42 protein-coding genes and 1 rRNA gene are annotated in these 41,720 nt (G+C 72.1%); 30 read left to right on the plus strand and 13 right to left on the minus strand.

The features are described 5' to 3' along the window. The 9 genes from rrf to pstB all read left to right on the plus strand — a co-directional run. Positions 1-87: ribosomal RNA gene (gene rrf, locus ACFC1F_RS25620) — 5S ribosomal RNA — on the plus strand; the annotation flags it as partial. Between the two features lie 75 nt (positions 88-162). Continuing rightward, positions 163-1,212: a mycothiol synthase gene (mshD, locus tag ACFC1F_RS25625; protein ID WP_376161628.1), complete on the plus strand. Its 1,050-nt coding sequence runs from the start codon at positions 163-165 to the stop codon at positions 1,210-1,212. A gap of 289 nt (positions 1,213-1,501) precedes the next feature. Next, positions 1,502-3,679 (plus strand): RNA degradosome polyphosphate kinase, encoded by a 2,178-nt coding sequence (locus ACFC1F_RS25630; RefSeq protein WP_376161630.1) that lies wholly within the window; start codon positions 1,502-1,504, stop codon positions 3,677-3,679. A gap of 192 nt (positions 3,680-3,871) precedes the next feature. Continuing rightward, positions 3,872-4,957 (plus strand): CHAD domain-containing protein, encoded by a 1,086-nt coding sequence (locus ACFC1F_RS25635; RefSeq protein WP_376161632.1) that lies wholly within the window; start codon positions 3,872-3,874, stop codon positions 4,955-4,957. 82 nt (positions 4,958-5,039) lie between these two features. Beyond that, positions 5,040-5,465 carry an NUDIX hydrolase gene (locus ACFC1F_RS25640; protein ID WP_376161668.1) on the plus strand — a complete coding sequence of 142 codons (426 nt, stop codon included), beginning with the start codon at positions 5,040-5,042 and terminating at the stop codon, positions 5,463-5,465. Positions 5,466-5,729: 264 nt separating this feature from the next. Further along, on the plus strand, positions 5,730-6,863 hold the full coding sequence (gene pstS, locus ACFC1F_RS25645; RefSeq protein WP_307853514.1) for a phosphate ABC transporter substrate-binding protein PstS: 1,134 nt from the start codon (positions 5,730-5,732) through the stop codon (positions 6,861-6,863). A 144-nt stretch (positions 6,864-7,007) separates the two neighbouring features. Next, the gene (pstC, locus tag ACFC1F_RS25650) at positions 7,008-7,988 is read left to right on the plus strand and encodes a phosphate ABC transporter permease subunit PstC (RefSeq protein WP_209417065.1); all 981 of its coding nucleotides are present in this window, start codon (positions 7,008-7,010) and stop codon (positions 7,986-7,988) included. A 76-nt stretch (positions 7,989-8,064) separates the two neighbouring features. Further along, entirely contained in the window at positions 8,065-9,141 is a 1,077-nt protein-coding gene (gene pstA / locus ACFC1F_RS25655) for a phosphate ABC transporter permease PstA (protein ID WP_376161636.1), read from the plus strand. Between the two features lie 70 nt (positions 9,142-9,211). Then, positions 9,212-9,988, plus strand: a complete 777-nt coding sequence (gene pstB / locus ACFC1F_RS25660) for a phosphate ABC transporter ATP-binding protein PstB (RefSeq protein WP_376161638.1) — start codon at positions 9,212-9,214, stop codon at positions 9,986-9,988. A 138-nt stretch (positions 9,989-10,126) separates the two neighbouring features. On the opposite strand, the gene ACFC1F_RS25665 is transcribed toward pstB, so the two are convergent. Beyond that, the gene (locus ACFC1F_RS25665; protein ID WP_209417068.1) at positions 10,127-11,122 is read right to left on the minus strand and encodes an inorganic phosphate transporter; all 996 of its coding nucleotides are present in this window, start codon (positions 11,120-11,122) and stop codon (positions 10,127-10,129) included. A gap of 5 nt (positions 11,123-11,127) precedes the next feature. After that, positions 11,128-11,748, minus strand: a complete 621-nt coding sequence (locus ACFC1F_RS25670) for a DUF47 domain-containing protein (RefSeq protein WP_148643415.1) — start codon at positions 11,746-11,748, stop codon at positions 11,128-11,130. Between the two features lie 503 nt (positions 11,749-12,251). On the opposite strand from ACFC1F_RS25670, the gene ACFC1F_RS25675 reads away from it, so the two are divergent. Further along, complete coding sequence (locus ACFC1F_RS25675) at positions 12,252-12,650, plus strand: metal-sensitive transcriptional regulator (RefSeq protein WP_376161641.1); 399 nt, start codon at positions 12,252-12,254, stop codon at positions 12,648-12,650. A gap of 9 nt (positions 12,651-12,659) precedes the next feature. Here the strand turns inward: ACFC1F_RS25675 and ACFC1F_RS25680 are convergent, their stop codons facing one another. After that, the gene (locus ACFC1F_RS25680) at positions 12,660-12,857 is read right to left on the minus strand and encodes a hypothetical protein (RefSeq protein ID WP_376161643.1); all 198 of its coding nucleotides are present in this window, start codon (positions 12,855-12,857) and stop codon (positions 12,660-12,662) included. A gap of 172 nt (positions 12,858-13,029) precedes the next feature. Further along, the gene (locus ACFC1F_RS25685) at positions 13,030-13,938 is read right to left on the minus strand and encodes a hypothetical protein (RefSeq protein WP_376161645.1); all 909 of its coding nucleotides are present in this window, start codon (positions 13,936-13,938) and stop codon (positions 13,030-13,032) included. A 159-nt stretch (positions 13,939-14,097) separates the two neighbouring features. On the opposite strand from ACFC1F_RS25685, the gene ACFC1F_RS25690 reads away from it, so the two are divergent. After that, positions 14,098-14,289 (plus strand): hypothetical protein, encoded by a 192-nt coding sequence (locus tag ACFC1F_RS25690; RefSeq protein WP_209417113.1) that lies wholly within the window; start codon positions 14,098-14,100, stop codon positions 14,287-14,289. A 70-nt stretch (positions 14,290-14,359) separates the two neighbouring features. Here the strand turns inward: ACFC1F_RS25690 and ACFC1F_RS25695 are convergent, their stop codons facing one another. Then, positions 14,360-15,076 carry a phosphatase PAP2 family protein gene (locus ACFC1F_RS25695; protein ID WP_209417072.1) on the minus strand — a complete coding sequence of 239 codons (717 nt, stop codon included), beginning with the start codon at positions 15,074-15,076 and terminating at the stop codon, positions 14,360-14,362. 193 nt (positions 15,077-15,269) lie between these two features. After that, entirely contained in the window at positions 15,270-16,475 is a 1,206-nt protein-coding gene (locus ACFC1F_RS25700; protein WP_374106203.1) for an NlpC/P60 family protein, read from the minus strand. 239 nt (positions 16,476-16,714) lie between these two features. On the opposite strand from ACFC1F_RS25700, the gene ACFC1F_RS25705 reads away from it, so the two are divergent. From ACFC1F_RS25705 to ACFC1F_RS25730, 6 genes are all read left to right on the plus strand, one after another. Beyond that, positions 16,715-17,065, plus strand: a complete 351-nt coding sequence (locus tag ACFC1F_RS25705; RefSeq protein WP_241002623.1) for a hypothetical protein — start codon at positions 16,715-16,717, stop codon at positions 17,063-17,065. Between the two features lie 167 nt (positions 17,066-17,232). Beyond that, the gene (locus ACFC1F_RS25710) at positions 17,233-18,048 is read left to right on the plus strand and encodes a hypothetical protein (RefSeq protein ID WP_376161648.1); all 816 of its coding nucleotides are present in this window, start codon (positions 17,233-17,235) and stop codon (positions 18,046-18,048) included. Positions 18,049-18,064: 16 nt separating this feature from the next. Next, the gene (locus tag ACFC1F_RS25715; RefSeq protein ID WP_376161670.1) at positions 18,065-19,333 is read left to right on the plus strand and encodes a hypothetical protein; all 1,269 of its coding nucleotides are present in this window, start codon (positions 18,065-18,067) and stop codon (positions 19,331-19,333) included. Between the two features lie 7 nt (positions 19,334-19,340). After that, positions 19,341-20,915 (plus strand): SCO6880 family protein, encoded by a 1,575-nt coding sequence (locus tag ACFC1F_RS25720; protein WP_209417073.1) that lies wholly within the window; start codon positions 19,341-19,343, stop codon positions 20,913-20,915. Between the two features lie 18 nt (positions 20,916-20,933). Continuing rightward, on the plus strand, positions 20,934-22,283 hold the full coding sequence (locus ACFC1F_RS25725; protein WP_209417074.1) for an ATP-binding protein: 1,350 nt from the start codon (positions 20,934-20,936) through the stop codon (positions 22,281-22,283). A gap of 246 nt (positions 22,284-22,529) precedes the next feature. Beyond that, complete coding sequence (locus tag ACFC1F_RS25730) at positions 22,530-24,323, plus strand: bifunctional metallophosphatase/5'-nucleotidase (protein ID WP_376161651.1); 1,794 nt, start codon at positions 22,530-22,532, stop codon at positions 24,321-24,323. A gap of 67 nt (positions 24,324-24,390) precedes the next feature. On the opposite strand, the gene ACFC1F_RS25735 is transcribed toward ACFC1F_RS25730, so the two are convergent. The 5 genes from ACFC1F_RS25735 to ACFC1F_RS25755 all read right to left on the minus strand — a co-directional run bounded on the left by ACFC1F_RS25735 (position 24,391) and on the right by ACFC1F_RS25755 (position 30,097). Beyond that, a complete protein-coding gene (locus tag ACFC1F_RS25735; protein ID WP_376161653.1) occupies positions 24,391-25,884 on the minus strand; it encodes a sensor histidine kinase in 1,494 nt (497 codons plus the stop codon). A 68-nt stretch (positions 25,885-25,952) separates the two neighbouring features. Then, the gene (locus ACFC1F_RS25740) at positions 25,953-26,726 is read right to left on the minus strand and encodes a response regulator transcription factor (protein WP_209417077.1); all 774 of its coding nucleotides are present in this window, start codon (positions 26,724-26,726) and stop codon (positions 25,953-25,955) included. An 80-nt stretch (positions 26,727-26,806) separates the two neighbouring features. Further along, a complete protein-coding gene (locus ACFC1F_RS25745; protein WP_376161655.1) occupies positions 26,807-28,054 on the minus strand; it encodes a S1C family serine protease in 1,248 nt (415 codons plus the stop codon). Positions 28,055-28,143: 89 nt separating this feature from the next. Next, a complete protein-coding gene (locus ACFC1F_RS25750; RefSeq protein ID WP_209417079.1) occupies positions 28,144-29,196 on the minus strand; it encodes a LacI family DNA-binding transcriptional regulator in 1,053 nt (350 codons plus the stop codon). 169 nt (positions 29,197-29,365) lie between these two features. Further along, positions 29,366-30,097, minus strand: coding sequence for a response regulator transcription factor (locus ACFC1F_RS25755; protein WP_209417080.1), 732 nt, complete (start codon positions 30,095-30,097; stop codon positions 29,366-29,368). 730 nt (positions 30,098-30,827) lie between these two features. Here ACFC1F_RS25755 and ACFC1F_RS25760 point away from each other — a divergent pair. The 7 genes from ACFC1F_RS25760 to ACFC1F_RS25790 all read left to right on the plus strand — a co-directional run bounded on the left by ACFC1F_RS25760 (position 30,828) and on the right by ACFC1F_RS25790 (position 35,644). Beyond that, a complete protein-coding gene (locus tag ACFC1F_RS25760) occupies positions 30,828-31,121 on the plus strand; it encodes a MoaD/ThiS family protein (RefSeq protein ID WP_209417081.1) in 294 nt (97 codons plus the stop codon). Positions 31,122-31,126: 5 nt separating this feature from the next. After that, on the plus strand, positions 31,127-32,638 hold the full coding sequence (locus ACFC1F_RS25765) for a hypothetical protein (protein ID WP_376161658.1): 1,512 nt from the start codon (positions 31,127-31,129) through the stop codon (positions 32,636-32,638). Between the two features lie 154 nt (positions 32,639-32,792). Beyond that, a complete protein-coding gene (locus ACFC1F_RS25770; RefSeq protein ID WP_209417083.1) occupies positions 32,793-33,509 on the plus strand; it encodes a DUF2993 domain-containing protein in 717 nt (238 codons plus the stop codon). A 236-nt stretch (positions 33,510-33,745) separates the two neighbouring features. Further along, on the plus strand, positions 33,746-33,826 hold the full coding sequence (locus tag ACFC1F_RS25775) for an Ms5788A family Cys-rich leader peptide (RefSeq protein ID WP_350517234.1): 81 nt from the start codon (positions 33,746-33,748) through the stop codon (positions 33,824-33,826). A 255-nt stretch (positions 33,827-34,081) separates the two neighbouring features. Next, positions 34,082-34,915, plus strand: a complete 834-nt coding sequence (locus ACFC1F_RS25780; protein ID WP_209417084.1) for a sulfurtransferase — start codon at positions 34,082-34,084, stop codon at positions 34,913-34,915. A 41-nt stretch (positions 34,916-34,956) separates the two neighbouring features. Next, a complete protein-coding gene (locus ACFC1F_RS25785; protein ID WP_093861460.1) occupies positions 34,957-35,247 on the plus strand; it encodes a DUF1416 domain-containing protein in 291 nt (96 codons plus the stop codon). A gap of 79 nt (positions 35,248-35,326) precedes the next feature. Next, positions 35,327-35,644: a DUF3099 domain-containing protein gene (locus ACFC1F_RS25790; protein WP_376161661.1), complete on the plus strand. Its 318-nt coding sequence runs from the start codon at positions 35,327-35,329 to the stop codon at positions 35,642-35,644. Here the strand turns inward: ACFC1F_RS25790 and ACFC1F_RS25795 are convergent. Further along, a complete protein-coding gene (locus tag ACFC1F_RS25795; protein ID WP_148643399.1) occupies positions 35,638-36,021 on the minus strand; it encodes a DsrE family protein in 384 nt (127 codons plus the stop codon). The genes ACFC1F_RS25790 and ACFC1F_RS25795 overlap by 7 nt on opposite strands. 273 nt (positions 36,022-36,294) lie before the next feature. Here ACFC1F_RS25795 and ACFC1F_RS25800 point away from each other — a divergent pair, with 273 nt between their 5' ends. From ACFC1F_RS25800 to ACFC1F_RS25810, 3 genes are all read left to right on the plus strand, one after another. Next, positions 36,295-36,897 (plus strand): FABP family protein, encoded by a 603-nt coding sequence (locus ACFC1F_RS25800; protein WP_376161672.1) that lies wholly within the window; start codon positions 36,295-36,297, stop codon positions 36,895-36,897. A gap of 160 nt (positions 36,898-37,057) precedes the next feature. After that, entirely contained in the window at positions 37,058-37,522 is a 465-nt protein-coding gene (locus ACFC1F_RS25805; protein ID WP_148643398.1) for a Fur family transcriptional regulator, read from the plus strand. A 10-nt stretch (positions 37,523-37,532) separates the two neighbouring features. Next, positions 37,533-38,495, plus strand: a complete 963-nt coding sequence (locus tag ACFC1F_RS25810) for a YgfZ/GcvT domain-containing protein (RefSeq protein WP_376161663.1) — start codon at positions 37,533-37,535, stop codon at positions 38,493-38,495. A 100-nt stretch (positions 38,496-38,595) separates the two neighbouring features. Here ACFC1F_RS25810 and dtd read toward each other — a convergent pair whose 3' ends face one another. Beyond that, positions 38,596-39,036, minus strand: coding sequence for a D-aminoacyl-tRNA deacylase (gene dtd, locus ACFC1F_RS25815; RefSeq protein WP_376161665.1), 441 nt, complete (start codon positions 39,034-39,036; stop codon positions 38,596-38,598). A 545-nt stretch (positions 39,037-39,581) separates the two neighbouring features. On the opposite strand from dtd, the gene ACFC1F_RS25820 reads away from it, so the two are divergent. The 3 genes from ACFC1F_RS25820 to ACFC1F_RS25830 all read left to right on the plus strand — a co-directional run bounded on the left by ACFC1F_RS25820 (position 39,582) and on the right by ACFC1F_RS25830 (position 41,579). After that, a complete protein-coding gene (locus tag ACFC1F_RS25820) occupies positions 39,582-40,217 on the plus strand; it encodes an ABC transporter substrate-binding protein (RefSeq protein ID WP_245206276.1) in 636 nt (211 codons plus the stop codon). 74 nt (positions 40,218-40,291) lie between these two features. After that, positions 40,292-41,251: an asparaginase gene (locus ACFC1F_RS25825; protein ID WP_209417087.1), complete on the plus strand. Its 960-nt coding sequence runs from the start codon at positions 40,292-40,294 to the stop codon at positions 41,249-41,251. 112 nt (positions 41,252-41,363) lie between these two features. Next, complete coding sequence (locus ACFC1F_RS25830) at positions 41,364-41,579, plus strand: dodecin (RefSeq protein ID WP_148643393.1); 216 nt, start codon at positions 41,364-41,366, stop codon at positions 41,577-41,579. Positions 41,580-41,720: the final 141 nt, after the last annotated feature.

The following is a 41,720-nucleotide window of genomic DNA, read 5'->3' on the forward strand; positions in this document are numbered from 1 at the left end:
GGTTACATTCCGAACCCGGAAGCTAAGCCTCACAGCGCCGATGGTACTGCAGGGGGGACCCTGTGGGAGAGTAGGACGCCGCCGAACAATCATTCACAAAGAACCCCCGATCCATCACGGATCGGGGGTTCTTTGCATTTCCGGTTGACGTATCGTCAGGGCATGGACGATCAGGACGCTCAGCAGGAACGGGTCTACAACGGCACTCCGGCGACCGGCGAGGGCGCCGTGGTCGCCCGGGAGGTACTGCCGCCGGAGTCGCGGGACGGCGCACTGCGCGTCCTGGCCGCGGCCCAGGCCGTGGACGGCCGGGAGGCGGTGTCCGAGCAGGGGCGGCTCAGGTTGCGTTCCTCGGACGCGGCCCGCCCGGGCGTGATCCACCTCCTGCAGCAGGCCGGCAAGGAGCCGGGGGACGAGGCCGGAACCGGCCTGGACGTCGTCGGCTACGGCCAGCTCGAAGTCCCGCCGGCCGGCGCGGCCAACCCCTCCGCCGAGCTGGTGGTCGCCCCGGACGCCCGCGGGCGCGGGTTGGGCCGTCCCCTGGTGGACGCCGTGCTCGCCGAGGCCCACCGGGCCGGCCGGGACCACGTCGACTTCTGGGTGCACGGGGGCCACCCGGCCGCCCGCCGACTGGCCGAGCTGTACGGTGCCGAGCTGGTCCGCGAGCTGCGGCAGATGCGCCGGACCGGGCCGCAGACCGAGGAGGTCGCCCTCCCGGACGGCGTCGAGCTGCGGACCTTCCGTCCGGGTGCCGATGACGCCGAGTGGCTGCGGCTGAACGCGCTGGCCTTCGCCCACCATCCGGAGCAGGGCGCCTGGACCGCGCGGGACCTCGCCGACCGGCTGGCCGAGCCGTGGTTCGACCCGGCGGGCTTCTTCCTCGCGACCCGTGACGGCAGGGTCGTGGGCTACCACTGGACCAAGGTGCACCCGGCGACGGCCACCGGGCCGGCCCTCGGCGAGGTGTACGTGGTCGGGGTGGACCCGGCCGAGCAGGGCAGCGGCCTGGGCCGGGCGCTCACCGCGGCCGGTCTGCGGCACCTCACCGGCGGCGGCCCGGGGGAGCGCGGGCTGGGGACCGTACTCCTCTACGTCGATGCCGACAATCCGGCCGCTGTGCGGGTATATGAACGGTTGGGGTTCACCATTCACGAGGTGGACCTGATGTACCGCGCCGAGTACCGCACGCACCGGGAGCCGAGCGGGGTATAGCGGAGAGTCGGGTTCCGGGCAACGGGCCGGTCGTACAAACACCGGCCCGACCGCGACCCTGACCGACTCAGCTTTCCTCCTGGCCATGCGGTGTTTACCGTGGATTCAATTGCTGCCGTGAAGATCACAGGATGAAGTCCGTAGTGTCTCGCTCGTGCAGCGTCGGCGGCGCCCGCCGGCCGGTCCCGTGTTGACCGCGCCGGGCGGGTGGGCGTTGGCGTTGGGCGAGGACGACGGCCCGCAGAGCCTGTCGCGTCCGGACCCCGTCCTGCTGGAGGAGCTGGAGCCCATGAGCATTCCTCGCCCCGTCTCTGCCCCGCTGTCCCCTCCGGCCAGGATGTCCAGCGCCCTGGGGATACCGCCGGAGCTGCCGGCCGCGGACGAGCAGGACCTCGACGAGCTTCCCCAGGGTCGCTTCCTGGACCGTGAGCGCAGCTGGCTCGCGTTCAACGAGCGCGTCCTGGAGTTGGCCGAGGACCCGGCGATCCCGCTGCTGGAGCGCGCGAAGTTCCTGGCGATCTTCGCGAGCAACCTGGACGAGTTCTTCATGGTCCGGGTGGCGGGCCTGAAGCGCCGGATCGCCACCGGAGTGGCCCAGCGCAGTGCCTCCGGCCTCCAGCCGCGTGAGGTGCTGGACCTGATCTGGACCCGCTCGCGCGAGCTCATGGCCCGGCACGCCGCCGCCTTCCAGCAGGAGGTCCTGCCGGACCTCGCCGCCGAGGGCATCGAGATGGTCCGGTGGCCGGAGCTGGCGGAGAAGGAGCAGGCCCGCCTGCACACCCTGTTCCGGCAGAAGATCTTCCCGGTGCTCACCCCGCTGGCGGTGGACCCGGCCCACCCCTTCCCGTACATATCGGGGCTCTCCCTCAACCTCGCCGTGGTCGTCCGCAACCCGGTCTCGGGCCACAAGCACTTCGCCCGGGTGAAGGTCCCGCAGTCCCTGGCCCGCTTCCTGGAGGCCTCGCCGCAGCGGTACGTGCCGCTGGAGGACGTGATGGGTGCGCACCTGGAGGAGCTCTTCCCGGGGATGGAGGTGCTCGCGCACCACGCCTTCCGCGTCACCCGGAACGAGGACCTCGAGGTCGAGGAGGACGACACCGAGAACATCCTCAAGGCGCTGGAGAAGGAGCTGATGCGGCGGCGCTTCGGCCCGCCGGTGCGGCTGGAGGTCGAGGAGTCGATCGACCCCTACATCCTGGACCTGCTGGTACGGGAGCTGAACATCACCGAGGCGGAGGTCTTCCCGCTGCCCGGACCGCTGGACCTGACCGGTCTGTTCGGCATCGCCGACCTGGACCGTCCGGAGCTGAAGTACCCGAAGTTCGTGGCCGGCACGGCCCGCGGGCTGACCGACGTCGAGTCGGCCTCGCAGCCGGACATCTTCGCCGCGATGCGGGAGCGGGACGTGCTGCTGCACCACCCGTACGACAGCTTCTCCACCTCCGTGCAGGCCTTCCTGGAGCAGGCCGCGGGCGACCCGGACGTGCTGGCGATCAAGCAGACGCTGTACCGGACGTCCGGCGACTCGCCGATCGTCGACGCGCTGATCGACGCGGCGGAGTCCGGCAAGCAGGTGCTCGTCCTGGTCGAGATCAAGGCGCGCTTCGACGAGCAGGCCAACATCAAGTGGGCCCGCAAGCTGGAGGAGGCCGGCTGTCACGTCGTCTACGGCCTGGTGGGGCTGAAGACGCACTGCAAGCTGTCGCTAGTGGTCCGCCAGGAGGGCGACACCCTGCGCCGCTACTCGCACGTGGGCACCGGCAACTACCACCCGAAGACGGCCCGGCTCTACGAGGACATCGGGCTGCTGACCTCGGACCCGCAGGTCGGCGCCGACCTCTCGGACCTCTTCAACCGGCTCTCCGGCTACTCGCGCCGGGAGTCCTACCGCCGGCTGCTGACCGCGCCGCGCGGGCTGCGGGACGGGCTGATCTCGCGGATCCACGGCGAGATCGCCCACCACCGGGAGGGCCGCCCGGCGTACGTGAAGCTCAAGGTCAACTCGATCGTCGACGAGGCCGTGATCGACGCGCTCTACCGGGCCTCCCGAGCCGGGGTGCCGGTGGACGTCTGGGTGCGCGGGATCTGTGCGATCCGGCCCGGGGTGCCGGGACTGAGCGACAACATCAGGGTCCGCAGCATCCTCGGACGCTTCCTGGAGCACTCGCGGATCTTCGTCTTCGGCAACAACGGCGACCCCGAGGTGTGGATCGGCAGCGCCGACATGATGCACCGCAACCTGGACCGCCGGATCGAGGCGCTGCTGCGGATCACCGACCCGGCCCACCGGGCCGAGCTGTCCGGGCTGATCGACCTCGGGGTGTCGGACGAGACCGAGTCCTGGCACCTCGGGGCGGACGGGGCGTGGGAACGGCACGCCCAGGACGCCGACGGGAGGGCGCTGCGGCACGTCCAGGACCTGCTCATCGACTCGCGCCAGCGCCGCCGGGCCGCCGCGGCCCGGTGACCGGGCGCCGCTGCCACGGCGCCCGGCCACGACCACCGACGCGGACGACCGCGACCGGGGCCGAGGCGGGCCACGGACGCGGGCCACTGATGCGAGCCACTGATGCGAGCCGCTGAGCGGTCGGGGAGCCGCCGCAGCGGTCGGCCACCAGCCCCGGGGGACGGCCCCGGGGGAACGGGGATCTACCTAGTCATGACCGATGCGCCGATGACGGCCCAGGCGGCCTCCACAGCGACCGCCGGGGACATCCTCTCCAGCCATCTCACCGCCCAGGCCGGCGTCTTCCTGCGTGCGCTGCCGCAGGCGGTGGGCGAGGTCGGCGCCAGACCGGGGACGGCCGTCGTCCCTCCCGTCGGCACGGCGGACCTGCTGCGGGCGGTGCGGCGGATCGGCGGGCTGCTGCACACCTTCGGCGCCACGTTCGAACAGACCTGGGCGCAGGAGTCGCGCACCGAGCTGCGCTGGCTGCTCAACCTGCTGGCGCTGGAGCCGGGGTACGTCCGCCGGTCGGCCCGGCTGCTCGGCGCCCTGGACGCGCTGAGCGGCACCGAGGCGGACGGCCCCGGGATGCTCGCGGGCCACGCCGGGGCGCCGAAGGCCCGGGCGCTGCTCGACCGCCAGCTGACCCTGGCCCGGACCAGGGCCCACACGTCGGTGCTCCAGGAGCTGCGGTCGGCGCGGCTGCACGCGCTGGCGGACCGGATGACGCTGCTGGTCTCCGAGGCACCGCTGCTGGAGGCGGCCGACGGCCGGGCCGGTGCGGTGCTGCTGCCGCAGGCCGCGGCGGCGTTCACCGCGCTGACCGCGAGCGCCCAGCAGCTGCCGTTGCAGCGGGCCTCGACCCCGTACGGCGGGGACGGACTGCGCCGGCTGGGCTCGGTTCCGCCCGCCCGGGGCGTGGTGGACGCGGACGCGGCGCTGGCGGCGGACGACGCGCCGTGGGGCCGGGTGCGGATCCTGGTGAAGCGGGCCCGGTACGCACTGGAGGTGTGCGGACGGCCGACCGCGGAACTGGACGAGCTGGACGAGGTGCTGGGCCGGCACCAGGAGGCGGCGGACGCGGCGGTCACCGCCGCCACCGCGGCACGGACGCCGAGGATCACACCCGCCACCGCGTACGTGCTGGGCGTGGTGCATGCTGATCAGCGACTGGAGGTGGAGGCGGCGCGGTACGCCTTCGGCCGCCGGTGGCCCGAGCTCCCGCCTGGCCTGGACGGCTGGCTGGAGATTCCCCCGGCCGAGGGCTGGGGGCCTTCCCCCGCACCCCGGATGGCATGAGTTGCGCAACCGCCTGAGCACCGAGCAGGCCGACGGTCCCTCCACGAGCGGCCGCCCGGCCGGCGGGCGGCCGCCGGCCGTCCTGGCGGCGGGGGCGGTGCTCTGGCTGCCCGGGCGGCCGAAGAAGAGCGGCCGGCTGGGGCGGCCGCGGATCGCGGTGATCCACCGGCCCAAGTACGACGACTGGAGCCTGCCGAAGGGCAAGCTCGACCCGGGGGAGGGCGTGGTGGAGGCGGCGCTGCGCGAGGTGCGCGAGGAGACCGGGTTCTCCTGCGTGCTGGGGGAGGAGCTGCCGGCCCAGCACTACCTGGCGCAGGGGCGTCCCAAGGAGGTCCGGTACTGGGCGGCGGTGCCGTCGGCCGGGGCGTTCCGGCCCAACCGGGAGGTGGACCGGCTGGAGTGGCTTCCGGCCGGGAAGGCCCGTGCCCGGCTCACGCACGACAGGGACCGGCTGCTCGTGGACGCGCTGCTGGAGGCGCTCGGGGCGAGGCCGGTCCGGCGGTCCTGAGGTCCCGTCGCGGGTCGTGAAGGAACGATGGAAGTGATCTCCCCGCGCCCTTGCCGTGACGCAACCGTTACTACCTGACGTAGTTTCCTGCCATCCGTTCGAGGTTCACTCCCCGTTCACTTACGACCGGCTGTCGTGTCACTTCCCCGGCCTAACTTCGGGTTCACCGGAGGGCCGAACGGGCCCCGGACCACAGCAAAACCCGCGCCACGCCGTGTTCGCACGGCCCGCGCGCCGGGCAATGCCACAGAAAGGGACACCCCTGTGAAGCTCCAGCGGAACGGCCGCTCCAAGGCCCTCGCCATCGGTGCCATGGCGCTCGTCAGCTCGCTGTCGCTCGCCGCGTGCGGTTCGGACGAGAACAACAACAACGCCGGCGGCTCCGGCAGCGGCTCCGCCTCCGCCGCCGCCATCAACTGTGGCAGCAAGCCCACCGCCCTGATCGCCGCGGGCTCCACCGCGCAGGGCACCGCGATCGACGTGCTGAAGACCAACTTCGGCGCGGCCTGCTCCGGCGCCAGCATCAACTACGGCGGCGGCGGCTCCGGCGCGGGCGTCCAGCAGTTCACCCAGGGCAAGGTCCAGTTCGCCGGCTCCGACTCGGCGCTGAAGCCGGCCGAGGTCGACGCCACCAAGACCACCTGCACCGGCGGCCAGGGCATCAACCTGCCGCTCGTCGCGGGTCTGATCTCGATCGTCTACAACGTCGAGGGCGTCGACAACCTGGTCCTGGACGGCCCGACCACCGCCAAGATCTTCGACTCGCAGATCACCAAGTGGAACGACCCGGCGATCACCGCCCTGAACCCGGGCGCGAAGCTGCCGGACGCCGACATCCAGGCCTTCCACCGCTCGGACGACTCCGGCACCACGGACAACCTGACCAAGTACTTCGCCAAGACCTCCGGTGGCGCCTGGTCCTACCCGGCCAGCAAGACCTGGGCGGGCAAGGGCGGCCAGTCGGCCAACACCTCGGCCGGTGTCGCGGCCCAGGTGAAGCAGGTCAAGAACTCGATCAGCTACGCCGAGCTGTCGTACGCCCAGATCAACAACCTGAAGAGCGCCGCCATCAACACCGGCGCCTCCAAGCCGGTCGAGGCCACCGCCGCCAACGCCGCCAACACCTTCGCCAAGGCCAAGATCGCCGGCACCGGCAGCGACCTGGCGCTGACCCTCGACTACGCGACCAAGGACGAGGGCTCGTACCCGCTGGTCCTGGTCACCTACGAGATCGTCTGCGACAAGGGCAACAAGGCCGACACCCTCGACACGCTGAAGGCGTTCCTGGCCTACGGCATCAGCGACGCCGGCCAGAAGGCGATCGGCGAGAAGGGCTACGTCCCGCTCCCCAAGGAGCTGACGGACAAGGTCAACGCGGTCATCCCGACCCTGGCCTGACCCAGTGGACCTCCGGTGGAGCGGCCCCGTGGACGAGGGGGGCCGGGGCCGCTCCACCGGAAGCAGTGACCGAGAAGCACGTCCGGGGCACCGCCGCCAGGGTGCCGCCCCCTCGGGGCAGCACCACCAGACCGGAGTAGACCAATGACTTCATCATCCCCTGCCGCCCCGCGAGGCAGGGAACGCCGCAAGCGCGACAGCCGTGTCGGCGACAAGATCTTCATGAACCTGTCCCGCGGGTCGGGCATCCTGCTGCTGGTCGTCATGGCCGCCATCGCAGGCTTCCTGACCTGGCGCTCGGGCATCGCCCTGGGCAAGAACGAGGGCAACTTCCTCACCACCTTCGAGTGGACGCCGGACGCCCCGAAGCCGGTCTTCGGCATCGCCGTCCTCGCGTTCGGCACCATCGTCAGCGCGCTGATCGCGATGACGATCGCCGTCCCGGTGGCCATCGGGATCGCGCTGTTCATCTCGCACTACGCGCCGCGCCGGATCGCGCAGCCGTTCGCCTACCTGGTGGACCTGCTCGCGGCGGTGCCCAGCATCATCTACGGCCTCTGGGGCGCGCTCTTCCTGGTGCCGCACCTGGACGGCCTGACCAGCTGGCTGGACGAGTACCTCGGCTGGACGTACATCTTCGACCAGTCGCGCGCCGGCACCACGCCGCGCACCCTCTTCACCGTGGGCATCCTGCTGGCGATCATGATCCTGCCGATCATCACCGCGGTCAGCCGCGAGGTCTTCCGGCAGGTGCCGCGGATGCACGAGGAGGCGGCGCTCGCGCTCGGCGCGACCCGCTGGGAGATGATCCGCACCGCGGTGCTGCCGTTCGGCCGCCCCGGCATCATCTCGGCGTCGATGCTCGGCCTCGGCCGCGCGCTCGGCGAGACCATCGCGGTCGCGGTGGTGCTCTCCTCCAACAACGTCCTCTCGCTGCACCTGCTCGACCCGGGCGGCGGCACCTTCGCGCAGAACATCGCGCTGAAGTTCAGCGAGGCGCAGCCCTTCGGCCGGGACGCGCTGATGGCCTCCGGCCTCGTCCTGTTCGTGATCACCCTGCTGGTGAACGGTGCCGCGCGGCTGATCGTCGCCCGCCGCAAGGAGTACTCGGGGGCCAACGCATGAGCGAGCGCAGCGAGCGAATCAGTAAGAGGTGCGTGGTGCGCGCATGCGCCCCGACGAGCTTTGCGAGGAGGGCCGCATGAGTTCCGCTACGACCTCGGTTCCGGCGGACGCGCGCCCGGTCGGCCGCCCGCTGACCGCCAACCGGCTGCCCAAGTGGGCCCCGGCCGCGACCACCGCCGGCTCGATCGCCCTCGGCTGCGGCATCGGAGCCCTCGGCGGCCTGGAGAGCCACATCCAGTGGGGCCTGATCTCCGCGCTCCTCTTCCTGGCCATCAGCTACCTGTCCTCGGCCAGGGTCGAGGGCCGCCGTCAGGCCAAGGACCGGCTCGCCACCTCGATGGTCTGGGTCGCCTTCATCCTGGCCGTCATCCCGCTGCTCGCGCTGACGGTCTACACGGTCCAGCAGGGCGCCGAGGTGGTGGACGGGAACTTCCTGAGCCACTCCATGAAGGGCGTGCTCCAGTCGGGCCCCGGCGGTGGCATCTACCACGCGCTGATCGGGACCCTGCAGCAGGTGCTGCTGGCCTCCCTGATCGCCGCGCCGATCGGTCTGCTGACCGCCGTCTACCTCGTCGAGTACGGCCGCGGCCGGCTCGCCAAGGCGGTCACCTTCTTCGTCGACGTCATGACGGGCGTCCCGTCGATCGTCGCCGGTCTGTTCATCCTCTCGCTGTGGAACCTCGCCCTCGGCTTCAACTACTCCGGCTTCTCGGGCAGCCTCGCGCTGGCGATCCTGATGATGCCGGTGGTGGTCCGCTCGACCGAGGAGATGCTGAAGCTCGTCCCGAACGAGCTGCGCGAGGCGTCGTACGCGCTCGGTGTGCCGAAGTGGAAGACCATCCTGCGGATCGTCCTGCCCACCGCCATCGGCGGCATCACCACCGGTGTGATGCTCGCGGTCGCCCGCATCACGGGTGAGACCGCCCCGGTGATGATGCTGGTCTTCGGTGCCGACTACATCAACAACAACCCGTTCGACGGGCCGCAGCAGTCGCTGCCGATGTACATCTGGCAGCAGTACGCGATGGTGAACAACCAGTACGGCTACGCCCGTGCCTGGGGTGCGGCGCTGGTGCTGATCGCCTTCGTGATGGGGCTCAACCTCGTCGCCCGGGGCATCGCACGCTGGCGCTCGCCCAAGGCCGGCCACTGAGCCTCCGACTGACGTACGACACGGATTCCCGAGCGGCCCCCGGCCGCGGGCTGAGAGAAGACGAAAGATCATGGCCAAGCGCATCGACGTCAGCGGACTGTCCGCCTACTACGGCACCACCAAGGCCATCGAGGACATCTCGATGAGCATCGAGCCCCGCTCGGTGACGGCCTTCATCGGCCCCTCCGGCTGCGGCAAGTCCACCTTCCTGCGGACCCTCAACCGGATGCACGAGGTGATCCCCGGCGCCCGCGTCGAGGGCAAGGTGCTCCTGGACGACGAGAACCTGTACGCCTCGAACGTCGACCCGGTCGCGGTCCGTCGTTCGGTCGGCATGGTCTTCCAGCGCCCGAACCCGTTCCCGACCATGTCGATCTACGACAACGTGGTCGCCGGCCTGAAGCTCGCGGGCGTGCGCAAGAAGTCCGTCCTGGACGACGTGGTGGAGAAGTCCCTCAAGGGCGCCAACCTCTGGAAGGAGGTCCACACCCGGCTGAACAAGCCGGGGGCCGGCCTCTCCGGCGGCCAGCAGCAGCGCCTCTGCATCGCCCGCGCCATCGCGGTCGAGCCGCAGGTCCTGCTGATGGACGAGCCCTGCTCCGCGCTCGACCCGATCTCCACCCTCGCCATCGAGGACCTGATCGGCGAGCTGAAGAACCAGTTCACCATCGTCATCGTGACGCACAACATGCAGCAGGCGGCCCGCGTCAGCGACCGTACCGCCTTCTTCAACCTGGCCGGGGTCGGCCAGCCGGGCAAGCTGATCGAGCTGGACGACACCCAGCGGATCTTCTCCAACCCGTCCGTGCAGGCGACGGAGGACTACATCTCGGGCCGCTTCGGCTAAGGAGCGCCCGGGACACGGACTGCTTCGCGGTGCTGCATGGCGGTGCCGCCGCGAAGTATGAAGAAGGGCCCGCCCCCGAGATGTGGGGGCGGGCCCTGTCAGTTCCACCGGAACCGCGTCCGCGGCGGTCCGGGGTGCTCAGCCCCAGAAGAGGTGGACGAACCAGTACATCAGCGCTGCGACGACGGCGGCGGCCGGCATCGTGATGAACCAGCCGAGCACGATGTTCTTCGCCACGCCCCAGCGGACAGCGCGGATCCGCTTGGTGGCGCCGACGCCCATGATCGCCGAGGTGATCACGTGGGTGGTGGAGATCGGCGCCTTGAAGACGAACGACGTGATGTACATGACGGTCGAGGCGGTGGCCTCGGCCGCGAAGCCCTGCGGCGGGTCCAGCTCGATGATCTTGCGGCCGAGGGTCCGCATGATCCGCCAGCCACCCGCGTAGGTGCCCAGCGAGAGCATGGTGGCGCAGGAGATCTTGACCCAGGTCGGGATGTCATTGCCGGTCTGGTGGCCCGAGATGGTGAGCGCCATGACCACGATGCCCATCGTCTTCTGGGCGTCCTGCAGGCCGTGCGCCAGCGCCATCGCCGCGGCGGACGCGGTCTGGGCGACCCGGAAGTTGCGCTTGGCGCGGTGCGGGTTGGCGCGCTTGAAGATCCAGAGGATCGCCAGCATCACCAGGAAGCCGCCGATCAGGCCGACGATCGGGGAGACGATCATCGGGATGACGATCTTGTCCAGGACGCCGCTCCAGATCACCTCGGTGCCGCCGGCCAGCGCCGCGCCCACCATGCCGCCGAACAGCGCGTGCGAGGAGGAGGACGGAAGACCGAAGTACCAGGTGACCAGGTTCCAGGTGATCGCGCCGACCAGCGCGGCGAACAGGATCGCCATGCCCTGGTTGCCGGTCGGGGTCTCGATGATGCCGCTGGAGACGGTGTGCGCCACGCCGCTGCCGAGGAAGGCGCCGGCCAGGTTCATCACCGCGGCCATCGCGAGCGCGGCCCGCGGGGTCAGCGCCCGGGTGGAGACCGAGGTGGCGATGGCGTTCGCGGAGTCGTGGAAGCCGTTGGTGTAGGTGAAGAAGAACGCAACGCCGAGGACGGCGATGAGTGCAGCCATGTCCACGAGGGTCAGGACTCCTTGACGGCGATGGTCTCCACCGTGTTGGCGACGTGCTCGAAAGCGTCCGCCGCCTCCTCAAGGACGTCCACGACCTGCTTGAGCTTGAGCACCTCGATGGCGTCGTACTGGCCGGAGAACAGGTGGGCGAGCAGCTTGCGGTGGATCTGGTCGGCCTGGTTCTCCAGCCGGTTGACCTCGATCCAGTACTCGGTGAGGTTGGACATGGTCCGCAGGTTCGGCATCGCCTCGGCGGTGAGCTCGGCGGCGCGCGCCAGCACCTCGATCTGCTGCTCGATCCCCTTGGGCAGGGTCTGGATGTCGTAGAGGACGACCAGGTCGACGGCCTCCTCCATGAAGTCCATGATGTCGTCCAGCGACGACGCGAGGCTGTAGATGTCCTCGCGGTCGAAGGGCGTGATGAAGGACGAGTTCAGCTGGTGGAAGACGGCATGGGTGGTGTCGTCCCCGGCGTGCTCGGCGGCGCGCATGCGCTCGACGATCTCCGCGCGGGCCGACACGTCTGCCCCCAGCAGTTCCAGCAGGAGCTTCGACCCGACGACGAGGTTCTCCGCGGCCGCGGCGAACATGTCGTAGAAGCTCGTCTCCTTCGGGGTCAGGCTAAAACGCACGGAAATCTCCGATGTGCGGGGTAGGGACTGAACGATGCTAGGTGCAACCAAGCGCAATCGCGCAAACGGGGTGGTGGGGAGGAGCCGGAACCTCCCCTTCCGGTTGTCCGCCGCAGCAGTGGACCCGGCCCGCACACCCATGTGCGGACGTGAGCCCTCAGTCTGACGGAACCTCGTACGGATTGCCCCTGCCGTGCACGTGGAAGACGGCGGTGTCGGTCCGGACGGAAGCACCCCTCCGGCGGCCGTCCGTCGGGCGCCTTCCATCCGCTCCCGGCCCGCGCCGGGCGTGCTCCAGCCTGCGCCGGACCGGGACCGGACCGGGACCGGACCTTCGTCGGACCGGGACCGGACCTTCGCCGGACCAGGGTCGGACCGGGGCCGGACCGGGGCCGTGCCCGCTCGGGGCCTGCGGACCGGGCCGGAGGAACACCAGGACCGGTCACGGTGTTGGACACTGGTGGTCGACGCAGCCACCGAGGCACCCAGACGAAGGCGGGCCGATGACCACGACGGAAGCGCGCACCGAGCCGGACCACGCGCCCGGTACCGAACCGAACGGTGACCAGTCCGCGCCGGCCGCCGCCGAGGCGGCCCCGCACACCGGGCACGGGCACGGGCAGCACGGTTACAGCGCCCAGAAGGACGCCCACCTCAAGCGGCTTCGCCGGATCGAGGGCCAGATCCGCGGCCTCCAGCGGATGGTCGACGAGGACGTCTACTGCATCGACGTGCTCACCCAGGTGTCGGCCAGCACCAAGGCCCTGCAGTCCTTCGCGCTCTCGCTGCTGGAGGAGCACCTGCGGCACTGCGTCGCCGCGGCCGCCGAGGAGGGCGGCACCGAGCTGGACGCCAAGGTGGCGGAGGCCACTGCCGCGATCGCCCGGCTGCTGCGCAGCTGACGAGGGGCGCTACCGCCCGCCCCCCGACGGCCCGTCGGCGGACGCCCCGCCGTCGGGCCGGTCCAGCAGCACCTCGTCGATCCGTTCGGTCGGCAGCCGGTCATCGGTACTGGCCGTGGCGGCGATCATCAGCTCACCGGCCAGGTCGATCTCGTCGAGGGCCGCGTCGTCGTGGCCGCCGCTGCGGCCGCCCGTGGACGAAACCACCTGCACCACCCCTTCAGCGCCTCGCCAGCCCGGGCGGCAGCCACCCGACGTCCAGCCTAGGCACTTCGGAGCCCGCCCACATGGCACGGACGGGCCATCTCGGCGCCGCCGAAACGGGTGGGCCCACCCTCTCCGGGTGGCCCACCGACGCCGGCGGCGGCCCTGCGTCAGGCTACTTCGGGCTCTCCGTGGGCTTCATCGCGTAGATGTCGGAGGCCGGCGGCTCGGCCGCCTCGACCGGCTTGCCGAAGTCGGCCAGCGAGGTGGTCGACGTCACCTTCACCTGGTCCTTCGCCTCCTTGGAGCCGGCCACCCCGGCGAAGGTGAACACCTCGACCACCTTGTGCAGCCGGCCCTGCTCGTCCAGCCAGGCGTCGTACGGGACCTCCTTGACCGTGAAGGTCTGCGCCGCCATCCGCAGGCCGTCCCCGCCCCGCCCGCCGGTGGCCTCGGCCGCCTTGGTGAGGTCCAGGGTGCCGCGGTAGTGCTTCAGCGCCACTCCGCCGACCGTCTCGGTGCCGACCAGGTCCGCCTTCTGGGCCCCGCGCAGCGCACCGGTGGCGGAGGCCGGGTCGGTGGCCCCGCTGGAGACCAGGTTGCCGTCCGGCAGCTGGCGCACGTCCAGCTTGACCCACTTGCCCTCGGGCACCTTGGCGCCGCTGTTCTGCAGGTAGACGGTGCCGGGCAGGACCACCTCGACGATCTTCCCGGTGGTCGCCGCGCCCGGCGGCACCGCCACCTCCAGCCGCCCGATCCGCTTCACGTAGTCGTAGCCGCCGGTGCCGGTGAAGACGGCCTTCTTGTCGGCGGACTCGGTGACCAGCTCGGTGCCGGTGTGCGCGGAGCCCGTCCGGCCGGTGATGTCGGCGGCGTTGCGGACGGCCGTCAGCGGGTCGGCGGAGAGCTGGTCCGGGGCGGCGGCCTTCCGGTCGGCCGAACCGCCGGCGGCCCCGGAGCCGCCCGTACAGCCGGTCAGCCCGGCCAGGGCGGCGGCGACCACGAAGGCCCCGGCCGCCGACCGCAGGTGTGGCAGCGGGCGGCCGTGCCGCCGGCCGCTGCGCTGCACGCCGGTCATCTTCATCTCGCGACAACCCCCTCGGGCCCGACTGCCCCGCCGGCCACCACCACCGGGTGGGCAGAGCTCTTGCCGGGCAAACGAGTTGAGGCCCGAGGGGTTACGCGGAACCCGGCGCGCACCGGACGTCGCGCGCCGGGGTCCCGGAGCGTTACGGTGAGGCACGTGCACAGTGAGCTGCCGGCTGACCCCGGCACCGCCCGGATGCCCGAGCACCGCGTTGCGATCAGCGAGCGCGGTTCCTTCTGCTTCGCGACCTGTAGCTGTGGCTGGTTCTCACCGGCCCGCCGCTCCCGCGACCTGACCCGGCGCGAGGCCGCCGACCACCTCGCCGCGAACGACGGCCCCGGGTCGTAGCCGGGCCCCGGCCCCCGGCCCGCGTGCGGCCCGGGGAAGGTGGGGGGAGGCGGGGAAGGCGGGGAGGGGCTCAGGCGGCCAGGTCGGACTCCGGCGGCTGCTCGTCGGTCCGGACGGTGCCGCGGCCCTCGCCGCCCCGCCGCCGGCCGCCGCGCGGGCGGGGACCGCTCTGCGGTGCCCTGATCAGCGGTGCGGCGACGGTGCGGCCCAACGCGTGGCAGAGCGGGACCAGGACGGCCATCGCGATCGGCGCCAGCAGCAGGACCACCGCGGTGGCGAGCGCGAAGCCGCCGATCACGTCGGTCGGGTAGTGGACGCCCATGAACATCCGGCAGAAGCCCTGGAGCAGGGCGAGTCCGCCGGCGATCCAGCCCAGCCGCCGGTTCACCAGGAACAGCGCCACCGCGATGCCCATCGACATCGTCGAGTGGTCGCTGACGAAGGAGTGCGTGCCGGCCTTGCCGTCCACCAGCACGTCCAGCCCGGCGTGGTCGACGAACGGGCGCGGCCGGTCCACGATGGCGGCGATCGGCAGGTTGGCCAGCTCGGCGATGGCGACCGACAGCGGAGCCCACAGCAGGCCCGCGACGGCCACCGGGGCGTCCGGGCGGCGTCTCGCCTGCAGCCAGCCGACCAGGCCCAGCAGGGCCAGGCCGATCAGGATGCCGTACTCGCCGATCCAGGAGACCAGGTGGTCCAGCCACTCCGGGGAGCGCTTGGCAAGGCCGTTGACGGCGTAGAGCAGGCCGAGGTCGGGGTTGGTCGTGTCGGCAAGCGGCGTCGACACGCCGCACCTCCTTCTGGTCCGCAGCAGCTGTTGGTTCCGGCCGTGGCCCCGCCCGTCCCTCCCTGCCGGGAAGGTGACGCGGGGCCATCGGACACAACGTCATAACCGGTGCACAGCGTTCCACGGAAACACGCAGTTATGGAAACTTGACTCAGCGTCCACAGGGCGCGCACACCCGGCGGTCCGGAGCGGGTCAGCTCTTTGCAGGTGTTTGACCTGGACCTGCCGGAGCGGGCCCGGCGGCGACGGCCGCCCGGGAGGTCGGGGCGGCCGGTGCCGCCGCGGCGGCCGCCGGGTTGGCCGGGTTGGCCGGGGTGGACTGGCCGCCCGGAGCCGGGCCGGCCGGGGCGGGATCGGCCGGGCGGCTCGGGGCGGTGATGCTGCCGTCCGCGTTGCGCCCCGGCAGGGCCTGGGCGCCGTCCGAGGTGACCCGGGTGGCGCCGATGTACTCCCTGGTGTCGATCTTGTCGTAGCGGATCACCGCGCCGGTGTGCGGAGCGTTGATCATGTAGCCGCCACCGACGTAGATGCCGACGTGGTGGATGCTGCGGGGGTCGGTGAGGTCCGTCGCCCAGAACACCAGGTCCCCCGGGCGGAGCTGGTCGCGCGAGGGGTGCTGCCCGGCGTACCACTGGTCGTTGGCCACCCGGGGGAGCGTGATGCCCACACTGGCGTACGCGGCCTGGGTGAGCCCGGAGCAGTCGAACCGCCCGTTCTGCGAGGGCAGCCCCTCGCCGCCCCACAGGTACGGGGTGCCGAGCTTGGTCTGCGCGAAGTAGATCGCGCCGGACGACTGCTGGGAGACCTCCACCGGCGCCGTCGGCGCGGTGAAGCTGCGGGCCATCGCCTGGATGTTCTTCACGTAGCCCTGCGTCTCCCGGTACGGCGGCACCCCGTTGTACCTCGTCACCGCGTACGGGCCCGCGTTGTAGGCGGCCAGCAGGTTGGCCTGGCGGTCGCCCGGCACCTTGGCGACGTCCTTGGCGAGCGCGCAGTCGAACGTGGCCGCCGAGGCGATCGCGTCCAGTGGGTCCCAGACATCCTTCTTGCCGTCATTGTTGCCGTCCGTGCCGTATGTTCCCCAGGTCTCCGGCATGAACTGCGCCATTCCCTGCGCGCCCACGCCCGACCGGGCGCGCGGGTCGAAACCGCTTTCCTGGTACAGCTGCGCCGCGAGCATCGGCGGGGAGATCTCCGGACAGAGCGAGCCCCACTGCTGGATCGGCCCCTGGTAGGCCGCCGGAACGGTGCCCGGCGAGAGGGCGGCGCGATTGGCCGACTGCTGCGGCGTACCACTCGCCGCATACGTCCCGACCGTGACAAGTCCGATGAAGCCGACCGCGACAACTCCCGCAGCGGCGGCGGCCGTACCGGCCTTCCGGAGTACCATCAGCACCATCCCGACGAATCGTCAGTCGAAGTGTCCCGGAAGGCGTTGCTCACCGCAATCATCAGAGATACAAAGAGTGAGCGCTATCCTTCGTACGGTGGACATCCTCGCGTACGTGTCCCATACCTCACGACCAATCCGCGAGAAGCAGCCAAGTCGACATCAGATCTGGCCAAGAATAGGCACCGACCCTTCGCGCGGACGGGGTCTGGGCCCTTGAATTTGCCTGATCGGGCGGTGAGATGGAAATGAACCTGAGCAGCGTGAACAGCATCGCGATCGGCCACCTGGCCGAGGACCCTCCTAAGAAGCCGAATATCGACACCATCATCGGCGGGATCGCCCCCGACTGGGGCCCGTTCGCGAGTCTCGGGTCGGAGGCCCGGGTGATGGTCGAGGTCGTCATGGCCGTGGCGATCCTGGCCTGCCTCGGCATCGCCGTCTGGGGCGCGGCCAAGCAGCGCATCGGCGCCACCGCCATGCGCGACAGCTTCGGTGCCGAACAGGGCAAGGGGCTGATCATCGCCGGGCTGACCGGCGTGTTCATCATTGGATCACTCGGCACTCTGTTCACCATTGTCTACGGCATGGCCATCTGACGATCGGACAGCAAGGGCGGGACCGGCGGTGAGCCCGCCCGGCCGTCCGGCCGTCACGATCCGCCGGAGTCCCCGCCGGGAGTCCACCCACCACCCCGCCCTCCGCGCCCGCCCACGGGCGGAGGGGCCCCGGAGCCGCCCCGGCTCCCCGCACCAGGAGGGCCGCCGTGCCGTTGTCCGACGACCAGCCGCACACCCGTACGCGGCTGCCGGTCGGTGAACAGCCCTCTTCCCAGCCGCCCGCCCGTCAGTCCCGGCCGCTGCGCACCATGCTGACCGTCCTGGTGGTCGTCACCCTGCTCGTGGTCGCGATCTCCATCGCCAACCGCGGCAAGGCCGACCCCGGCACCACCGCGGGCCGCTCCGCCGACGCCGCCCCCACCGCGGCCTCCGGCGCCGGGCCCGCCCCCAGCGGCGACCAGCCCGTGAGCACCACGAGCAACGGCATCGCCAGCGGCTTCCCGCACACGGACCAGGGCGCGCAGTCGGCCGCCGCCAACTACGCGGTCGCCATCGGCTCCGCCGACATGTTCCGCACCGACAGCCGCCACACCATCGTCGCCACCATCACCGACCCGTCCGCCACGGCGGCCCTCCAGAGCCGCCTGGACCAGGGGTTCAGTGGCGACACGGCCGCCCGCTACGGCCTCGACGCCCAGGGGCGCGCCCCCAAGGGGCTCGCCTTCGTCAGCCGCACCGTTCCGGCCGGCACCAAGTCGGTCGGCTACAGCGATGCCGACGCCAAGGTCGAGGTCTGGTGCACCGGCCTCACCGGCCTCGCCGGCGAACGCTCCGTCCAGCCCGTCACGGAGAACTGGTTCACCCTCACCCTGAGCCTGCGCTGGACGGGCGCCGACTGGAAGCTCACCGACTACGCAAGCCGGCAGGGCCCAGCCCCGATGCCGGGCGACCAACAGGCCGCCACCGCCGAGGAGATCACCGGCGCCGTCCAGCAGTTCGGGGGTTTCCGCTATGCCCGTTGATGCCGTCACCAGGAAGATGTCCCGGGTCGGTGGGGTGATGGGAGCGATGGTCGCTCTTCAAGTCGCCTCTTTGGCACTGGCCTCACAAGCCTTGGCCGAGCCCACGCCCAGCCCCACGGCCTCGCCCAGCGGCAGTGACTGTGACGTGCTGCCACTTCCCGGTAGCGGTGTCTACTGCGCCTCCAAGCCCGGCGGTGGCTCCATCCCCGGGACGAACGCCGTCGGCGGCGTCACCGACCCGCTCGGGTCGCTGGCCAAGGGGTGTGCGCAGGCGGCGGCGTGGGTCGTGCGGAGCCTGTCGGGGGCGATCGACGGGACCACGCAGGTCGACTTCACCAATGCGTCGTTCCTGCAGCAGTACGCGGTGGTGTTCGCCGCGTCGACGATCATCACGCTGGTGCTCTGGCTGCTGGCGGTGACGAAGCGGGCGGTGCGCGGGGCGCCGTTGACGACGGCGATCTCGGAGGCGATCGGCTTCCTGTGGCTGACCGTGGTGGCGTCGGCGTTCACGCCGCTGATCCTGTACACCGTGGTGAGCGCGACGGATGGGCTGACCAAGGCGATCGCGGTGGGCACGAAGTCGGACACCGGGACGTACCTGGGCGGGTTCGCGGACACCCTGGAGAAGGGGTCGATGGGCGGCGGCCCGCTGATCCTGATCATCGTGTCGCTGGTGGCCGTGCTGGCGGCGGCGGTGCTCTGGGTGGAGCTGCTGATCCGGGCGGCGATGCTGTACGTGGGCGCGCTGCTGGGGACGGCGGTGTACGCGGGGCTGGTGGACAAGCAACTGTGGAAGCACGTGCGCCGCTGGGCCGGGGTGATGCTGGCGGTGGACCTGGCGAAGCCGATCATCGTGATCATCCTCGGGCTGGCCGGCGCGGTGGCGACCGGCGCCGGGGCGGGCGACGACTTCGCCCGGGTGCTGTCGGGGCTGGCGATCCTGTTCCTGTCGATCTTCGCGAGCGCCTCCGTCTACCGCTTCGTGCCGGGCTTCGGTGACGAGATCATGAGCATGCGCAACGCCCGGGCCCACGCGGTGTCGGCCGGTTCGGCGATGATCAACGGGACGGCGAACCTGGTGAAGCAGGGCATCAGCACGCACGGCGACCGCGGCCCGCAGGGCGCCGGCGGGGGCGGTGCGGGCTCGGGTGGCGGCTCGGTCGCGACGGGCATCGCCGCCCACGCCGCGCGCACCCCGGCGCCGCCGCAGCAGGCCGCACCGCCGGCCTCGGTGCCGATGCGAGACGTACCGATCCGCGACAGCAATCCAGCGAAGGGAGGGTGACGGGTAAGTGAGCAGCGAACCACTCGGTCAGTACGGTGCCCAGTACGCCCAGCCGTACGTGCACCAGCGCCGCACCTACCTGATCGGCAAGGCCCGCCCGAACGCGCCGATCGGCCGCAACCGGGAGTCCGGCGAGATCGTCCTGATCATCTTCGGGGCGTTCCTCGGCATGCTCTGGGGCCTGATGATGCCGGTCCTGCCGCTGCGCATCGCGGGCCTGGTCGGCCTGCCGCTGCTGGCGATCGCGGCGGTCTACGTGCCGTACCGGCGCCGGACGTTCTACAAGTGGGTGGAGATCAACCGCACCTACCGCCGGACGGTCCGCAGCGGCCGGGCGGTGTGGAAGTCGGACGCGATGGACGCGGGGACCCGGCTGGACGGCCGTGAGGTCGAGGTCGGCCCGCCGCCGGGGGTCGGGCGGCTGCGCTGGCTGGCGGCCCCGTTCGGGCCGGACGAGGTCGGGGTGCTGATGCACCTGGAGCGGCGCACGGTCACGGCGGCGATCGAGATCGAGGGCCCGGGTGTCGGCCTGCGCGACTCGGAGGACCAGGAGGCGCTGGTCGACCGGTTCGGCACGCTGCTGAAGCACGTCGCCAACGGGGACGGCTTCGTGACCCGGCTGCAGATCCTCGCCCGGACGCTCCCGGCCGACCCGGACGCGCACGCCAAGGACGTGGAGCGGCGCGGCGACCACGACGCACCGCGCTGGCTGCAGGACTCGTACGACCAGCTGCAGTCGATGGTGTCGACCTCCTCGGAGCAGCACCGGGCGTACCTGGTGGCCTGCATGCACTACACCCGCGACCTGGCGGCCGAGGCGCACGCGATGGGCCGGACGGCGACCGGGCGCCGTGCCCGGGACGACGAGGGCCTGGCCGCGGTGATGGCCCGTGAGCTGACGGACATCTGTGCCCGGCTGGCCGAGGCGGACATCCGGGTGCGCCAGCCGCTCGGCCAGGCGCGGCTCTCCTCGCTGCTGCACTCGATGTACGACCCGGACCACCCGATCGACCACATCCAGGCGATGTCCCGGCGCAACGCCTGGCCGGCCGAGCTGGACGCGACGGACCCGCAGTTCCTCCAGGCGAAGACCCGGGAGTCGGTGACCCGGGCGCCGTGGTGCCACGCCACCGCCTGGATCAAGGAGTGGCCGCTGACCCCGGTGGGCGTCAACTTCCTGGCGCCGCTGCTGGTGCACACCCCGGACGTGATCCGGACGGTCGCGGTGACGATGGACCTGGAGCCGACCGACGTCGCGATCGAGCGGATGCTCACCGAGAAGACCAACGACGAGGCGGAGGCCAGCCGCGCCGCCAAGATGAACCGCACGGTCGACCCGCGCGACCTGGCCCACACCGGCCGGGTCGACCAGCGCGGTGACGACCTGGCGTCCGGCGCGGCCGGGGTCAACCTGGTCGGCTACATCACGGTCTCCTCGCGCAGTCCCGAGGCGCTGGCCCGCGACAAGCGGACCATCCGGGCCTCGGCCGGCAAGAGCTACCTCAAGCTGGAGTGGTGCGACCGCGAGCACCACCGTGCGTTCGTCAACACCCTGCCGTTCGCCACCGGCATCCGCCGCTGATCCACCTGGAGGCCCCGTATGGCGATCGGCAACCTCACCGACGCGTTCACCAGCCTGATGTTCGGCAAGGTGGAGACCACCCGCCTGCCGGTGCGCACCTCCACCGGGCAGGCGCAGGCGGTCTACCTGCCCACGGCCGCCCCGGGGCTGGGGGATTCGGGCGTGATCATCGGCCGCGAGGTGTACAGCGGCAAGGGGTACGTCTACGACCCCTTCCAGCTGTACGGGCAGCAGCTGCCGGCCCCGCACTGGCTGGTGCTGGGCGAGTCCGGCAACGGCAAGTCGGCGCTGGAGAAGACGTACGTGCTGCGCCAGCTGCGCTTCCGGGACCGGCAGGTGGTGGTGCTGGACGCGCAGGGTGAGGACGGGGTCGGCGAGTGGAACCTGATCGCCAACGCCCTGGGCATAAAGTCGATCCGGCTCGATCCGATGGCCGCCCGGGACGGCGGGGTGAAGCTCAACCCGCTGGACCCGGCGATCACCCAGACCGGGCAGCTGTCGCTGCTGCGCACCATCATCGAGGTGGCGATGGGGCGCGGGCTGGAGGAACGGGCCGGCTTCGCGCTGAAGGCCGCGCACGCCCACGTGGTGGCGACGGTGACCGACCGTCAGCCCGTGCTGGACGACATCATCAACACCCTGCGCAGCCCCGAGCTGTCCTCGGTGGAGTCCCTGGGCGTGGCGGTGGACGAGGTGCAGTCCTGGGGTCTGGACGTGGCGCTGGTGCTGGACCGGCTGGTCGACGGTGACCTGCGCGGCATGTTCGACGGTTCGACCACCGACGGCATCGACCTGGACGCGCCGCTGATCGTCTTCGACCTCTCGCACATCGACCGCAACTCGATCGCGATGCCGATCCTGATGGCGATCGTCGGCGTCTGGCTGGAGCACACCTGGATCAGGCCCGACCGGAAGAAGCGGATCTTCCTGGTCGAGGAGGCCTGGCACATCATCAACAGCCCGTTCGTCGCCCAGCTCTTCCAGCGGCTGCTGAAGTTCGGGCGCCGTCTCGGTCTCTCCTTCGTCGCCGTGGTCCACCACCTGTCGGACGTGGTGGACGGTGCGGCGGCCAAGGAGGCCTCGGCGATCCTGAAGATGGCCTCCACCCGGACCATCTACATGCAGAAGGCCGAGGAGGCGAGAGCCACCGGTCGGGTACTGGGTCTGCCGCGCTGGGCGGTGGAGATCATTCCCACACTTTCGCCGGGCATCGCGGTCTGGGACGTGAACGGCAACGTCCAGGTGGTGAAGCACATCATCACCGAGGCCGAGCGGCCGCTGGTGTACACCGACCGTGCGATGACCGAGGATGCGGTGGCCGAACGGGACCGCGCGGAGCGGCAGTTGGCGGCAGAGCCGGGAGTCTGACCGAGGCCCGGCCGCCCCTCCGGAGCAGCCCCGGAGGGGCCTTCGGCCGAGGAGCCGGCCGCTCCGGGAGCGTCGGCGGAGCCCGGTGTGCGGCGACGATTCGTCAGTAGGTAACCCTGTCGTTACGTTCAGGGTCCTGACAGCTACGCGCGTTGACTCTAGGCTGCACTCGCGCAACGACATCGTCGCCCGCCCGGACCTTGTCCACAGCTGGGCGCTCTCTCAAGGTGCAGGGGACCCCTCAGAATGCTCACTGCCAGATCCCGACGTGCAGCCCTGGCCGCGATCGCCGCGGCCGGCCTCGTCGGCACGGTGGCCATGCCGACCGCCGCCCAGGCCGCCGACGCGAAGCGGCAAAAGACCGTCAACCTCCAGCTGCTGGCGATCAACGACTTCCACGGCAACCTGGAGCCCCCGGCCGGCTCCTCCGGCACCATCAAGGAGATCGACCCGGCCACCGGCCAGGTCGTCTCCACCCCGGCGGGCGGCATCGAGTACCTGGCCACCGCGCTGCGCCAGGCCCGCATCCCGGCCGACGACTCGATCACCGTCGCCGCCGGTGACATCGTCGGCGCCTCCCCGCTGACCTCGGCGCTCTTCCACGACGAGCCGACCATCGAGGCGATGGACAAGCTCGGCCTGGACGTCACGGCGGTCGGCAACCACGAGTTCGACGAGGGCGCCAAGGAGCTCGTCCGCCTCCAGGAGGGCGGCTGCCACCCGGTGGACGGCTGCTACGAGGACGGGCGCAAGTTCAAGGGCGCCAACTTCAACTACCTGGCCGCCAACGTCACCAACGAGAAGACCGGCAAGCCCATCCTGGCCCCGTACTGGGTGACCAAGTCGCAGGGCGTGAAGGTCGGCTTCATCGGCGCCACCCTGGAGGGCACGCCGAACATCGTGACCGCCGAGGGCGTCAAGGGCCTGAAGTTCGGCAACGAGGTCGCCACGATCAACAAGTACGCCGCCGAGCTGAAGAAGCAGGGCGTCAACTCGATCGTCGCGCTGATCCACGAGGGCGGCTACCCGGCCAGCAGCACGTACAACTACGACTGCGGCACCGCCGGTCAGGGCATCTCCGGCCCGATCGTGGACATCGCCAAGAACCTGGACCCGGCGATCGGCGCCATCGTCACCGGCCACACCCACAACGCGTACGCCTGCACCATCCCCGACCCGCAGGGCGTGCCGCGCTCGGTGACCAGCGCCGCCTCCTTCGGCCGGCTCTACACCGAGATCGACCTGAAGCTCGACAAGACCACCGGCACCATCGTGCGCCCGTCGGTCAAGGCCGAGAACCACGTCGTGCGCCGGACCGTCGAGAAGGCCCCGGACATGACGGAGCTGATCGCGCACTACTCCAAGCTGGCCGCCCCGATCGCCAACCGCCCGGTCGGCTACGTCGGTTCGGACATCAACGGCCGCGGCAGCAGCGACCTCGAGAAGCCGCTCGGTGACGTGATCGCCGACGCTCAGCTGGAGGGCCTGGCCCCCGCGGACAAGGGTGGCGCGCAGGTCGCGTTCATGAACCCCGGCGGCATCCGCTCCGACCTGGTGTACAAGGCGAGCGGCGCCGAGGGCGACGGCGTGGTGACCTACGGCGAGGCGTTCACCGTCCAGCCGTTCACCAACATGATGCAGGTCAAGACGCTGACCGGCGCCCAGCTGGTCCAGCTGCTCCAGCAGCAGGTGAGCGGCCCGAACGACGCGGCGCCGAAGATCCTGCAGGGTTCGAAGAACCTGGCCTACACGCTGGACATGCGGAAGACCGGCGCGGACCGCGTGCTGGTGGACTCCATCCGCCTCAACGGCGCCCCGATCGACCCGGCCGGCAAGTACCGGGTCGCGGCCAACGAGTTCCTGGCCGGCGGCGGCGACGGCTTCCCGGCCTTCGCGGCCGGCACCGACAAGCTGGTCGGCGCCTCGGACCTGGACGTCTTCGCCGCCTACCTCGGCGCGCACAGCTCGGCGGCCTCGCCGCTGAAGGCGCCGGCGCAGGACCGCATCAAGGTCATCGGCCCGGGCAGCGACATCGACTGACCGTGAGCCGGCAAGGACGGGCGGGGCGCTGTCGGGGCGCCCCGCCCGTTCTGCGTTCCCGGCGCCGTCAGGTGGGGGTCGGCCCGCCCGGCAGGCGGACGGTGGCCAGCGCGCCCGGGCCGCCGTCCTGGGCCGGGCCGAGCGACACCTCGCCGCCGGACTCCCGCACGCTCTGCGCGACGATCGACAACCCGAGCCCGGAGCCGGGGAGCTGGCGCGAGGACGGTGAGCGCCAGAACCGGTCGAAGACGTACTGCAACTCGTCCGGGGGGATGCCCGGTCCGTGGTCGCGAACGGTCAACACGCCCTGCTCCAGGCGGACTTCGATGGTGCCGCCCGGCGGGCTGTACTTGACCGCGTTGTCCAGCAGGTTGATCACCGCCCGTTCGAGGGCGGCGGCGTCGCCGTGCACGAACCAGGGCGCGACGGCGGTCTCGAAGGCCAGCCCGGGACCGCGCAACTTGGCCCGGGCGACGGCGCGTTCGGCGATCTCGTGCAGAGCGACGACGGACAGGCTGCGGACCGGCTTGGGCGAGTCCGGCCGGGAGAGCTGGAGCAGGTCGCCGATCAGGACGGTGAGTTCCTGCATCTGCGCCTTCATGTTGCCGAGCAGCTTGGTCTTGGTGGCCGGGGGCAGCGGGCGGCCGGTCTCGTTGCTGCGGATCAGCAGGTCGACGTTGGTGCGCAGCGAGGTGAGCGGCGTACGGAGCTCGTGCCCGGCGTCGGCGATCAGCCGGGTCTGGCGGTCCCGGGAGTTGGCGAGGGCGGTGGACATGGAGTTGAACGAGGTGGAGAGCCGGGCGATCTCGTCGCTGCCGTGCACCGGGATGGTGGTGCCGACCTCCTCGGTGCGGGCGATGTGCTCGACCACGTCGGTGAGTTGGTCGACGGGCTTGAGCGCGGAACGGGCGACCAGACGCCCGGCGAGGCCGGCCAGGATGACCCCGCCGAGGGCCACTCCGCCGAGGATGAAGGCGAGTTGCTTGAGGGATTCCTCGACGCTGGTGACCTGGTCGGCTACCAGGTAGCCGTAGACCTTCCCCTCGGACATGAAAGTCGAGACGCGGACCCGGACGTCCTCGCCGGTGTTGAACGTCCCGTCTCGATAGGTGTAATGGCCGGGCCGGGAAGGGTTCTGGAGGGCCTTGAGATCGGACGCGGTGATGGTGATGGCGTGCTTGGCGCCGGTGAGCACGCACGGTTCACCGTCGGGTGAGATCACCTGGTCGGTCCACTTGGGGGCACCGACCAGTATCCGGCCGCCGGTTCCCGGCGTGGTGGCCGCGTTCGCCGCGGTCGCGGCCGCGAGTGCGCCGGTCGTCGTCGACGCGCACCAGTAGGAGTCCCTGAGCAGTTGCTGGGGTGGCCTGGCGCCGGGCGGTACGTTCTGGATCGGCGACGGAGGTGCGGTGGATAGATTGCGGTCCACCTGGCCGTAGAGCTGCTTCTCCACGAGGAACCAGCACGCCAGGGCGGAGAGCGCGATCGCCACCGCCACCGCCGCCGCCGTCAGGACGGTCAGCCGGCTGCGCAGCGACTGGGCGCGGTACCAGCTGATCACCCGCGGCCGACGCGGGGCGCGGGGCGGCGTCAGGGGCGGCGTCAGGGGCGGGGGCGGGGCGGTGCCGCTCACGCCGGGGTGCCGGCGGCCGGGCGGAGGGCGTAGCCGACGCCGCGCACGGTCTGGATGAGCCGGGGCATGCCGCCCTGCTCGGTCTTGCGGCGCAGGTACATCACGTACACGTCCAGGGAGTTGGAGGATGGCTCGAAGTCGAAGCCCCAGACCGCCTTGAGGATCTGCTCGCGGGTGAGCACCTGGCGGGGGTGGGAGAGGAACATCTCCAGCAGCATGAACTCGGTGCGGGTGAGCTCGACGGGCTTGCCGGCGCGGGTGACCTCGCGGGTCGCGGTGTTCATCCGCAGGTCGGCGAAGGCGAGGACCTCGGTGTCGTCCTCGACGGCGGCGGCGCGGGCGGCGGCCTCGGTGGCGAGGGCGTTGCGCCGGAGCAGGGCGCGGACGCGGGCGAGCAGTTCGTCGAGTTCGAAGGGCTTGGCGAGGTAGTCGTCGGCGCCCACGTCGAGGCCGGTGACGCGGTCGCCGACGGCGTCGCGGGCGGTGAGCATCAGGACCGGGACGGTGTCGCCGCGCGAGCGCATCCGGCGGACGGCGGTGAGGCCGTCCATCCGGGGCATCATGATGTCCAGCAGGACGAGGTCGGGCTTGTCGCGCTCGACGGACTCCAGGGCCTCGTAGCCGTCGGTGGCGGTGGCGACCTCGTAGCCCTCGAAGGCGAGGCTGCTCTCCAGGGCGTCCCGGAGGGCGGGTTCGTCGTCGACCACGAGGAGCCGGGCGGAGACCTGCCCGGGCTCGGCGGGGGTGCGGTCGTCGGCGGACGGGCTCATGGGCGGTTGCCCTTTCTCATCGTCGGAGAGCCTGCTGGGGGCCTGCTCAGCCAGGGGACCTGCTCGGAGTAATTGTCCGTCTAGATGTTCTGGCCGGCCTGCAGCTTCGGCAGCACCTGCTTGACGTCGTTGATCGGGATGGCGAAGCCGAGGCCGACGCTTCCGGCGCTGCTGTTGCCGGCGGTGGAGCTGGAGCCGCTCGCGGAGTACATCGCCGAGTTGATGCCGATGACCTGGCCGCTCGCGTTGATCAGGGGGCCGCCGGAGTTGCCGGGATTGAGCGCGGCGTCGGTCTGGAAGGCCTTGTAGGTGGCGGTCTCGCCGCCGCTCTGCGGCGTGCTGCCGCGCAGGCCGGGCAGGTTGGGGAAGCCGAAGCCGCCGTTGCCGCTGGTGGTGCCCTCGTCGACCTGGACGGTGACCTCGCGGTTCTCGGCGCTGATGATGCCCGAGGTGACGGTGCCGGTGAGGCCCTCGGGGTTGCCGATGGCGACGACCGGGTCGCCGACCCCGACGGTGGAGGAGTCGCCGAGGGTGGCGGGGGTGAGGTTCCCGGCGCCGCTCGCGGTGATCACGGCGACGTCCAGGGCCTTGTCGGTGCCGGTGACGGTGGCCCTGGCGGTGGAGCCGTCCTTGAAGCTGACGGTGACCTGGCCGCCGTCGGCCGCGCCGGAGACCACGTGGTAGTTGGTGAGGATCTGCCCGCCCTTGGTGAGGACGACGCCGGTGCCGGTGGAGGTGCCGTTCGCGGTCTTCACGGTTATCTGGACGACGCTGGGCGAGACGGCGGACGCGATGGCGGCGACGTCGGCGCTGCCGTCCGAGCGGGCGGAGACCGGGCTGGCGACGGTCGCGGTCCGGCCGGCGGAGACGTGTCCCTCGGCGGCGACCACGCCGCCGGTCACCCCGCCGAGGACGGCCGCGACCGCGGCGACGGCGGTGACCAGGGCGACCCGGCCGCGGAGCAGGCCGCGCCGGGCCCGGCCGCCGTGGGAGGCCGGCTCGCCGGGCCGGGGCGGCTCGGGGGGCGTGGGCGGCGGCCCGGCGGGCGGGGGAGGGGGCGGGGTCCCGACCGAGGGGGTCCCGGCGGTGGGGTACCCGGGGGCCTGGTAGCCGGTGGCCGGCGGGAACCCGGTGGTCGTGCTGCCGAGGACGGTGCCCGGGATGACCTGACCCTGGGCGGGGTCCGGGTACGCCTGCGGCCGCTCGTCGCCGTACGCCTGTCCGTACGGCTGACCGCCACCGGACTGCTCGTCGTACCGTCCGGCGTACCGCTCGTCGTACCGCTCGTGGGGCTGGTCCTGCTCGCTGCCGTGCTGTCGATCGCTCATGCCGACCAAGGTCCGCCCGGCGGATGAGGATTTGATGAGAGCGGGCTCAGAACGCTCCGAGAAGCCCGTTGACTTCTCATAAAGCCTGGTCAGGCCGGGGTCGGCGCCCCGGTCGGGTTGCAGCCGCAGGAACGGCGGATGACCAGGCGCGACGGGAACTTGCGGACCCGTTCGGTGTCCGATCCGGGCACCATCAGCGAGTCGTCCAGCACCAGGTCCACGGCGGCCCGGGCCATCGCGTCGCGGTCGGAGGCGACGGTGGTGAGCGGCGGGTCGGCGAGCGCGGCCTCGGGCACGTCGTCGAAGCCGGCCACCGCGAGGTCCTCCGGCACCCGCAGGCCGACCTCGCGGGCCGCTCGCAGCACGCCGATCGCCTGGTCGTCGGTGGAGCAGAAGACGGCCGACGGGCGCTGCTCCGAGCGCAGCACGCCGAGCGCGACCTCGTAGGCGCCGTAGCGGTGGAAGGGCGCGTCGATCAGGTACGGCTCGGTGGGCAGGCCGTGGGCGTCCATGGCCCGCTGCCAGCCCTCGACGTGGTCGATGACCGGGTCGCCGGGCGCGGGGGACTCGACCGGGCCGCCGAAGCAGGCCACGTACGCGTGCCCGTGCTCCTCCAGCAGGTGGCGGACGACGGCCTCGGCACCGCCCACGTCGTCGGTGACCACGGCGACGTCGTCGATCGCCTCGGGCCGGCGGTGCAGCAGCACCACCTTGGCGCCCTCCATCGCGGCGAACTCCTCGGCGGCCCGCTGCGAGGGGCCCTGGCTGACCAGGATCAGGCCGGAGACCCGCATGCCGAGGAAGGCGCGGACGTAGTGGACCTCGCGGTCGTCCACGTAGTCGGAGTTGCCGATCAGCACGAGCTTGCCCCGCTCGGACGCGGCGCGTTCCACGGCGTGCGCCATCTCGGCGAAGAACGGCTGGCGGGCGTCGGGGACGACCATGCCGATCAGGTTGGTGCGGCGGGAGGCCATCGCCTGGGCGACGCTGTTCGGCCGGTAGCCGAGCTGCTCGATCGCCGCGAGCACCTTCTCCTTGGTGGCGGGCGCGACCGGGCGCGGCCCGTTGTTGATGACGTAGCTGACGACCGCGGTCGAGGTCCCAGCCAGTCGGGCTACATCGTCGCGCGTCACTTTGGCCACGGGGGGATTCTACGCGTGTGGCGTCCGCTCGGGCAGTGTGAGCCCGGCTACCGGACGATGTCCGCAGGACAGTCCGGGGCGAATCCGGACGGGCCGGGCGGGGATGCCGCCCGGCCTCCGGTCAGACCTCGGCTCAAGCCTCGACTCAAGCCTCGACTCAAGCCTCGGTTCAGGCCTCCAGCGGGGCCGAGGTGCGCTGGGCGAGGTCCGGCCGCTCGCCCTTGTCCGGCTTCTCGGGGACGACGAAGCGGTAGCCGACGTTGCGCACGGTGCCGATCAGCTGCTCGTGCTCGACGCCGAGCTTGGCCCGCAGCCGGCGGACGTGGACGTCGACCGTCCGGGTGCCGCCGAAGTAGTCGTAGCCCCAGACCTCCTGGAGCAGCTGCGCCCGGGTGAAGACCCGGCCGGGGTGCTGCGCGAGGTACTTGAGCAGCTCGAACTCCTTGAAGGTGAGGTCGAGCACCCGGCCCTTGAGCTTGGCGGAGTAGGTGGCCTCGTCGACCGAGAGGTCGCCGCTGCGGATCTCCATCGGGCTGTCGTCGGTGACCACCTGGAGCCGTCCGAGGGCGAGCCGCAGCCGGGCCTCGACCTCGGCGGGGCCGGCGGTGTCCAGCAGGACGTCGTCGATGCCCCACTCGGCGGTGACGGCGGCCAGGCCGCCCTCGGTGACCACCAGGATCAGCGGACAGCCGATGCCGGTGGAGCGCAGCAACTGGCAGAGGCTGCGGATCTGCGGCAGGTCGCGCCGGCCGTCGACCAGGATGACGTCGGCGCTGGGGGTGTCGACCAGGGCCGAGCCCTCGGCCGGTGCCACCCGGACGTTGTGCAGCAGCAGGCCGAGAGCGGGCAGCACCTCCGCTGAGGGCTGCAACGCGTTGGTGAGGAGGAGGAGAGAACTCATACCCGGTAGTCCCCTTTCCGGGTCGTCGCGGTCGCGTGACGGCTGCCGCCACAGCCGGTTGGCGCTCGATCTGGGTGGTGTCGCGAGCAGCGCGTCCCGGGAGGGGCGGCGGCGGGCGACGGGAGGGTGGGGGAGCACGAGGACACCGGGTTGCCACCGGAGGACTCGCCGGCGTGCACGACCGAACGGCTCGCGCGCCAGGGGTCCCGCAACCCCCGAGGCACCGTTTCTGCCCTGCTCATCCCGCGAACCTTCCGGTCTGTCCCGTGCCGGGCGGCGGCCCGGCGCCGGGTGTCCGTACGCCCCGGCCGCTCCCCGGCACGTCGTTGTGCCGTGAAATGGCGGGGCGGTTCCCGCGACGCGCCGGGGGTGGACCGACGAATCGCAAGAACGTCCGTACTGGCGTCCTGAAAGCACAAAAGGATCCGGGGGCGACTCTGCCCGGATCCCTCAGGGGTCGAGGATAGCCGACCGGCCCCCGCCCCGGGAGGGCCCGAAAGCTGCGGTTCGCCGATGACGGGCCTGCCGGGGGTGAGCCTGGCCACAGCTTCGGCGGCCCGCCGGGACCCGCCGGGCCAGGGCGGTTGCCGGTCGCGGCGGCGGACACGCCATCATGGGACGCACATCGGCGGCACCGTACGCGTACACCTTTCGGGTGGAAGCCGGCCGCTCCGGTGGCGACCCGACCGGGGTATCCGGGCCGGGGCGAGGACGACGAGAAGGGGTTGCCATGGGTGCGACCACGGAGCCGGCGGGCGCCGCCCCGGTGAGCGGGACGATCCGCTACTGGGCGGCGGCGAAGTCGGAGGCCGGGCTGGCCGAGGAGCCGTACGAGGCGGCGACCCTGGCGGAGGCGCTGGCCGGGGCCAGGCAGCGGCACGCCGACCGGCCGAAGCTCGTCCGGCTGCTCGGGCACTGCTCCTACCTGGTGGACGGCTCGCCGGTCGGCGGGCGCGACCACACGACCGTGGCCCTCACCGAGGGCGGCACGGTCGAGGTGCTCCCGCCGTTCGCGGGAGGGTGAGCGGCGTGACGGATCCGAACCAGGTGAACGGCGGCCCGGACGGCTGGCAGCAGCAGCCGCCGCAGGCACAGCCCCAGCAGCACCCGCAGCAGCCCCAGCACCCGCAGCAGCCCCAGCACCCGCAGCACCCGCAGCACCCGTACGGGCAGCAGCAGGCGTACGCCCCGCAGCAGGCGTACGCGCCGGAGCCGTATGCGCAGCAGGGGCACGCGGCTCAGCCGTACGCCCCCGGCCAGGGCCACGCGCCGGGGCAGGAGACGTACGGACAGCAGCCGCAGTACGGGCAGGAGCCGCAATACGCGCAGCCGCCGTACGGGCAGCAGCCGCCGTACGGACAGGACCAGCAGCACGGCCGGCCGCCGTACGGACAGCCGCCCGTGGACGCCGCCGCGACCGCGCTGCTGCCGCCCGTCCCGCCGATGGACGCCGCCGCGACGACCCTGCTCCCGCCCGTCCCGCCGATGGACGACGCCGCGGCCACGACGCTGCTCCCACCGGTGGTGGTGGGGGGTGCGGCGCCGCCCAAGGCCCCCGCCCGGGCCCAGGCCCCCGCCCCGGCCTTCGCTCAGCCCCCGGCTCCCGCCCAGGCCCCTGCACCGGCCCTCGACCAGCCGACCATGACGCTCAAGCGCCCGGTCGCCCCGGTCGCCCCGGTCGCCCCCGCCGCCCACGGCGCTCCGCACCACGGCGCTCCGCACCACGGCGCGCCGTACGCCGGCGTCCCCGCGCAGCCCGCCCCGGCTGCCGCGCCCACCGGCCCTGCCGCGCCCACCGCCCCCGCGCGGACGCCCCGGACCGGCTCGCCGATCATCGACCCGGGCTTCCAGCCGGCCCTGATCACCGCCGCCGTCGCCGCCCTGCTGGCCGGCGGCGCGGCGCTCGGGCAGTTCGCGCTGGCCCTGGTCGTCGCGGCGCTCCAGGCGCTGACGGCGGCCGGCTGGTTCCGCCTCAACGGCATGTGGCCGGCCCGTCAGGGCATCGCGCTGGCCGCGCTGGCCGGTCTCACGGCCGACGTGGCCGTGCTGCTGGCCGACTCGCACGGCGGTGCGGCGGCCGTGGTCGGCACCCTCGGCGGGTTCTTCCTGCTGGTCCTGGTGCTGCAGACGTTCCGGCCCGCGGACCCGAAGGAGCGGTTCTACGCGCTGACCGTGCTCGGTTCGGCCACCGTGGTGACGGTGCTCTGCACCATGCTGCTGCTGGCCGACTGGGTGCCGGCGGCGGCCGGCGCCGTCGCGCTGGCCACGGTGCTGGCGGCCGCGCCGCTGCCCGGCCCCAAGCAGCTGGGTCCGGTGCCGGTGGGGCCGGTGCTCGGCCTGCTCGCGGCCGTGGTGTTCGGCCTGGTCGTGGGCGCGCCCCTGGCGTTGGGGGCCCTGGCCGGCCTCGGCGCGCTGGTCGGCCGCCGGGTGGCCGGGTACGACTTCCCGTCCCGCTTCGTGCACATGACGGCGGGCGTGGCGCTGCCGCTGGCGGTGGCCTCGCCGCTGGTCTGGATCGCCACCCGCCTGCTGGCCGGCTGAAGCCCGGCGCCCGCCTCCGCGACGTCCCGCCCCGGAACCATGCTCCGGGGCGGGACGTCGTACGGTCGTGCCGGGAGCGGCCCGGCACGAGGATGTGCGGGGCCGGAACGACGATCAGCAGGACGACGGCGACGGGCGACGACGGGGGAGAGCGATGCGCGGTTGGCTGAAAGCGACGATCGGACTGGCGGTGCTCGGCGGCCTGCTGGTGGGGGCCGACCGGATCGCCGTCGGGGTGGCCGAGGACGAGGCCGCCGACCAGATGGTGAAGAGCGGCCGGATGAGCCAGCGCCCCGACGTGTCGATCGAGGGATTCCCGTTCCTCACCCAGGTGCTGTCGATGAAGCTGGACGACGTCAAGATCTCGGCGGACGGGCTGACCGTGGGCGACGGCACCCACCAGGTCGCGTTGCACTCCTTCAAGGCCAGGCTGGCCGGGGTCGCGGTGAGCGACAGCATGACCAGCGCCGTCGTGGACAGCGGCAGCGGCACCGGCCTGATCTCGTACGCGGACCTCGCCCTGCTGCTGCCCCCGGCGTCCCAGCTGGTGCCGAGCGCGGGCAAGCTCGGGCTGGGTTCGGGCTCGCGGCTGAGCCTCTCCTACGGCGGCCCGGGGAAGATCAAGGCCGCGCTGGGGCCGCTCCCGATCGGCGAGGGCTCGGTGCACAGCGAGGGCAACACCGTCACCGCGGACGGTTTCAAGCTCAGCAGCATGGCCGGAATGCTGGCCGGACTGGCCAACCAGCAGGTCGAGCCGGTGAGCTTCACCCTCACCGCCCTGCCCGCCGGGCTCAGGCTGGCCTCGGTGTCCCCGCAGGAGGAGGGCCTCCAGCTGACCTTCGACGGCAAGGACGTCAAGGTCATCGGCTGACCGCGGCGGTCCGCGGCTGTCCGCGGCACCACCCACCGACCATTCCGCTCCGCGAGACGCGCTGTCCAGCGCCGGCCGCGGAGCGGTGTCGTTCCCGCCCCTGTGCGGACCTCCGAACGGCCGTTGGCCGGTTCCCGCCGCCCATGGAATCGTCAAATCTCAGTATTCGATTCATCTGGTCTCAGCATTCGATACGCTGATGACAGCGGGCGCCCGGTGTCCCTAGCATCGTCGGCATGAAGCGACAGACGGACCTCACGAAGCGGCGGGCGGTAGACCTGTGCCGCGTGGCCGCCTGTCTGTGTCGAATGCGCTAACTCGGCGTACTGGCAGGGCCGTTGAAGCCCGCCGCCGATTCCCCAGGTGACTGGCCCGGATTTCGGGGCCGCCGTCGCCGCTGCCCATCGCAGATCACCGCCCGGCCGCACCGCACGCCCCCTCCCGTCCCAGTATTCGGACGAGAGTTCGGACCGGCCACCGCCGGGCGACCCGCAGCACACTCCCCAGCCTCCGGCCGGGGGACCCCTCCAGCAGCACCTTCCGCAAACCGCCCCCGGATGGAGAACACCACCATGAGCCGCAGCGACGTCCTGGTCGACGCCGACTGGGTCCAGGCCCACCTGGACGACCCGAAGGTTGCCATCGTCGAGGTCGACGAGGACACCACCGCGTACGAGAAGAACCACATCCGCAACGCCATCCGGATCGACTGGAAGAGCGACCTCCAGGACCCGGTCCGCCGCGACTTCATCGACCAGGCCGGGTTCGAGGCGCTGCTCAGCGCCAAGGGCATCGCCAACGACGACACCGTCGTCCTCTACGGCGGCAACAACAACTGGTTCGCCTCGTACGCCTACTGGTACTTCAAGCTGTACGGCCACGGTGACGTCCGCCTGCTGGACGGCGGCCGCAAGAAGTGGGAGCTGGACTCCCGCGACCTGGTCTCCGAGGTGCCGGCCCGCGCCGCGACCGAGTACAAGGCGCAGGCCGTCGACTCCTCGATCCGCGCCTTCCGCGACGACGTGGTCGCCGCCATCGGCACCCTGAACCTGGTCGACGTGCGCTCGCCCGACGAGTTCTCCGGCAAGCTGCTCGCCCCGGCCCACCTCCCGCAGGAGCAGTCGCAGCGCCCCGGCCACGTGCCGAGCGCCCGCAACATCCCGTGGGCCAAGAACGCCAACGACGACGGCACCTTCAAGAGCGACGACGAGCTCAAGGCGCTGTACGAGGCCGAGGGCATCGACCTGGCGAAGGACACCATCGCCTACTGCCGCATCGGCGAGCGCTCCGCGCTCACCTGGTTCGTGCTGCACGAGCTGCTCGGCCAGGAGAACGTGAAGAACTACGACGGTTCGTGGACCGAGTACGGCAGCCTCGTCGGCGTGCCGATCGAGCTCGGCAACTGAGCCACCGGCTCGAAACCGTAAGTCAGAAGGGAAGACAAGACATGTGCGGTGCGAAGGCCGGCGGCCCGGACCTGGCAGGAGTTGACGTGGCGAACGAGACGATCATCCAGGGTTCCGTGACCCGAGACGGCGAGCCGGTCAACGGCTACGTCCGGCTGCTCGACGAGGGCGGCGAGTTCACGGCCGAGGTGCCCACCTCGGCGACCGGCCAGTTCCGGTTCTTCGCCCGCCCGGGCAAGTGGACGCTGCGTGCGCTGGTCCCGGGCCAGACCGTGGACCGCCAGGTGGTCGCCTCCCAGGGCAACCTGACCGAGGTCGCGATCGCGGTCTGATTCCACCCCCCCGCGAGTGCGACGGGCGGGTCACCGAGGGCCCCTGCCGAGCAGGGGCCCTCGGGCATACCGTGGAACCGTGCAGGCACGCCGGCGCCACCGCTACTACTTCGCCATGATGGCCGTCTGCCTCGGGCTGTTCGTGCTGGCCTGGGGCGCGGTCCGGTTCTGGTCCGTCCCGGCCGCGATCGGCATGTGCCTGGTCGCGATGGTCATCCCGCCGGCCGCCGCGGTCTTCGCCAACAAGCGGGACCCGGAGGACGACTGGTGGAACGACCCGCGCTGGGACGACCCGAAGTGGGACGACCCCGGCCATGACCGGGACCGACCCGACCGGGACCGACCCGGGCAGGACCGACCCGACCGGAACGGCCCCGACCCGTGGGGGCGTCAGTAGACGAGTGCCTGGACGCCGTCGGCCGTGATCTCGCTGACGAAGACCTGGGCGCCCGCGATGCGGACACCCTCGACGGTGTCCTTCTGCTCGATCCCGCGCCGCGCCGCGCACTGGGTGCAGAGGGTGACGGTCCCGGCCGCCAGGACCGACTCCAGGAGGTCCGGCAGCGGCGCCGCGTGCGGCAGCTCGAACTCGGCGGCGCGCCCGGGCAGCGCGAACCAGGACGACTCCCCGGTCAGCCAGAGCGAGACCTCGATCCCGCTGGCGACGGCGACCGCCGCCACCGTGAAGGCCTGCGAACAGCGCTCCGGCGCGTCCGCCCCGGCGGTGACCTTGATGACGAGCTTCTTCGCGCTCTGCGATGCGTTCGACGACATGCCGACACCCTAGATCGCCGACGTGGTGGGGCTCACCGAGACCCGTCGACACCCGGCGGATAGAGTGAGCGCAGCAAAATCCACCCACACTGTCGCCGCCCTGGGAGCCCCCCGTGTCCGGTCTGGAAATCTTCTTCGACGGTCTGCTGGCCCTCATGGCCGTGCTGATCACCTGGTTCGCCATCTTCTCGGTGATGAAGCTGTACCAGGGCCAGCGCTGATCCGCTGCCGTACGGTTGAAGCAGACCCACACCGACGACAGTGACCAGGAACATGATCGAGATCCCCTCTGACCTCCACAAGGACGTCGTTCCGCTCGCCTTCCTCCTCGGTACCTGGGAAGGCGCGGGCGTTTACGCCCCTCTGCCGGGTGAAGGGGGCCCCGGCACGGAGAAGTGCAACTTCGGCCAGGAGGTCGTCTTCCGGCACGACGGCCGGCCCTTCCTCGAGTTCCGCTCCCGCACCTGGGTGCTGAACAACGAGGGCGAGAAGGTCCGCCCGCTGGAGAACGAGCACTCGTTCTGGCGCATCACCAGCAACCACGACGGCACCAGCGGTGTCCGGGGCATCGAGATCTCCTCCGTCCGTGACGACGGCACCGTCGAGATCTGGTACGGCGAGCTGGCCGACGGCAAGCCGCAGATCGACGTGTCCACCGACGCGGTGGCCCGGATCGAGGGCTCGGCGCCGTACTCCGGCGGCAAGCGCCTGTACGGCTTCGTCAACGACGAGCTGCTCTGGGTCGGCGAGAAGGCCGCGCCCGAGGTGCCGCTGCGCCCGTACATGTCGGCGCAGCTGAAGAAGGTGCTGAGCCCGGCGCAGCTGATCAAGGACATCAACGACCTGCCGGACGACGGCATCGCGTTCTTCCGCTGAGCAGGGCCCGCTGAGCAGGGCCCGCTGAACACGGCCCGCTGAGCACGGCCGTCCGCCGGGTGCAGCCCGCCGGGCAAGGCTCACGCACATGAGGTAGGGACCGGCCACCGGCCGGTCCCTACACTTGCCTCAGGACCCCCGACTTGGCAGGGACAGCACCGTGGCGGACACCGGCACCACCGACTGGCAGCTCTCCGGAGACTGGAAGGCCGACCTGCGCGAGCGCGGCTACCGGCTGACGCCCCAGCGCCAGCTCGTGCTGGAGGCGGTCGACGCCCTCGACCACGCGACCCCGGACGACATCCTCTGCCACGTCCGGCAGACCGCCAGCGGCATCAACATCTCCACCGTCTACCGGACCCTGGAGCTGCTGGAGGAGCTGGGCCTGGTCTCCCACGCGCACCTCGGCCACGGCGCCCCGACGTACCACCTGGCCGGCCGTCACCACCACCTGCACCTGGTCTGCCGGGACTGCGACCAGGTCACCGAGACCGGGACGGAGATCGCCCGGCCGCTGATCGAGAGCCTGCGCGAACAGCACGGCTTCGACACCGACCTCAAGCACTTCGCCATCTTCGGCCGCTGTGCCGACTGCACCGCCAAGCGTGCCGGGGGCCAGTCGTAAGCTGGCCGGTATGAAGAGCCCGCTGCTTGCGCTGCCCGGTGCCGTCCCCGCCGAGGGAACCGACGAGGGCGTGGCCGCCCACTACGGTGACATCTTCCGCGAGCAACGCAACCTCGCGCAGGGCACCGGCTTCGTCGACCTCTCGCACCGCGGCGTGCTCACCGTCACCGGCGACGACCGGCTGTCCTGGCTGCACCTGCTGCTCACCCAGCACGTCAGCGCGCTGCCGCCGCAGCAGGCCACCGAGGCGCTGGTGCTCTCCCCGAACGGTCACGTCGAGCACGCGCTCTACCTGGTCGACGACGGCACCACCACCTGGGCGCACGTCGAGCCGGGTACCGCGCCGGCGCTGATCGGCTACCTGGAGAGCATGAAGTTCTTCTACCGGGTGGAGGTCGCCGACGCGACCGCCGACTACGCGGTGGTGCACCTGCCCGCCGGTTCCACCGCCTCGGCGGAGGGCGCGGCGGCGGTGCGTGAGCTGCCCTACGGGCGGGACCTCTTCCTGCCGCGGGCCGAGCTGGCGACGCTGACCGCGGGCTACGGCCCGGCGGCCGGGGTCTGGGCGTACGAGGCGCTGCGGATCGAGGCTCACCGGCCCCGGCTCGGTTTCGAGACCGACCACCGGACCATCCCGCACGAGGTGGACTGGCTGTCGACCGCCGTCCACCTGCAGAAGGGCTGCTACCGCGGGCAGGAGACGGTCGCCCGGGTGCACAACCTGGGCCGGCCGCCGCGCCGCCTGGTCTTCCTGCACCTGGACGGCACCGAGGAGGTGCTTCCCCCGCACGGGACGGAGGTGCGGCTGGCCTCGGACCCGGACGGCCGGGCGCTGGGCGTCGTCACGTCCTCGGCGCGCCACCACGAGCTGGGGCCGATCGCGCTGGCCGTGGTCAAGCGGAACGTCCCGGTGGACGCGGTGCTGCTGGCCGGGACGGTCCCGGGGACGCAGGACGTGATCGTCCCGCAGTAGGCCGGACCCCGGCGTGGGTCGGACCCTGCGGCAGGCCACCCCGCAGTAGGCCAGACCCTCAGTAGGCCAGACCCCGCAGCAGGTCAGCCCCCGACCTGGGTCAGACCTCGACCAGGACGGTGAACGGGCCGTCGTTCACCAGCGCCACCTGCATGTCCGCCCCGAACCGGCCGGTCTCCACCTTGGCGCCGAGCTCGCGCAGCCGGGCGACCACCTCGTCCACCAGCGGTTCGGCGACCGGGCCGGGGGCGGCGGCGTTCCAGGTGGGGCGGCGGCCCTTGCGGGCGTCGCCGTAGAGGGTGAACTGGCTGACCACCAGCAGCGGGGCGGCCTGGTCGGAGCAGGACTGCTCGACGCCGTTCTCGTCCGCCTCCAGCAGCCGCAGGGTCCAGAGTTTGCGGGCCAGCTGGGCGGCCTTGGCGGGGGTGTCGTCGTGCGTGACGCCGACCAGGACGCAGAGTCCGGGCCCCTCGATCGCGCCGACGGTCTCTCCGGCCACGGTCACCCGGGCCTCGGTCACTCGCTGCACCACTGCTCGCATGCGGCCATTGTGCCGGAGCGGGCGGGACCTCCCGCGGGCCCCCGGGAGGTCCGCGGAGAGGCGCCGGGGCGGGCTCCCGACCGGCCCGGGTGGCTCCTGACCGGGGGCGCGTACGACTGCCGCGCGCGCCGGGTGGTGCGCAACTGCGCGTGGCCGAGCGCCGTTGTTCCTGCGGAAAGCCCCGGTCGTATGAGCCACCCCCGTTCGCCAGGGGGCCGTTCGGGTGCACGGGCGGTGCACCGGCGGTGGGCGGGGTGGCACGCTGGGGGACCGTACGAGGGGTCCGGGGCGCCAGAGGTCCGCCGCGCCGGGCCCGGTTCGGGTTCGGCCGGGCGGTCGAGTCGATGGGTCAGGCGTTCTGGTGGTGTCGCCCCGGCGGGTGGTGCCACCCGGGGGCGGGAACCTTCGGGGGCGCCCCGGCGTGCCAACGGACGGGTGTGCGCGGCGGGTGCGCGCGACGGCCCGCCCGGGGGACGGGCCGGACCAGCGGCAGGCGACGGGGTGCCGCGAGCGGGCGGGATCGGACGACGGCAGGTGGTTGGTTGATGGACGCGAGCAGTGCGGCGCAGGACCGGTCGGGGCGGGCACCCGGGGGCGCGGAACCGGCGGGGGCCCGGGCCTGCCCGGCGGAGGGCGGGACGGACGGCGGGACGGAGGAGCCCGACCTGGAAGGGCTGGGCCTGGACCAGCTGCGGACCCTGCGCAGGGAGACCCTGGAGCAGGAGGCCGACCTCTCCTACCTCCGGCGGCTGCTGCACGGGCGGATGGACATCCTCCGGGCCGAGCTGGACCGCCGGCCGGGCTCCGCCGTCCTGGCGGCGGCGGGGGGCGAGGCCACGGCGGGCGGCGCCCTGCTGGACCGGCTGCCGGCCATCCTCACCGACGCGCCGTCGACGGTGCGGCGCTCGGCCCGGCACGTCACGCTGGGGCCGCCGCGCGGTCACCAGTCCCAGCTGGAGGCGGACGAGCTGATGGGCGACGTCCAGCTGGCCGACCTGGCCGCCCATCCGGAGTCGGAGCTGCTGGCCGCGCTGGACCGCTTGCGGGCGCACGAGCGCGAGGTGTCCGGACGGCGGCAGCGGCTGCTGCGGACGGCGGACGGCTGCAGTGCCGAAATCACCCGCAGGTACCGTGATGGGGAAGCACGGGTCGAGGACCTGCTCGCAGGCGGCCCACTCTGACCGGGTGAGCACGTCCGGGGGCGGGCAGGGCCCGGCTCGCCCCCGGCCCACCCTCGCCCCGGAAGGCTCCCGTCATGTCCCACCCCGCCGCCCTGCCCGTCCTCGCCGAGGTCATACGTTCGGGCTTCACCGAGGGCCGGCACCACGGTTCGCTGGTGCTGCTCGCCGCCGACGGCTCGGTCGAGTTCGCCCTGGGCGCCCCCGACGCCCCGGTCTTCCCGCGGTCGTGCGCCAAGCCGTTCCAGGCGGTGGCCACGCTGCGGGCGGGCCTGGAGCTGGAGGGCGAGCTGCTGGCGCTGGCGGCGTCCAGCCACTCTGCAGAATCGTTTCACCGTGACGGTGTGAGGCGGATCCTGGCCGCTGCCGGGCTGGACGAGTCCGCCCTGCAGACCCCGGCGGACCTCCCGCTGGACGAGGCCGAGGCCGAACTGCACCTGAAGTCCGGCGGCGGGCGCGCGCCGATCCTGATGGACTGCTCCGGCAAGCACGCCGGCTGGCTGGCCGCCTGCGTCGCCAACGGCTGGCCGACGGGGAGCTACCTCGACCCGGCGCACCCGGTCCAGCAGCTCGCCCGGGAGGCCTTCACGGAGGCCACCGGCGAGCCGGTCGCCCACGCCGGGGTGGACGGCTGCGGCGCGCCGCTGCTGGCCGTCAGCCTGACCGGCCTGGCCCGCGGCTACCGCGCGCTGCTGCTCGCCGCGGAGGGCACCCCGCAGCGCCGGGTGGCCGACGCGATGCGCGCCCACCCCGAGTACGTGGCCGGCACCCGCCGGGCCGACACCTGGCTGATGCGGGCGGTGCCGGGGGCGCTGTCCAAGATGGGCGCCGAGGCGGTGCAGGTGGTGGCGCTGCCGGACGGCCGGGCGCTCGCCTTCAAGATCGACGACGGCGCCGAGCGGGCCCGCGGGCCGGTCCTGGCGGCCGGGCTGCGCCGGCTCGGGGTCGTGACGCAGGACGACACCGTCGAGCGGATCGGCACCGCCCCGCTGTTCGGCGGCGGCGTGCCGGTGGGTGAGGTCCGGGCGGCGTTCTGAGGCGTCCGGGGGCGCCCCGGACACGTCCTACGGCTGCCGTCGCCGGGGTGCGGAGCGACCGGAGGCGGTGCACGGTGGACCGGGGGCCGTCGTACAGCTGAGGGAGTCCGTCATGAGTGAACACGTCTACCGGGTGACCGAGATCGTCGGGTCTTCGACCGAGTCCGTCGACGCCGCCATCCGCAACGGTGTCGAGCGGGCGTCCCGGACCCTGCGGAACCTGGACTGGTTCGAGGTGACGCAGGTCCGGGGCCACCTCGAGGACGGCCGGATCAAGCACTACCAGGTCGGCCTGAAGATCGGCTTCCGGCTGGACGACGAGGGCTGAGTCCCGGCCCGCCCCGGCACCACGGGCGGGGCACCGGCTGCGGGCGCGCCCGCACCCCCCCCGACGACAGTCCGCGGCCGCCTCCGCCGCCGACGGCACGGCCCCCGGGCGCAACCGCGCCCGGGGGCCGGGCCGCGGCGG

Source organism: Kitasatospora sp. NPDC056181, from assembly GCF_042266225.1.
Lineage (GTDB): Bacteria > Actinomycetota > Actinomycetes > Streptomycetales > Streptomycetaceae > Kitasatospora.

Coding starts and splice junctions, on each gene's coding strand:
- mshD (WP_376161628.1), top strand. CDS start 163: ATGGACGATCAGGACGCTCAGCAGGAACGGGTCTACAACGGCACTCCG.
- ACFC1F_RS25630 (WP_376161630.1), top strand. CDS start 1,502: ATGAGCATTCCTCGCCCCGTCTCTGCCCCGCTGTCCCCTCCGGCCAGG.
- ACFC1F_RS25635 (WP_376161632.1), top strand. CDS start 3,872: ATGACCGATGCGCCGATGACGGCCCAGGCGGCCTCCACAGCGACCGCC.
- pstC (WP_209417065.1), top strand. CDS start 7,008: ATGACTTCATCATCCCCTGCCGCCCCGCGAGGCAGGGAACGCCGCAAG.
- pstA (WP_376161636.1), top strand. CDS start 8,065: ATGAGTTCCGCTACGACCTCGGTTCCGGCGGACGCGCGCCCGGTCGGC.
- pstB (WP_376161638.1), top strand. CDS start 9,212: ATGGCCAAGCGCATCGACGTCAGCGGACTGTCCGCCTACTACGGCACC.
- ACFC1F_RS25675 (WP_376161641.1), top strand. CDS start 12,252: ATGACCACGACGGAAGCGCGCACCGAGCCGGACCACGCGCCCGGTACC.
- ACFC1F_RS25685 (WP_376161645.1), bottom strand. CDS start 13,938: ATGAAGATGACCGGCGTGCAGCGCAGCGGCCGGCGGCACGGCCGCCCG.
- ACFC1F_RS25700 (WP_374106203.1), bottom strand. CDS start 16,475: ATGGTGCTGATGGTACTCCGGAAGGCCGGTACGGCCGCCGCCGCTGCG.
- ACFC1F_RS25705 (WP_241002623.1), top strand. CDS start 16,715: ATGAACCTGAGCAGCGTGAACAGCATCGCGATCGGCCACCTGGCCGAG.
- ACFC1F_RS25715 (WP_376161670.1), top strand. CDS start 18,065: ATGTCCCGGGTCGGTGGGGTGATGGGAGCGATGGTCGCTCTTCAAGTC.
- ACFC1F_RS25725 (WP_209417074.1), top strand. CDS start 20,934: ATGGCGATCGGCAACCTCACCGACGCGTTCACCAGCCTGATGTTCGGC.
- ACFC1F_RS25730 (WP_376161651.1), top strand. CDS start 22,530: ATGCTCACTGCCAGATCCCGACGTGCAGCCCTGGCCGCGATCGCCGCG.
- ACFC1F_RS25740 (WP_209417077.1), bottom strand. CDS start 26,726: ATGAGCCCGTCCGCCGACGACCGCACCCCCGCCGAGCCCGGGCAGGTC.
- ACFC1F_RS25745 (WP_376161655.1), bottom strand. CDS start 28,054: ATGAGCGATCGACAGCACGGCAGCGAGCAGGACCAGCCCCACGAGCGG.
- ACFC1F_RS25755 (WP_209417080.1), bottom strand. CDS start 30,097: ATGAGTTCTCTCCTCCTCCTCACCAACGCGTTGCAGCCCTCAGCGGAG.
- ACFC1F_RS25760 (WP_209417081.1), top strand. CDS start 30,828: ATGGGTGCGACCACGGAGCCGGCGGGCGCCGCCCCGGTGAGCGGGACG.
- ACFC1F_RS25770 (WP_209417083.1), top strand. CDS start 32,793: ATGCGCGGTTGGCTGAAAGCGACGATCGGACTGGCGGTGCTCGGCGGC.
- ACFC1F_RS25775 (WP_350517234.1), top strand. CDS start 33,746: ATGAAGCGACAGACGGACCTCACGAAGCGGCGGGCGGTAGACCTGTGC.
- ACFC1F_RS25780 (WP_209417084.1), top strand. CDS start 34,082: ATGAGCCGCAGCGACGTCCTGGTCGACGCCGACTGGGTCCAGGCCCAC.
- ACFC1F_RS25785 (WP_093861460.1), top strand. CDS start 34,957: ATGTGCGGTGCGAAGGCCGGCGGCCCGGACCTGGCAGGAGTTGACGTG.
- ACFC1F_RS25795 (WP_148643399.1), bottom strand. CDS start 36,021: ATGTCGTCGAACGCATCGCAGAGCGCGAAGAAGCTCGTCATCAAGGTC.
- ACFC1F_RS25800 (WP_376161672.1), top strand. CDS start 36,295: ATGATCGAGATCCCCTCTGACCTCCACAAGGACGTCGTTCCGCTCGCC.
- ACFC1F_RS25810 (WP_376161663.1), top strand. CDS start 37,533: ATGAAGAGCCCGCTGCTTGCGCTGCCCGGTGCCGTCCCCGCCGAGGGA.
- dtd (WP_376161665.1), bottom strand. CDS start 39,036: ATGCGAGCAGTGGTGCAGCGAGTGACCGAGGCCCGGGTGACCGTGGCC.
- ACFC1F_RS25820 (WP_245206276.1), top strand. CDS start 39,582: ATGGACGCGAGCAGTGCGGCGCAGGACCGGTCGGGGCGGGCACCCGGG.
- ACFC1F_RS25825 (WP_209417087.1), top strand. CDS start 40,292: ATGTCCCACCCCGCCGCCCTGCCCGTCCTCGCCGAGGTCATACGTTCG.
- ACFC1F_RS25830 (WP_148643393.1), top strand. CDS start 41,364: ATGAGTGAACACGTCTACCGGGTGACCGAGATCGTCGGGTCTTCGACC.